Here is a 57,671-nt window from a genome sequence, read left to right on the forward strand (position 1 = left end):
GTCCGGTCAGGCGGCACCGAATCCGGATGTGCCGGCCTCATCGCTGGCAAGCCAGATCCCACAGGGTTCTCGGGCGTTCCCAGGCCTTGCGGACAACCACAAGAATCTCGGGCGTTCGCTGGTCTAGCGGACAGCCGCTCCTTCAGGTCACCTCGGGATCAGCGCCCCCGGCACCTGAATCACTCGGCTCGCCAACCGGTGCCCTGCCTCGGCGGCGTCCGCCGGGTTGGCGCCTGACAGGCGGCTGGCCAGGTACGCCGCACTGAACGAGTCCCCCGCCGCCGTGGTGTCGATCACCTTCTCGACCTTCTGCGCCGGCACTTCGAAGGCTTGCCCGTCACAGCGGATCAGGCACGCCTCGGCGCCGCGCTTGAGCACCACTTCCGGCGTGCCGATCTGCGCATAGGCCTCGAACACCGCCTCGCAATCGCCGAACCCGAACAGCGCCTGTTCGTCCTCCACCGTGAGCAACGCCAGGTCCACATGGGGCAACACGCTGCGGTAGGCCGCCTGCGCCGCTTCCCGCGAGGCCCACAGGCGGGGCCGGTAGTTGTTGTCGAAGACGATGCGCGCATCCCGCTGGCGGGCTTCGGCCAACACCTCGATCAGCCGCTCCCGCCCCTGCGCGCCCAGCACCGCCAGGGTGATGCCGCTGAAATACAGCACGTCGTAGTCCGGCAAGGCCGCCAGGGTCGGGGCGCCGTTCGGCAGGGTGAAGCAGTCGCGCACGGCCGCTTCGTTGCGCCAGTACAGGAAGCGCCGCTCGCCGGCGGCGTCGGTCTGGATGCAGTACAGGCCCGGCAGACGGCCGGGCAAACGCTGCACCCAGTCCAGGCCGATGCCTTCGCCGGCCCAGCGGCGGCACATCTCGTCGCTGAAGCTGTCGTCGCCCAGGGCCGTCACGTAATCGACCCGGGCGTGCTCGCCCATGGCCCGGGACAGGTAGACGGCGGTGTTGAGGGTATCGCCGCCGAAGCTCTGCTGCAGGCTGCCGTCGGCGCGCTGCTGGAGTTCGATCATGCATTCGCCGATCAGGGCGATGCGCGGGGTGTGAGGCCCCAGGGGGCTGAGAGTGGTCATCTGAATGGAGTCCTGGCAGTTCAAGGGTGTTCTGTCGGCCTTCATCGCCAGCAAGCTGGCTCCCACATTGGAACTGTGTCGAGCACATGTCCCTGTGGGAGCCGGCCTGCCGGCGAAGGCGTCAGTGCAAACGCCACCGGGTGCGGCGCCGGCTGAAGCCTCAGAAACAGGTGTCCATCGTCTCGATCACCGTCAGCCGCTCATCCACCAGCAGCCCCACCCGCCACTTGTCGAAGGTCAGGCACGGGTGCGAGGTGCCGAACGAGATGATGTCGCCGACCCGCAGCTCCACCCCCGGCGCCACGGTCATGAACGCATGCTGATCCATCACCGCCGTCACCTTGCAGGCGCCGACGTCATCCCCCACCGCCGGCAGCACCCCGGCCTTGTAGCGCAACAGCGGCACCGGCAGGCCGGCGTCGAACGCCACGTCGCGCTTGCCCAGGGCGACCACCGCAAACCCAGGCTCCGGCAGCGACTGCACATGGGCCCAGACCTCCAGGGCCGGGCGCAGCCCTTCGTGCAGGTCGCTGCGCCGGTCGAGCACGCAGCACTGCGCTTCCTTGTAGATGCCGTGGTCGTGGGCCACGTAGCTGCCCGGCCGCAACACGCTGAGGAAGCGCCCGGCGGCGTTCTGCGCCTCGAAGGACTCGGCGATCAGGTCGTACCACGCCGACCCCGACGCCGTGATGATCGGCTTGGCGACGGCGAACGCGCCGCTGTCCTGCAGCTGCACCGCCAGGCGCACCAGCGACGCGGCGAATTCGCGGATGCCGCTGACGGCGTGGTCGCCGTGGATCACGCCTTCGTAGCCCTCGATGCCGGTCAGGGCCAGGGCCGGTTGCGCGGCGATGGCTTCGGCCAGTGCGATGACTTCCTGCTCGCTGCGGCAACCGCAACGGCCGCCGACCACGCCGTACTCGATCATCACGTTCAGCCGAACGCCCCGGGACGCGAAGTAAGCGCCCAGATCGGCGACGTTGTCCGGATGATCGACCATGCAGTAGAAGTCAAAGCCAGGATCAGCCAGCAGGTCGGCGATCAGCGCCATGTTCGGCGTGCCGACCAGTTGGTTGGCCATCAGCACCCGGCGCACGCCGTGGGCATAGGCGGCGCGGGTCTGGGTGGCGCTGGCCAGGGTGATGCCCCAGGCGCCGGCGTCGAGCTGTCGGCGGAACAGCGCAGGCGTCATGCTGGTCTTGCCGTGTGGCGCCAGCTCCGCGCCGCTGTCGCTGACGAACGTCTGCATCCAGCGGATGTTGTGCTCCAGCGCCGCGCGGTGCAGCACCAGCGCCGGCAGGCTGACATCGCGCACCAGGTGGGCGCCGACGGCGGCATCGCCCTTCTCCACGGCAGCGGTATTGTTCACGGTCGTCATGGTCGAACTCCTCACAGTCGCGCCCGCCGGCGGGCGCGGTCAGTCGTTGATGCGCCGGGCGAGGCTGTTGGCGCTCTCGATCAAGACCCGGCGATAGTCGTCGTAATTGTTCTTGGCGTCGGCGCGCGGGGCGACGATGCACAAGGTGCAGATGGCCACGCCAGCGGGGTCTTTGACCGGAGCGGCGAAGCAGTGGGTGAACGTGTCGGCGACACTGTCGAAGGAAAAGAAGCCGTCGATGCCGGCCTGACGGATCTCCCCCAAAAACGTCTCCAGCGGCAGGCGTTCGCCGTCCGGCAGGATGAAGTCGTCGGGGTCGATCAGGTCGATGATCTGCCGGTCGCTCAGGTGCGCCAGCAGCAGGCGCCCGGACGCGGTCCACGGGATCGGCGCGTTCTCGCCGATGTCGGAGGAGATGCGAAAGTGCCGCTCGCCCTCCTTCATCAGCGCCACCGTGTATTTGCGTCCGTTGAGCAGGCACATCTGCGCGGTTTCCCGGGTCTGGCTGACGATCTCCTGCAAGGCGTGGTCGGCCTCGCGGCTGAGGTCGAAATGCCGCAGGTGCGCCTGCCCGAGGAAGTACAGCTGACGGCCCAGGTAGACGTGACCGTCCTTGCCCACCGGCTCCAGGATCCGCCGCTCCAGCAGCGACGCCACCAGTTCGTAGACCGTGGATTTCGGGCTGCCGATGCCGTTGGCGATGTCGTTGGGGCGCAGCGGCTGGCCGATCTCCTTGAGGAAATCGAGAATGTCGAACGCCCGGTCCAAACCACGGGCCCGGCGTTTGATGGTGTCTTCGGTCATGTCTTCAGGTTCCCATTCACAGTGCCGGGAGTGTACCGAGATAGCCGTGGCGACCGGTAGGCCGCCATCGCCGGCAGGCGTCCGCCTGCGGGAGGCAGCCTGCCGGCGACAGAGCCACCCCGCTTCAGGCCTTCTTCTTGTAGGCGATGCAATCGATCTCGACCTTGCAGTCGACCATCATGCTCGCCTGCACGCACGCCCGCGCCGGAGCGTGCTCGGGCTTGAAGTACTCGCCGAACACTTTGTTGAAGCTGGTGAAGTCCCGCGGATCGTCCAGCCACACCCCGGCGCGCACCACATCCTCCAGGCCGTAGCCGGCCTCTTCGAGGATCGCGATCAGGTTCTTCATGGTCTGGTGGGTCTGCTCGACGATGCCGCCGACGATGATTTCGCCGTCCACCGCCGGCACCTGGCCGGACACGTGCAGCCAGCCGTCGGCCTCAACGGCGCGGGCGAAGGGACGGGGCTGGCCGCCGGCCGCGGTGCTGCCGGTGCCGTATCGGGTGATGCTCATGGGTGTCTCTCCTGATTGAAAAGTGAAAGGTCAGAACCGCGTGCTCTTGAGGAATTCCGCCAGCCGCGGCGACTGCGGACGCTCGAACAGTTCCTTGGGCGGCCCCTGCTCTTCGATGCGTCCCTGATTCATGAAAACGATCTTGTCCGACACCTCGAACGCAAAGCGCATTTCGTGGGTCACCAGCAGCATGGTCATGCCGTCTTCGGCCAGGCCCTTGATCACGTTGAGCACCTCGCCCACCAGTTCGGGGTCGAGGGCCGAGGTGACTTCGTCGAACAGCATCAGGCTCGGGTTCATCGCAATGGCCCGGGCGATCGCCACGCGCTGTTGCTGGCCGCCGGACAGCTGGCCGGGGAAGTGGTCGCGGCGCTGGAGCAGGCCGACCCGCTCCAGCCATTTCTCGGCCAGCGCCACCGCTTCGTCCTTGTGCATCTTCTTCACCTTCAGCAAGCCGAGGGTGACGTTCTGCAACGCAGTCAGGTGCGGGAACAGGTTGAACTGCTGGAACGCCATGCCGGTCATCGCACGGTGGCGGGCGATGACCTTCTCGCCATGGCGCACGCGTTTGCCGTTGACCTCGTCGTAGCCGATGGACTCGCCGTCGAGCAGGATCTGCCCGCCCTGGAACTCTTCGAGCATGTTCACGCAGCGCAGCAGCGTGGTCTTGCCCGAGCCGCTGGAGCCGATCAGCGTGACCACGTTGCCGCGCTGCATGCTCAAGTCGACGCCCTTGAGCACCTCCACCGCGCCGTACTGCTTGTGCAGGCCGCGGATGTCCAGCAGAGGTTGGGTCTGGGTCTGTGGCTGTGAAGAAACTTGAGCTTGAGTCATGGCAAGGCCACCCGCTTTTCAATGAACCGGCCGAACAATTCGATGCCGTAGTTGATGATGAAGAACAGAAAACCGGCGAACAGGTAGAACTCCAGGGTCATGAACGTGCGCGCGATGATCTGCTGGCTGCTGAGCAGCAGCTCCGCCACGCCGATCACCGACAGCAGGGTCGAGGCCTTGACGATCTCCGTGGACGAGTTGACCCACGTCGGCAGGATCTGGCGCAGCGCCTGGGGCAGCAGCACGTAGCCGAGCGCCTGGTGGAACGTCAGGCCGATGGCCTTGCTCGCCTCCATCTGCCCGCGCGGCAATGCCTGCAACGCACCGCGCACGATCTCGGCGACGTGGGAGCCGCAGAACAGCGTCAGGCCCAGGGCGCCGGCCTGGAACGCGCTGATCTGCCAGCCCAGCGCCGGCGCCATGTAGAAGCACGCCAGCACCAGCACGAACACCGGAGTGCCGCGGATCAGGTCGACGTAGAAACGGAACGGGGCGCGCATCCAGAAGCGGCCGTAGGTCAGGATCAGGCCGGCGACCACGCCGACCAGCGTCCCGAGCAGGATCGCCAGCGCCGACACCTGCACGCTGGTGACAAAACCCTGCCAGAGCGGCTCCCGCGCCACCCACAACTCATGCAACCAACTGGGCGATTCGTACATCGCAGCCTCCTATCGGCGGATCGCCAGACGCTGCTCCAGGTAACGCAGCAGCATGGCGATGAGGTAACAGGCCGCAACGTACAGCGCCGTGGTCACCAGCCAGGTTTCGATCACCCGGTAGCTCTCGACGTTGATCTTGCGTGCGTAATAGGTGAGTTCCGGCACCGCGATGGCGGCGGCCAGCGAGGTGTCCTTGAACAGCGAAATGAAGTTGTTCGACAGCGCCGGCAGCACGTTGCGCAACATCACCGGCACGGTGACGTAGGCCTTCACCTGCCATTCGCCCAGGCCGATGGCCAGCCCGGCCTCGCGCTGCCCTTTCGGGATGCTCAGCAGCCCGCCGCGGAACACCTCGGTCAGGTAGGCCCCGGCGTACAGCGACAGCGTGATGATGAACGACGGGATCTTGTCCAGCCGGATCCCCAGGCTAGGCAACGCGAAGTAGATCAACAGAATCAGCACCAGGATCGGCGTGTTGCGGATCACCGTCACGTACACCGAGGCCAACACCCGCAGGACGCGGTGCTTGGACAGCAAGGCGAACGCCATCAGCAGGCCGATCACGCAGCCGATGGCGATCGACACCAGCGCCAGTTCCAGGCCCAGGCCGAGCCCCGCCAGCAAGGTGTCGAAATCGCGCCACACGGCGGCAAAGTTCAACTGATAGTTCATGGTTGTCAGTACCTTGAGCGGGGCGACAGCCATCGCCCCGCCCTCACGGGATCACTTGAATTCGACGGGGAAACCGATGGCCGGGGTCGGCAGGTCGACGCCGAACCACTGCTTGAACGAGGCCGCGTACGTCGGGAATTCCACGCCGGTCATGGCTTCATGCAGGGTGGTGTTGACGAAATTCAGCCAGTCCTGGTCGCCGCGCTTGACCGCGCAGGCGTAGGTCTGCGGGCTCCAGGCATAGGTCGGGCTGCGGTAGCGGCCAGGGTTCTGCACCATCAGGTACTTGACCGAAGACTGGTCAGTGGCGGCGGCATCGGCGCGGCCGGAGTTCACCGCCTGGTACATCAGGTCGACGCTGTCGTACTGATCGACCTTGGCCTTGGGCAGCGCCTGGTGCACCAGTTCTTCGGCGTACACGTTCTGCAGCACCGCCACGGTCACGCCGTCGCCGGCGGCCTGCAGGTCCTCGATCTCCTTGTACTTGCTGTTGGCCGGCAGCAGCAGGCCCACGCCTTCGCGGTAGTACGGCAGGGTGAACGCCACCTGCTGCGCGCGGCTGGCGGTGACGGTGATGAACTGGCAGCTCATGTCGACCTTGTCGGTCAACAGGTTGGGAATCCGCGCATCGGACGACTGCACCACGAACTCGACCTTGCTCGGGTCGTTGAACAGCCCTTTGGCCACCATCCGGGCGATGTCGATATCAAAGCCCTGCAACTTGCCGTCCGCCCCCTGGAAGTGCCATGGCGCGTTGGTGCTGCCGGTGCCCACGATCAGCTTGCCCCGGGCCAGGACACTGTCGAGCTTGCTGTCGGCCGCCTGGGCCATGCCCGCAACGGCGGACGAAGCCGCGAGAACGAAAACACACGCTTTGAACAACGAAGGACGGCGATGCATGGCAAGCACTCCTGGAGGATGTTTATTCCGCTATAGCGGAACTTGGTATGTAACAACGGAATAGACAGCAGAAAGTGTGCCACAGGATTCGATGGGAATCTGTGCCGGATTGAAAATTTCAGGGAATCAAGGAGATACGTTGAACGAGGGAAAGCGGCGCAACTCACCCCGATGGCGTCGAGCGCTACCAATGGCCACAGAAGGCGGGTAACAGGTACTCAATGGGGGCAACTGGAGCGGATTGGTGCGAGGCAAGAACTGGGGAATCAGAAAGAGGTGCGTCAGGCGCTGAAAAAGGGTGGGAAGTCAGCGCTGCGCGGCTGCGTTGTACACATCTGCTCCGTCACGTTTCCCCACCGCAATGACGGTAACGACCAGCACTTCATCGATGACGCGATAAACCAAACGATAGCCGGCGCTTCGAAGCTTGATCTTGTAGGCCACTCCCAGGCCTCTCAACCGATCCGCCGGAACATGCGGATTACTGAGCCGCTCTCGAAGCTTGCGTGCAAACTGCTCCTTCAGATTGCCTCCCAGCCTGTTCCACTCTTTCCACGCCTTCTCCGAGAACTCCAGCTCATAGGTCATCGATCGAGACCTTTACGGTCGGATCGTTTTCCCGCTCTTTGCACAGTTCGATCAGCTCCAGATCCTCAAGGCGCTCAATCATTGCTTCATACGCTTTGGCTGGCACGCAGTAGAACGCTGGCTCATTGCGGTTGAGGATAGCAACGGGTTCACCGCCGCCTGCGGCGACAGTGCCCATCGGGTTTTTTTTCAGCTCGGAGATGCTCGCTACGACTTGTGAAAGCACGATGTGTGTCATGAAGGGACTCCCTAGGGTGCTCTTTGAAGCGCCAAAAATAGCACTCCAAGACACATCTGACCTCAACCCTTTTGTCTCTGAAACCGCTTGCGGAAAAATGCTGCTGTTGTCCATCGGGAATCCCTTTCATGCACTCAAACTGATGCAAAAAACAGTATCACGGTCAGCCGGTGTGCATTTCGGCATCAAATGTCGGGGCGCTCCTGCATTTGTGTGGGAAAAGTACGCGTTTTCCGAGCCCACCTGTAATTTCTGACAGTAGACCCGCCTCCTTCCTTGCCTTAACGTCAGGAAACCTTTAACGGTCGTCTGGAGGAGTCTCTGATGAAGGCGATCCCACCTCTTGCAACGCTGCCCCCCTCCTACCGCAAAGCCCTGAAGACCTGGCGCCCGGTGATTCTCTATTTCACCAACGAACACTGCCCCGCCTGCGAAATGGCCGGCCCGATCTTCCGGCATGTCGCCGAGCCGTACCGGCAGCGGGCGGACATCTACATGCTCAACACCCGCGAAGCGCCCCGGCACCCGAACGTCACCGGGACGCCGACCGTGCTGTTCTACCGGGACGGCAAGCTGATGAAGAAGCTCAAGGGCATCGGCACCGAGGACACCCTCAGGCAAGACTTCGCCCTGCACATCGGCAGGGTCAAGCCGCCCGCCCGGCATCGCCGACGCCAGCGCCGCCATGACCTGACCTGGCTCCACGTCACCTTGCGCACCCTGCGCACCATCCCCGATGCACGCCGACGGAACTTTTCCTGAAAGTGCCACCTAAGAGCCATCATCACTGGTACTTTCGTTCCAACTGATCGGCATCAATCGCGCTCCAGACCGGATTGGACAAGCTCCGATCCGGCTGCTTTTCTTTCATTTCTCAATACGAGATTCAGCGCGCCGGCCCACGGCCGTCGTGCGCTCATGTCCCAGGAGGGGTCCATGTCCTTTAACGTCATGATGGTTTTCGGCACCCGACCGGAGGCCATCAAAATGGCCCCGTTGGCCCGGGTTCTGCGTCAGTGGCCCGACATCCGACTGAACATCTGCTCCACCGGCCAGCACCGGGAAATGCTCAACCAGGTGCTCGACGCCTTCGAACTCACCGTCGATGAAGACCTGCAGGTGATGACCCAGGGCCAGACCCTGAACGGTCTCTCGCAACATCTGCTCACACAACTCGACCAGGCCTACGACCGGGTCAAACCGGACATCGTCCTGGTGCACGGCGACACCACCACCAGCTTCATCGCCGCCCTCGCCGCGTTCAACCGGCAACTGCCCATCGGCCACGTCGAGGCCGGGCTGCGCACCGGCAACCTGCGCGCGCCGTGGCCGGAAGAAGCCAACCGGCGCCTGACCGGCGTGATCGCCGACCTGCACTTCCCGCCGACCTCCAAGTCCGCCGCCAACCTGCTGCGCGAGGGCGTGCCCCAGGACAACCTCGAAATCACCGGCAACACCGTGATCGACGCCCTGCTGTGGATGCGCGAGCACCAGCGCGAGACCGGCTGGCAGCCCGCCGCCGACTCGCCCCTGGCCGCGCTCGACGACAGCCGCCGGATGGTGCTGATCACCAGCCACCGCCGGGAAAACCTCGGCGGCGGCTTCAACAACATCTGCGAAGCGCTGGCGGAACTGGCCGAACGCTACCCGGACGTGCAGTTCGTCTACCCGGTGCACCTCAACCCCCAGGTGCAGCAAGTGGTGTACGGCATGCTGGCGGGCAAGCCCAACCTCTACCTGATCGCCCCGCAGGACTACCCCCATTTCGTCTGGCTCATGGGCCGCGCGCATTTCATCCTCACCGACTCCGGCGGCGTGCAGGAGGAAGCGCCCGCCATCGGCAAACCGCTGCTGGTGCTGCGCGACGTGACCGAGCGGCCGTCCGTGCTGGAGAGCGGCACCATGGTGCTGGTGGGCACCGACAAGGCGCGCATCGTCCAGGAAGCCAGCCAACTGCTCGACGACGAAGCGACCTACACCCGCATGAGCCGCGTGCACTTCCCCTACGGCGACGGCCACGCCAGCGAACTGATCGCCACCCGCCTCCACGCCTGGCTGAGCGCACGCTCGGCGGCGGGTAACGGGGTATGAGCCTGGGTTGGGTCGATTTCTTCGCGTATGTGCTGTTCGGTCTTAAATATGTGGCGATCCTCCTCGCCCTGCTGATGTTCATCCTCGGCCTCGATGACCTGTTCATCGACCTGGTGTACTGGGGCCGCAAGTTCATCCGGCGCTGGCGCATCTACGAAAAATTCAAGCGCGCCGACGAGGAGCGCCTGTACGCCATTCCGGAAAAGCCGCTGGCGATCATGGTGCCGGCCTGGAACGAGGTCGGCGTGGTCGGGGAGATGGCGCGCCTGGCCGCCTCGACCCTCGACTACGAGAACTACCAGATCTTCGTCGGCACCTACCCCAACGACGCCGAGACCCAGGCCGACGTCGACGCGGTCTGCCTGCACTACCCCAACGTGCACAAAGTGGTGTGCGCACGGCCGGGGCCGACCAGCAAGGCCGACTGCCTGAACAACATCATCGACGCGATCTTCCGGTTCGAGAGCGAGGCGAAGATCCAGTTCGCCGGCTTCATCCTGCATGACGCCGAAGACGTGATTTCCCCGATGGAGCTGCGCCTCTACAACTACCTGCTGCCGAACAAGGACCTGATCCAGATCCCGGTCTACCCCTACGCGCCGGAATGGAAAGGCTTCACCGCCGGCCACTACGTGGACGAGTTCGCCGAAAACCACGGCAAGGACGTGATCGTGCGCGAGGCCCTGACCGGCCAGGTGCCGAGCGCCGGGGTGGGCACCTGTTTCAGCCGCAAGGCGATCAGCGCGCTGCTCGAGGACGGCGACGGCATCGCCTTCGACGTGCAGAGCCTGACCGAAGACTACGACATCGGTTTCCGCCTCAAGCAGAAAGGCATGAAATGCATCTTCGCCCGCTACTCGGTGAGCGATCCGAAACTGGCGCTGGAACAGCCCTGGGTGTTCGGCATGAACCGCGAGTTCGCCCAGGTGATCTGCGTGCGCGAGCATTTTCCCCGTGACCTGCAGCACGCCATCCGGCAGAAATCGCGCTGGATCGTCGGCATCGTGTTCCAGGGCACCAAGAACCTGGGCTGGAGCCGCAAGGGCCTGCTCAACTACTTCCTGTGGCGCGACCGGCGCGGGCTGATCGCCTACCTGCTGAGCTTCATGGTCAACCTGCTGTTCCTGGTGCTTTTGGCGATGTGGCTGATCACCGTGATCGCCCCGGAGGCCTGGCGCTATCCGTCGATCCTGGCCGACAGCGCGCTGCTCTCGGCGCTGCTGTGGCTCAACGGCCTGATGCTGTTCAACCGCCTGTTCCAGCGCGGCTGGTTCGTCACCCGCTACTACGGGATCGTCGAAGGCCTGCTGTCGGCGCCGCGGATGATGTGGAGCAACTTCGTCAACTTCTTCGCCAACCTGCGCGCCCTGCGCCAGGTCATGGAAATGGGTGACTCGCGGCGCGTGGCGTGGGACAAGACCACCCACGAATTCCCGGCCCTGACCAAGGCCCAGCGCACCCCGCTCGGCCACCGTCTGGTGGAGAAAGGCCTGCTCAGCGAAGAGCAGCTCGAAGCCGCGATCACCAGCCCCGTGCGCCGTCGGCTCGGCCGCGAACTGCTGCTGCGCGATTACATCGACAGCACGCAGCTGGTGCAGACCCTGGCCGAACAGCTGGACCTGGAATGGGCGCCGCTCAATCCGTTCAAGCTGGACAAGCGCCTGATCGACGCCGTGCCGCGCCGCGTGGCCTCGCACTACGGCGTGCTGCCGGTGGCCGAGGACGGCGACACCCTGGTGCTGGCCTCCGAAGGCCCGGTCAGCCAAGTCTCGCTCGGCGCGATCGGCCGTCAACTCAAACGCCCCGTGCGCTGCCGTCTGGCGCCCCAGGGCCGCGTCACCCTGGGGATCCGATACTGGTACGCGAGCCCCCGCCAGACCGAGGAAGTGCGTCATATGCTGCAAGTGCTGGAACGTCATCAGGACGACGAAGCCCTGCTTGAGCGGGTCAGCCACCATCAGGTGCTGCTGGGCAACCTGCTGCAGGTGCGCGGCATGGTGCCGCCGACCCTGTTCAATCAGGCCCTGATCGACTTCGATGCCGAACAGATGTCCCTCGGCGAACACCTCATCTCACGGGGCATGATCACCCAGGAGATCCTCGAGCAGGCCTTGGCCGACCAGGCCAGCGAACAGCAAGCCGCCTACCGCATCGTCCGGGAGGTCGCATGAAGCCTGTCGTCAACCGCCGCACCCTGCTGATGGGCAGCCTGTTGCTCGGCCTGAGCGCGCAGCCGTCGCTGGCCGCGCCGCTGAGCGATTTCGAGCAGTTCCGCAGCTACCCGTACATGGACCGCAGCTACCGGGAAGCCAAGAAAGGCAACTGGAAGGAAGTCGAACGGCTGATGCGCCACCTGCTGGAAAAGGTCCCGAAGAACGACGAGGCCCGGGCCCTGTTGGTGGAGTCCCTGGCCAAGCAGCGCCGCTACAAGGACGCCTTGCAGGCGCTGGGCAACGACAGCGACGGCCTGCTCGACCTGCGCCTGACCTGGATCGAACAGGATCCGCCGTCCAGCACCCAGGTGGAAAGCTGGATGGCCACCAGCAGCCTGAACGACCGCGTCCGCCTGTGGCAGGCCTACAGCCTGAGCCTGGCCAAGTTCGGCGGCGCGGGCCGGGCCCACGACTGGCTGGCGCAACTGGCGCCCAAGGGTGACGACAACATCCTGCGCCTGGCCCGGGCCAACTGGTCCGAACAGTTGCGCGACTGGAACGGCACCATCGAGCAACTGGCGCCGCTGGCCGCCCGTAGGCAACTCGACACCGAGGGCTGGCAACGCCTGGCCAACGCCTATGTGCAGCGGCTGGACGAAAAGCCGCTGCAAGCCCTGTTGCAGCAGGCGCCCAGCCCGGAAGCGGCGCGCAAGGTCCGTCTGGCGATGGTCGACCGCGCCATCGCCATGGGCCACGAACAGCAGGCCCAGCGCTGGATGCAGTCGTTGCCGGCCGGCGACCTGGCCGATCCGGCCCAGCGCCAGCGCCTGTGGGAACTGGCCCGGCAGACCGGCGACAGCGCCAGCGTCCAGCGCCTGAGCAACGACTTGCAGCGCCCGTGCCTGGAGACCGTCGAGTGGCTGTCCCGGCATGACCCGGAAGCCGCCAGCGCCCAGTTGCGCCGCTGCAACCCCACGGACGATCCGCAGGCCTGGCTGGTGCTCGCCCAACGCCTGCAAGCCACCGACCTGTTGCAGTCCACCCGCCTGCCCCAACCCTGGGACAGCCGCCGGCAGGCGCAACTGCTCGACGTCTGGCAGGCCGAGGGCCAGAGCGACAAGGTCATGGCCTGGCTCGCCGCCCAACCGCAGACCGCCGAGGTGATCAAGCGCCGGGCCGAACTCTTGCAGAAACAGGGCCGCAGCCAGGAAGCCGCCGGCCTGTGGGAGCGCCATTACCGGCAGACCGGCAACCTCGCGTCGCTGGATCAGGCCAGTTACATCGCCTTGAACGCCGGGCAGCGCGAGCGTGCGCAGACGCTGCTCGAAGACGCCTATGACCGCCATGGCGGCCGCTTGCCCGCCACGGCGTTGCAGCGGCTGGCCGGGCTCTACGCTTCGTCGGCCAGCACGACGCCTGCCCAGCAACGGCGCATGGCATCGCTGCTGGGCCGCGTCGACGGCGCCACCCGGGGCCAACTGCTGGCGCAACTGGCGGAAAACGGCCAGTGCGACGTCGTGCGGCAAGCCATCGGCAGCCAGCCGCAAGCCGCCGGCGACTTCCGTGCCCTCGGCCGTTGCGCGATGCCGGACCGACCGGGGGAAGCCGTCGTGTATTACCGGCAGGCCGAGAAGCTCGGCGACCGCGGCAGCCGCCTGCCCCTGGCCTATGCGCTGGAGGCGGCCGGCGATTCCGCCGGGGCCCTGGCCCTCTGGCGCAGCCTGCCGGCCTCGGAACTGAGCGACAACGCCCGGCTCACCGCCAGCCGCAGCGCGCTCAACGTCGGCGACAGCCAGACCGCCGAACGCTACTGGCAGCAAAGCACCACCCGCGGCGCCAACGAATGGGCCCTCGGCGCGGCGATCGCCGACACCCGCGGCGACCACGCCCAGGCCCTGGAACGCCAGCGCCAGGCCTTGCGGCAGCAACCCGATGCCGGCCATTTCTACGCCGCCTCGGTGACGGCGCAGAAGGCCGGCGACTTGCCGCAAAGCACTGCGTGGCTGGCCGAGGCGGTGCGCCGCGATCCGGCCAACCCGCGCTACCGCGCCGACTACGGCATGCGCCTGGCCGGGGCTGAAACCCGTGAAGAACGCGCCACCGCCATCCCGTACCTGCAACAGGCCACCCGTGACTTTCCCGAGGACTACCGCCTCGGCGAGACCCTCGCCTGGCGCTACGACGAGGCCGAGGACAGCGCGTCGGCCCGCCGGGAGCTGCGCCGGGTGATCGACCTGGAGCAGAACCCGGTGGCCGCCGACGACGAGGACGGCAGCATGGAAGCCCGCCGCTACCGTCAGCGCCGCGCCCACGAAACCCTGTCGCGCCGCGACAGCCGGACGCTGGCCAGCACCTGGTCGCCGGCCGGGGTGTCGACCAACGACTTCGTGCGCCCCGACGACAGCAAAGGCACGAACCGCCGCGCCGACTCGCAGAACGTGCAACTGGCGATGTGGGACCACGCGCTGGGCGAAGAGCCGAGCCGCGCCGGCAGCACGCTGTCGGTCTACGGCCGGGTGCTGCTCGGCGGCCAGGGCCGTTCGCGCTACGCCGAATCCCTCGCCGCCGGCGTCGGCCTGCGCTACAAGCCGTGGGGCACGCAGAACATCAACTTCTACGGCGAGATCTACAAACAGAGCCAGTTCGACGACGATGACAGCCATAGCCTGAACCTGGGCCAGATGCTGGTGCCGGAAAAGCTGCTGGACCAGATCGGCGACCACCGTCAGGACGGCCACACCAGCACCGACTACCTGCTGCGCGCCACGGCGTCGTTCCTCGATCAGGGCCGGTACCGCAACGACTGGCGCGTCGACGAGAGCGACTGGGACGAGCGTTTCCTGTACCTGGACGCCGCCTGGTGGACCAAGGCCGGCGACCATCAGTGGCTGTCGCGCTTCCAGCAGGGCCATGCCTGGAAACTGCCGTTCAACGGCGCGCAGACCCTCATGCCGTATGGCTTCCTCGAGTTCGCCAGCCAGGATCCCGGCAACGACTGGCGCCAGGACCTGCGCACCGGCGTCGGCCTGCGCTGGCAATGGTGGTACGACGATGACCGCTACAACGCCTACCGCTCGAAACTGACGGTGCGCACCGAATACCAGCAATCGCTGGGCGGCAATCTGTATGAAGGCGGCAACGGTGTGCTGCTGGGTGTGGAGTGGAATTTCTGATGGCGCGATGGATAGTGTTTTTCTGCCTGGTGCTGGGCGCGACGGTGGCGCGGGCCGACGCTCGACTGTTCTACCAACCGCTGAACGTCGATGCGCGGCTGAGTGAGGCGCAATGGCAAAGGATCTGGCAGGACACCGCCCGCCAGGGCACCCGCACGCTGATCGTGCAGTGGACGGCCTACGGCGATTCGGACTTCGGCGGCGCCGACGGCTGGCTGGCCCGAAGCCTCAGGTTGGCCCAACGCCAAGGCCTGCAACTGGTGCTCGGGCTGGCGATGGATCCGGCCTACTACCGACGCATCGACGAGCTGGACAGCGCCGGCCTCGGCACCTACTGGCAGGCGCAGTTGGGACGGTCGCTGGCCCAGCAACAGAGATTGCGCCAGGACTGGAAACTGCCGGTCGCCGGATGGTATCTGCCGCTGGAACTGGACGACCTGCACTTCCTGGCGGCGGATCGGCGGGCGACCCTGCAACGCCAGCTCAAGGACTTCGCCGGCCAACTGGATGCGCCGCTGCACGTCAGCGTGTTCAGCGCCGGCAAGCTCGCGCCGGCGGTCAACGGCCAGTGGCTGGGCGAGATGAGCGCGGCGGGCATTCAGGTGTGGTGGCAGGACGGCGCCGGCACCGCCCGCTTGCCGCCGCTGGTGCGCAACGGGTACGCCCAGGCGCTGCCCTGCTCCGTGGGCATCGTGCGCGAGGCGTTCCGCCAGACCAGCGCCGAAGGCCAGCCGTTCCGCGCCGAACCCGCAGCGCCGGACGCCGGCGCCGTCGGCTGCCACCCGGACGCGGTGTTTTCCCTGCGGTATCGGCCGTGGGGCCGGGTGATCCTCGACAACCAGCGCGAACATCAGGAGCGCGATGTACAAAACCATTGAAGACGAAGTCCTGAAGAGAACCGCGCCCGCCGAGCTGTGGGCCGAGTTCATCCAGCATGAGTTCGAGCGCCTGCGCTCGTTCTGCCTGCTGATCTTCGTCGCCAGCATCAGCGTATGGGTCATCTTCGACCTGATCGTGAGCTTTCTCGGCGGCCAGGGCTTCACCTGGCGCTCGATGGTGTTTCTGTCGGTGTTTGCGATACTCACCGTGATCCTGTGGTTCACCCGCCAGGCCCGGCACTTCAATGTGCTCAACCTGATGTTCGTGCTGACCATGACCCTCGGCGTGCGCCTGCTGATCGAGGGCCTGCCGTCCAGTTTCCAGCCGGCGTGGCTGGTGCTCGGCGCCTCCAGCATCCTCTACAGCACGTCGGTGCTGCCGATCAGCCGCTGGTCGTTCTATGCCGCGCAGGCGACGATCTGGCTGGTGCTCAACCCCTTCCTGTTCACCGACATCGGGCTGTTCGAGCTCAGGGGCGTGCTGACGGCGTGCTACAGCGTCTTCCTCTGCGGGTTGACCATCTACACGTTCCTGAAGCTGCGCGAGGCCAAGCTCTACAACTACATCATGTCCCGCCTGCTGCTGGACCAGGCCTACAACGACACCCTCACGGAGATCCCCAACCGCCGCTCGTTCATGGCCCGCGCCGAAAAGCGCCTGATGGCCGTCCCCCGCGAACAGGACCACTACCTGGCGATGATCGACATCGACAACTTCAAGAAAGTGAACGATGTGTACGGCCACGACATCGGCGACGAAGTGCTCAAGGCGATCGCGGCGGACATCAAGTCGGTCATGGCGCCGTATGAATATGCGCGCCTGGGCGGCGAGGAGTTCGCCATCTACCTGGCCGGGGTGCGCCACGCAGACGTCGAGGCGCTGGCCGGCGAACTGTGCCGCACCGTGCGCGAACGCCCGACCCGGCACCCGGTGACCATCAGCATCGGCGTCACCCGGGTGGAGGACGGCGACACCCTCAACCAGGCGCTGATCAAGGCGGATGAAGCGCTGTACGAATCCAAGCACACGGGGAAGGACCGCTACACCTTTCACGGCTGATCGCGAACCTGCGCGACCCGGCCGTACCGGGTGCGATGCCGGGATCTTCGCCAGCAGGCTGGCTCCCACCCTGTTCGGTGCAGGCCACGGATTGGATGACTGCCATCGCCCCCTGTGGGAGCCAGCCTGCTGGCTCTGTTGGGTGCAGGCCACGGATTGGGTGACTGCCATCGCTCCCTGTGGGAGCCAGCCTGCTGGCGATGGCGTCAGCAGGCCGCCGGTCAAGCTTCGGCGAAACTAGCGCCCGCCGCCCAGGTCGACAAAGGTGCCGGTGGCGTAGGACGCCTTGTCCGACAGCAGCCAGACAATCGCCTCCGCCACCTCGTCCGGCCGCCCGCCCCGGGCCATCGGAATCGCCGACTCCAGCTTGCTGACCCGGTCCGGATCGCCGCTCAGGGCATGGAAATCGGTGTAGATGTAGCCCGGCCGCACCGCGTTGACCCGGATGCCCTCGCCCGCCACTTCCTTGGACAGACCGATGGTGAAGGTGTCCAGCGCGCCCTTGGAGGCCGCGTAGTCGACGTATTCGTTGGGCGACCCCAGGCGCGCGGCCACCGACGAGACGTTGACGATGCTGCCGCCCTGCCCGCCGTGCTTGGGCGACATGCGCAGGATCGCGTGCTTGGCGCAGAGGATCGGCGCCAACACATTGGTCTTCATGATTTTGAGGATGCGGAACTCGGACATTTCGTCGACCCGCGACTTGTGGCCGACCGTGCCGGCATTGTTCACCAGCGCAGTGACCCGGCCCAGCTCCGTGTCGACCCGGTGGAACAGGCCGATCACTTCGTCTTCGATGCTGACGTCGGCCCGCACCGCGATGGCCTGGGCCCCCATGGCCCGCACCTGGTCGAGCACTTGGTGGGCGGCCTGCTCGTCGGCCTGATAGTTGATGCAGATCCGGTAGCCCTGCGCGGCGGCCAACAGCGCCGTGGCGGCCCCGATGCCGCGCCCGCCGCCGGTGATCACAATGACTTTATCCATGCTGGCTATCCCCCGATGCACACGTGACAGTCGAGGGCAAGAATAACCGCCATCGGCGGGTTTTGCATGGCTGCACATTGCCCTTGGAGCCTCTGTGGCGAGGGAGCTTGCTCCCGCCGGCTGCGCAGCAGCCCAAAACCTGTGAGCGCTGCGCGCTCAAGCGGGACGGCGACACGGGAACCGGGTCAGCCCGCCGCCAGACGCTCGCTGCGCTGACGCACGCCTTGCAGGAAGTGCTCCGCCGGCATCGGGTGCCCCAGCAGGTAGCCCTGCAGCGAATCGCAGCCCAACTGGGTCAGGAAATCCTGCTGCACACCGGTCTCGACCCCTTCGGCGACGATCCGCAGCCCCAGCGCCTGGCCCAGCGCGACAATCGCCGAGACGATGGCCGCGTCGTCGCTGTCGTGCTCCAGGTCGCGCACGAAGCCGCGGTCGATCTTCAGCTCGTTGGCCGGCAGGCGCTTGAGGTACATCAGGCTCGAATAGCCGGTGCCGAAGTCGTCGATGGACAGGTCGACGCCCATGTCCGACAGTTCCTGCAACACCGTCATGCTCGCGTCGGCATCGCTCATGGCGGTGGTCTCGGTGATCTCCAGGGTCAGGCTGTTGGCCGGCAGATGGTGGGTGGCCAGGGCCTTGGCCACGCTCTGCACCAGGCCCGCGTGACAGAACTGCAACGCCGACAGGTTCACGGCGATCCGCCAGTCGGTGTAGCCCAGCACATACCATTCGCGCATCTGCCGGCAGGCTTCGTTGAGCACCCATTCGCCGATCGGGATGATCAGGCCGGTCTTCTCGGCCAGGTCGATGAACTTGTCCGGCATCAGCATGCCGTCGGTCGGGTGCTGCCAGCGCAGCAGCGCCTCGGCGCCGACCGGACGGCCGTCGGCGGCATCGAACTTGGGCTGGTAGTGCAGGCTGAACTGGTTGTGCTCCAGCGCCGCGCGCAAGTCCTGCAACAGTTGCAATTGCTTGCGGGCGTTGCTGTTCATGGACGCGTCAAAGAAGCTGTAGCCGTTCTTGCCGCCGCCCTTGGCGTGATACATCGCCGCGTCGGCGTTCATCAGCAGTTCCTGGGCGCTCTGGCCGTTGCCGGGGTACAGGGCGATGCCGACGCTGGCGGAGATCTGCAGTTCGTGGTCGGCCACCCGGAACGACTGCGCGATCAGTCCCACCTGACGGGCCGCCAGGCCCAGGGCATCGTCGGGTTCGTTCAGGCGCACCAGCAGGACGAACTCGTCGCCGCCGATCCGCGCCAGGGTGTCCATGCTGCGCAGGTCCTGGCGCAGGCGCGCCGCCACTTCGCGCAGCAACTGGTCGCCCATGTGGTGGCCGAAGGCATCGTTGACCGGTTTGAAGCCGTCCAGGTCAATGAACATCAGGGCGAAGCAGGCGCCCTGCTCCTGCACCTTTTTCATGGCCTGGTTGATCCGGTCGTCCAGCAGCATGCGGTTGGGCAGGCCGGTCAGGGTGTCGTGCAGGGCCAGTTGGGTGAGTTCACGGTTGGCCACGGTCAGCGAATGGGCCAGGTCGGCGGTGCGCGCCTCAAGGCGGGCGTCAAGAATCGAGGTCAGCAAGGCAATGGCCAACACCGCGAGCGTGGTGATCAGCACCAGGTTGTCCAGGCCGTTGCCGTTCAGGCCGTCGAGCGCGGCGCCGCAGAAGCTGCCCTCGGGAAACCGCGCCGCCGCCATGCCGGTGTAATGCATGCCGACGATCGCGATGCCCATGATGATCGCCGCCCCGGCGCGGAACAGCCGCACATAGGGCGAATGCTGACGCAGGCGGAAGGCGATCCACAGCGCCGCCGCCGATGCGCCGACGGCGATCAGCAGGGAGGCGCCGAACAGCGTCGGGTCGTAGTCGATGCCCGGCGTCATGCGCATGGCCGCCATGCCGGTGTAGTGCATGGCGCTGATGCCGGCCCCCATGACCAGGGCACCGACCCCCAACTGCCAGGCCGGAAGCTTCGGCTGGCTGACCAGCCACAGGGCAAAGCCGCTGGACAGCACCGCGATCAGCAGCGACAGCGCGGTGATCGCAATGTCATAGCCCAGGCTGATCGGCAGCTTGAAGGCAAGCATGCCGATGAAATGCATCGACCACACGCCGATACCCATGGCGAACGCGCCGCCTGCGGTCCACAGGTGCACGGCCCGCCCCTTCGCGGTGGCGATGCGCCCGGTGAGGTCGAGGGCGGTGTAGGACGCAAGGATCGCCACACACAGCGAAATGAAAACCAGGGTGAAGGAATAGCTACCGATGAGCATGGGAATTCTCGTGGCCAGCCCGCCGCAGTCAGTCCTTTTCGGCTCGGGGCAAATGCGCCGATTGTACTGATTGCGCAGAAGAACGCACTGACAAAGTAATCAATTGGCCATCAACCCGATGAAACGCTTGTTTGATGAGCGCGAACGCTCTGGAACGACACTTGAGGAGCTGCCGCTGTGGCGAAGGAGCTTGCTCCCGCTGGGCTGCGCAGCAGCCCCCAAAAGTCTGTGAACGCTGCGCGCTCGAACGGAACGCTGCAGCGATCCGACAAGCGCCCTCAGCGGCTGTCGCTCATCTCCAACTGGCCGTCCCAACCGCCCCCAAGCGCCGCAATCAACTGCACACTGGCGATCAGGCGGCTCTGCAGCACATTGAGCACACTGCGCTCGTTGCTCAGCGCCGTGGCCTGCACCACCACCACATCGATGTAGGCGATGAGGCCGGCCTTGTACTGGTTCTCGGTCAGGCGCAGGGAGTCCCGCGCCGCATCGAGGGCTTCCTGGCGCACGCCCGCCTCGTTCTCGTACACCTTGAGCTGCACCAGGTAGTTCTCCACCTCGCGGAAGGCGTCCAGCACCGTCTGCCGGTACTTGGCCACGGTCTGGTCGTACACCGCTTCGGTGCGGTCGACCTCCGCCGAGCGGCGGCCGCCGTCGAACAGCGGCAGGTTGAGCTTGGGCCCCACCGACCAGAAGCGGTTCGGCAGGCTGATCAGGTCCCTCGACGTACTGCTGCTGTAGCCGCCGCTCAGGCTCAAGGTCAGGTCCGGGTAGTAGGCGGCCTTGGCCACGCCGATGTTGGCGTTGGCGGCGATCACCGAGCGTTCGGCCGAGGCGATGTCCGGTCGCCGCTCCAGCAGCTGGGACGGCAGGCTCAACGGAATCTGCGGCAGCTTCGGGATGTCCTGGGTTTCGGCCAGCTTGAACTGCGCCGGCGGCTGGCCGGTCAGCACCGCGATGGCGTTCTCGAACTGCGCCCGTTGCCAGATCAGGTCCACCAGATCGGCCTGAGTGGTCTTCAGCTGCGTCTGGGCCTGGGCCACCGCGTCACGCCCGGACACGCCGGCGTTGTACTGGTTCATGGTCATCTTGAGCGAGCGCTCGTAGGCCGCCACCGTGGACTCCAGCAGGCGCTTCTGCTGGTCGATCACCCGCAGTTGCAGGTAGTTCTGCACCAGTTCCGACTGCTGGCTCAGGCGCATCGCCGCCAGGTCCGCAAAGCTGGCCTGGGCGCTGGCCTCGTCGGCCTCCAGCCCGCGGCGCAGCTTGCCCCAGATGTCGGCCTCCCAACTGACGCCCAACTGCGTGTTGTAGGTGTCGCGGATGCCGCTGGACGAGCTGCTAAGGCTCGAACTGCTGCTGCCGGTGCCTTGGCTTGAGCGGGTCTTGCCGGCGCTGAGGTCGATGCTCGGGTAGAACGCGCCCCGTGCGTCGCGCACCAAGGCCTGGGCCTGACGGTACTGGGCCTCGGACTGGGCGACGGTCTGGTTGGCGCTGTTGAGCTTCTCGATCAGTTCGTTGAGCTGGCGGTCGCCGTACAGCTCCCACCAGGCGCCGCGGGCCAGCGAGTCGCTGGGGCTGGCCTGACGCCAGCCCTCGGCTTCCTTGTACTGGGCGATGTCGGCGGTCTGCGGGCGCTGGTAGTCCGGGCCGACGGCGCAGGCGCTGAGCATCGCCACGCACAGCGACAGGCTCAGCAGACGCGAGCCGCGGACGGTGGCCAGTTGGATAAGCGAACGGTCAGTCATAGCGGAGTTTCCAGAGCGGCATCGGTGCGCACGCCACGCCATTGGTTGAAGCGGTGGCGCAGCTTGTCGAGATAGAGGTAGACCACCGGGGTGGTGTAGAGGGTCAGCACCTGGCTGAAGACCAGCCCGCCGATGATGGTCAGGCCCAGCGGCTGACGCATTTCGGCGCCTTCGGCCCGGCTCAGCAGCAGCGGCAAGGCACCGAGGATCGCCGCCAGCGTGGTCATCAGGATCGGCCGCAGCCGTTGCAGGCAGGCGCTGCGGATCGATTCCAGCGGCGACAGGCCGTCATGGCGTTCCAGCTGCAGCGCCAGGTCGATCATCAGGATCGCGTTCTTCTTCACCACGCCGATCAGCAGGAACAGCCCCAGCAGCGAAATCAGGCTGAACTCGCCGCCCAGCGCATAGATCGACAGCAGCGCGCCGACCCCGGCCGAAGGCAGCGTCGACAGGATGGTCAACGGGTGGATGTAGCTTTCGTACAGCACGCCCAGCACCAGGTACACCGCCAGCAGCGCGCCGAGGATCATGAACGGCTGGCTCTTCTGGGTCGCGGCGAACGCATCGGCGGTGCCGGCCATTTTCGCGATCACGTCTTCCGGCAGGCCGAGCCTGGCGATGGCCCGCTCGATGGCGGCGCTGCCCTGCTCCACCGTCACGCCTTCGGCCATGTCGAAGGAGATGTCCTCGGAGGCGAACTGGCCCTCATGGCTGACCCGGTCGTCCTCCAGGCTGCTTTCGTAGTGGGCGATGGTCGACAGCGGCACCCGCGCGCCGTCGGCGGTAATGACCTGCACCTGATTGAGGGTGACCGGATCCTGGGCGTATTTCGGATTGACCTCCATCACCACCCGGTACTGGTTGAGGCTGTCGTAGATCGTGGAGATCTGCCGCTGGCTGTAGGCGTTGTTGAGCACGGCGGTGACCATGTCCATGTCGATGCCCAGGCGCTTGGCCTGGTCGCGGTCGACGATCAGCGTCACCTGCTGCGCCCCGCGCCCTTCGCGGGCGTCGATGGCGGTCAGCTCCGGCAGCGCCCGGAGCGCCGTGACCACCTTCGGATACCACTCGCGCAGCGCGCCGAGGTCGCCGCTCTGCAGGATGTAGGAATACTGCGAGGTGGTCTGCTCGCGGCCGCCGCCGAACTGCAGGTCCTGGTCGGCCATCAGCATCAGTTGCGCGCCAGGCACCTTGGGCATTTCCTTGCGCAGGCGCTCGATGACCTTCTGCGCCGACAGGTTGCGCTCCTTGACCGGCTTGAGGCGCACCAGCATGAAGGCGTTGTTGGTGCCGTTGTTGCCGCCGATGAACCCGGCGACGCTCTCCACCGCCTCGTCCTTGAGCACCGCCCGGCGGAAGATCTCCATCTTGGGCTGCATCACGCTGAACGACAGGCCGTCGTCACCGCGCACGAAACCGATCAGCTGGCCGGTGTCCTGCTGCGGCATGAACGTCTTGGGCACCACCACGTACAGCGCGACATTGACGCCGACGGTGACGAACAGGCTCAACAGCGTCAGGCGCCGGTGGCGCAGCACCCAGTCGAGGCTGGTGGCGTACTTGCCGACCATCCAGTCGTTGGTGCGCCGGCTCCAGCGCTGCAGGCGGTTCTCCTGCCCCGGCGTGTGCGGCTTGAGCCAGCGGGCGCAGAGCATCGGCGTCAGGGTCAGGGACACCACGAGGGACACCACGATGGCGGCCGCCAGCGTGATGGAGAATTCACGGAACAGGCTCTCGATGATCCCGCCCATGAACAGGATCGACAGGAACACCGCCACCAGGGACACGTTCATCGACAGCAGGGTGAAGCCGACTTCCTTCGCGCCCAGGTACGCCGCCCGCATCGGCTTGACGCCCTCGTCGATGTGCCGGGAGATGTTCTCCAGCACCACGATGGCGTCGTCCACCACCAGCCCGGTGGCGAGGATCAGCGCCATCAGCGACAGGTTGTTCAGCGAGAAGCCGTACAGGTACATCACCGCGAAGGTGCCCACCAGCGACACCGGCACCGCCAGGGTCGGGATCAGCGAGGCGCGGAAGTTGCCCAGGAACAGGAACACCACCAGGATCACCAGCGCCACGGCGATCAGCAGGGTCATCTCGGCCTCGTGCAAGGTGGCCTTGATCACCGGCGACCGGTCCATCGCCAGGTTCAGCTTGACGCTGGCCGGCAGCACCGCCTGCAACGCCGGCAGCTGGGCCTTGATCTCGTTGACCGTCTCGATGATGTTGGCCCCGGCCTGGCGGTTGATCACCAGCAGCACCGCCGCGTCATCGTTGAAGAAGCCGCTGTTGTAGCGGTCCTCGACGCCGTCGCTGACCTTGGCCACGTCCTTGAGGCGCAGGGCCGCGCCGTCGGCGTAATGGATGATCAGCGACTCGTAGTCCTTGGCCTTCTCCAACTGATCGTTGGCCTGGATCTGCCACAGGCGCTGGCTGTCCTCGACCGAGCCCTTGGGACGGCGCACGTTGGCCCCGTCGATGGTCTTGCGCACATCGTCCAGGGACACGCCGTACTGGTTCAGGGCCTGGGGTTCGAGCTCGATGCGCACCGCCGGCAGCGAGCTGCCGCCGATCTGCACCTCGCCCACGCCCTGCACCTGGGACAGGCTCTGGGACAGGATGGTCGAGGCCAGGTCGTAGAGCTGGCCTTTCTCCAGCACGTCGGAGGTCAGCGACAGCACCATGATCGGCGCCTGGGAAGGATTGACCTTCTTGTAGGTCGGCATGCTGCGCATGCCGCTCGGCAACAGGTTGCGCGAAGCGTTGATCGCCGCCTGCACTTCCCGCGCCGCGCCGTTGATGTCGCGGTCGAGGTCGAATTGCAGGATGACCCGGGTCGAGCCCTGGCTGGAGCGGCTGCTCATGGTGTTGACGCCGGCGATGGCGCCGAACGAGCGCTCCAGCGGCGTGGCCACCGTCGAGGCCATGACCTCGGGGCTCGCGCCGGGCAGGCTGGCCTGCACCACGATCACCGGGAAGTCCATCTGCGGCAGCGGCGACACCGGCAGCAGGCCGAAGCTCACGCCGCCCAGCAGCATGATCGCCAGGCTCAGGAGCATGGTCGCCACGGGGCGTTTGATGAATGGGCCGGACAGGTTCATCGGCCTGCGCTCCCGGCGCCGGTGCCGAGCGTCACGGCGCCTTCGCGGGCGAGCCCGCTCGGTTTGCGGCTGGACAGGCTCACACCGCCACCTCTTCTTCGCGCGCGGACTTGCCGAAGCGGCGCCCCAACCGGTCGAAGTACAGGTAGATCACCGGCGTGGTGAACAGCGTCAGCACCTGGCTGGCCAGCAGGCCGCCGACCATCACCAGCCCCAGCGGCTGGCGCAGCTCCGCGCCGGAGCCGGTGGCCAGCATCAGCGGCACCGCACCGAACAGCGCGGCCAGGGTGGTCATCAGGATCGGCCGGAAGCGCAGCAGCGCCGCCTGGTAGATCGCCTGCTCGGGCGCCATGCCCTGATGGCGTTCGGCGTCGAGGGCGAAGTCGATCATCATGATCGCGTTCTTCTTGACGATGCCGATCAGCAGGATGATGCCGATGATCGCGATCATGCCCAGGTCGTTGCCGCTGATCAGCAGCGCCAGCAAGGCGCCGACCGCCGCCGACGGCAGGGTCGAGAGGATCGTGACCGGGTGGATGTAGCTCTCGTACAGCACGCCCAGCACGATGTACATGGTCACCACGGCCGCCAGGATCAGCAGCAAGGTGCTCGACAACGAGGCCTGGAACGCCTCGGCCGCGCCCTGGAAGCGGGTCTGCACGCCCAGCGGCATGCCGATGTCCTTCTGCACCTGCTCGATGACCTCCACGGCCTGCCCCAGCGCCACGCCCGGCGCCAGGTTGAACGACATCATCACCGCCGGGAACTGGCCGATGTGGGTGATCGCCAGTTGCGCCTGGCGCTCCTCGACACGGGCCAGGCTCGACAGGCGCACCTGGGCGCCGTCGGTGGTCTTGACGTGGATCTGGTCCAGCGCCTGCGGGCCGATCTTCTCTCCGGCCTGGGCCTGGAGCACCACCCGGTACTGGCTGGCCTGGGTGTAGATGGTGGAGATCTGCCGCTGGCCGAAGGCGTCGTACAGCGCGTCGGTGATGTTCGACACCGACACGCCCAGGCGCGAGGCCGCGTCGCGGTCGATCACCAGGTACACCTGCAGGCCCTTGTCCTGCAGGTCGCTGGCGACGTCGGTCAGTTCCGGGCGTTGGGCCAGGGCGTCGACCAGGCGCTTGCTCCACAGGCTCAGCAGGTCGGCGTCCGGCGACGACATGCTGAACTGGTACTGGGTGCGGCTGACGCGGTCTTCGATGGTCAGGTCCTGCACCGGCTGCATGAACAGGCGGATGCCCACCAGTTTGTCCACCTGCGGCTGCAGCCGGGCGATCACGTCGGCGGCGCTCAGGTCGCGCTCGCGGTGCGGCTTGAGGTTGATCAGCAGACGGCCGCTGTTGAGCGTGGCGTTGTCGCCGTCGACCCCGATGTAGGACGACAGGCTTTCCACCGCCGGATCCTCGAGGATCACCTTGGCCAGCGCCTGCTGGCGCTCGCCCATGGCGGCGAAGGAAATCGACTGCGGCGCCTCGGAAATGCCCTGGATCACCCCGGTGTCCTGCACCGGGAAGAATCCCTTGGGCACCGCCAGGTACAGGAACACGGTCAGCCCCAGCGTGCCGATGGCCACCAGCAGCGTCAGCGGCTGGTGCCGGAGCACCCACTGCAGCATCCGGCCGTACACCGCGATCATCCAGTCGATGAACTCGCCGCTGGCCCGGTAGAAGCGGCCCTGCTCGTGGGCCTCCGGTTCGCGCTTGAGCAGGCGGGCGCACATCATCGGCGTCAGGGTCAGCGACACCACGAGGGAAATCAGGATGGCCACGGCCAGGGTGATGGCGAACTCGCGGAACAGCCGCCCCACCACATCGGCCATGAACAGCAGCGGAATCAGCACGGCGATCAGCGACAGGGTCAGGGAAACCAGGGTGAAGCCAATCTGCTTGGCGCCCTTGAGCGCCGCCTGCATCGGGCTGTCGCCCTCCTCGATGAACCGCGCGATGTTCTCCAGCATCACGATCGCGTCGTCCACCACGAAACCGGTGGCGATGGTCAGGGCCATCAGGGTCAGGTTGTTCACCGAGAACCCGGCCAGGTACATCACGCCGAAGGTGCCGATCAGCGACAGCGGCACGGCCACCGACGGGATCACCGTGGCGCTGGCCCGGCGCAGGAACAGGAACGTCACCATCACCACCAGGGCGATGGCGATCAGCAGTTCGTGCTGCACGTCGGTGACCGAGGCGCGGATGGTCTGGGTGCGGTCGGTGAGCACGGTGACTTCAAGGCCCGCCGGCAGGTTGTCGGTGATGCTCGGCAGCAGCGCCTTGATCCGGTCGACCACCTCGATCACGTTGGCGCCCGGCTGGCGCTGGATGTTCAGCAGCACGGCCTGGTTCTGGTTGGCCCAGGCGGCCAGGCGTTCGTTCTCGGCGCCGTCGACGATCTGCGCGACGTCCTTGAGCCGCAGCGGCGCGCCGTTCTTGTAGGCCAGGATCAGGTTGGCGTAGTCCTCGGGGGACTTGAGCTGGTCGTTGGCGTCGAGCATCGACACCCGGGTCGGGCCGTCGAAGTTGCCCTTGGGCTGGTTGACGTTGGAGGCGCCGATCAGGGTGCGCACGTCCGACAGGTTCAGGCTGTTGGCCGCCAGCGCCTCGGGGTTGACCTTGATCCGCACCGCCTGGCGCTGGCCGCCGGCGATGCTGACCATGCCGACGCCGCTGATCTGGGCGATCTTCTGCGCCATGCGCGTATCGACCAGGTCGTTGAGCTTGGGCAGCAGCATGGTCTTGGAAGTGATGGCCAGGGTCAGCACCGGGGTGTCCGCCGGGTTGACCTTGTTGTACACCGGCGGCGCCGGCAGGTCGCTGGGCAACAGGTTGGTGGCGGCGTTGATCGCGGCCTGCACCTGCTGTTCGGCGACGTCCATGTTGATGTCGAGGCTGAAGCGCAGGGTCAGCACCGAGGCGCCGCCGGAACTGGTGGAGGCCATCTGCGTCAGGCCCGGCATCTGCCCGAACTGGCGCTCCAGCGGCGCGGTCACCGCGCTGGTCATCACGTCGGGGCTTGCGCCGGGGTACAGGGTCATGACCCGGATGGTCGGGTAATCGACCTGGGGCAAGGCCGACACCGGCAGCAGGCGGTAGGCGATCAGGCCGGCCAGGACGATGGCCAGCATGCTGAGGGTGGTGGCGACCGGGCGGAGGATGAACAGCCGTGAGATGTTCATGCGCCTTTCTTGGCCTTGTCGCCGGCGGCCGCTTCAGGGGCGCTGGACGCGGACTTGCCCTGCAGGTGGCCGGTCGGGGTGGCCGGCACGTCCTGGCTGTCGTTGACCACTTCCACCTCGCTGCCTTCCTTCAGGCGGTCGGTGCCTTCCAGCACGACGCGGTCGCCGGGCGCCAGGCCTTCGGTGACCACGGTGTTGTCGCCGTCGCTGGCGCCGATCTTCAACTGACGCAGGGTGACCTTCTTGTCGCCGTCCATCGCATAGACGAAGGTGCCGTTGGTGCCGAACTGAATCGCCGCCGACGGAGCCAGCAGCACGCCCTTGAGGGTGTCGGCCAGCAGGTGGACGTTGACGAACTGGTTGGGGAACAGCGACTGGTCGCGGTTGTCGTAGCGCGCCTTGAACTTCAGGGTGCCGGTGGCCACGTCGATCTGGTTGTCCAGGCTCTGCAGCACGCCGGTGGCCTGCAGGCGGGTGTCGCCGCGGTCCCAGGCCTCGGCCGGCAGCTTGGCGCCGCTGCGGTAGCGGGCGAGCACGGTGTCGAGGCTGTTTTCCGGCAAGGTGAAGGCGACGCTGATCGGTTGGGTCTGGGTGATCACCGCCAGGGCCGTGGTGTCGTTGGCCGCCACCAGGTTGCCGACGTCGAGCTGACGCAGGCCGACGCGGCCGGCGATCGGCGCGCGGATCTTGGTGAATTCGAGATTGAGCTTGGCGTCGTTGACCGCCGCCTGGTTGGTCTTCACGGTGCCCAGGTACTGGCCGACCAGCGCTTCGGCGGTGTCCAGGGTCTGCTTGGCGATGCTGTCTTCCTTGTACAGGCCGCGGTAGCGCTCGACATCGACCTGGGCGTTCTTCAGTTGCGCCTGGTTCTGCAGCAAGGTGCCTTCGGCCTGGAGCAAGGCGTTCTGGTACGGGCGCGGGTCGATTTCCGCCAGCAGGTCACCGGCCTTGACCATCTGCCCCTCTTCGAACCAGATCTTCACCACCTCGCCGCCGACCCGGCTGCGCACGTTGATGGTGTTGAGCGCGGTCACCGTGCCGAGCGCCTTGTAGTACAGCGGGAAGTCGCCCTTGACCACCGGCGCGACACGCACCGGCACCGGCCCCGAACCACCGCCGAACCCCGGACGCATCATCCCCGAACGGCCGGTGTGACCGGCCTGGGCCTTCTCGCCGCCCTCCTTGTGGGTGGTGCCGGCGGGCCAGAATTTCCAGCTCAGGCCGGCGACGGCCACCAACACAAGCAGGCTGAGCAGCCAGCGACGGGAATGACGGGGGGACGATTGCATGGAGTGATTGACCATTGGGCGCGTGGGCTTCTATTACGGGAGGCTGAACGATAAGCACTGGCGGGGATTAAGCAAAGCGGCTTTACCGGCAATTTACCTTCAACTTACGTTTCAAGGTGTGAGCCAAGAGACTGATACACAAATGAAAACGGCCTGGACAGGGCCAGGCCGTTAACAATTGTAAAAGCGCTTACTTCAGGGCGTTCAGAGCGGCGTCGTAGTTCGGCTCTTCGGCGATTTCCTTGACCAGTTCGCTGTGCAGGACGGTGTCGTTCTCGTCCAGCACCACCACGGCGCGGGCGGTCAGGCCCTTGAGCGGGCCTTCGGCGATGGCCACGCCGTAGTTCTGGATGAACTCGGCGCCGCGCAGGGTCGACAGGTTCTGCACGTTTTCCAGGCCTTCGGCGCCGCAGAAGCGGGCCTGGGCGAACGGCAGGTCGGCCGAGATGCACAGCACCACGGTGTTGGCCACTTCGTTGGCCTTCTTGTTGAAGGTGCGCACGGAAGTGGCGCAAGTCGGGGTGTCGACGCTCGGGAAGATGTTCAGCACCTTGCGCTTGCCGGCGTAGCTGGCCAGGGTGACGTCAGCCAGATCTTTGCTTACCAGGGTAAAGGCCGGGGCCTTGGAACCGGCTTGCGGCAGCTCGCCGTTGACTTGAACCGGGTTGCCTTTGAGGGTGACTTGAGCCATGGGCGAAATCCTTCTGAACGTTTTTGAATAATTTGTTGGACAGCATGCAAGAGGCCGAAGTTAACCACGAAATGGTCCGGCGACCTATGCCCCGACTGAAATTGTCATGCTCCGGCGCACAAAACTGGATACAACTGCCCATTCATCTGTAGGAGCGAGCCTGCTCGCGGTGACCGACCGCCACCGTCGCAGTGACCGATCCGGCGCCATCGCGAGCAGGCCCGCTCCCCCAGGGCTAGCCCAGCAACCGCAGCATGTTGCGGTGCCGCGCCTCGAAGATCCGCCGCATGTAGCCGTTGACCAGCAACCGCTCGCTGAACGCGCCGCCGATCGCCTTGTAGGTCACCCGGTCGGTGTACAGCGTACCGCCCTCGTCCTGCGCCACCCGGTGCTCGTGCCGGAAGGCGCGCAGCGGTCCCTTGAGCATTTCATCGACGAAGTGGCTGTCGCCGGTCTCGCGGATGGTCACCGTCCAGTCCGACGGGATCAGGTTGAACATCCAGTGGCGAAAGCGGAACTGGCGTCCGGCCTCGATCCGCAGGTCGTCCAGGTCGATGTCGTCCAGCGGCGTGATGCGTTCGGGAAAGATCTTCGGGAAGTTGGCGCCCTCCAGGCAGAAGTCCAGCACCTGCGACGGGGTGCGGCCGGGGATCAGGGTCGTGAGTTCCAGGACGGGCATGGCGAGGGGTTCCTTGAGGGGGCGGCATTTGTCAAAACGCAGGCCAGCATCTTTTATTTAGCGACCCTGTCGATTCAGGCCCACGGCGTTCGACTAGGTGGCAAATGTCCCACACCCACCGGAGATTCACACCATGCGATTCATGATCATCGTCAAGGCCAGTCAGGATTCGGAAGCCGGCGTCATGCCCAGCGAAGAACTGCTGACCGCCATGGGCAACTACAACGAGGCACTGGCCAAGGCCGGCATCCTGGTCTCGGCCGACGGCCTGCACCCCAGCAGCAAGGGCGCCCGCGTGCGTTTCTCGGGCGAGAAGCGCAGCGTGATCGACGGCCCCTTCGCCGAAACCAAGGAACTGATCGCCGGCTACTGGATCTGGGAGGTGAAATCCCGGGACGAAGCCATCGAATGGGTCAAGCGCTGCCCCAACCCGATGCCGGGCACCGACGCCGAAATCGAGATCCGCCAAGTGTTCAGCGCAGAGGACTTCGGCGCCGAGTTCACCCCCGAATTGCGCGAGCAGGAAGAGCGCATCCGCGACCAGGCGAAAAAGCACTGACACCTTCAGGGCGGGGGCGCCGTCCCCTGCCCTAGCCCCTCGCGCCCCTCCCAAAGAATTAATCCCTGAGACTGGATAACCGCCCATTTGCTGCTAGCGTCAACTGACACTGTCCACCGGCGTGAATGGAAAAGGTTCACATCGCTGCACCCAGGAATTCCGTGCCTTCCAGTACGCCACCAGGGAGTCGGGAACCATGTCGAAGAAAGTGGAGATGTCCGCCTTGCCGTCGACGCCTTCGTCAGCGTCCGCACCGTGCGGCCGGCCCGCGCTGGCCCTCAAATTCGCCGGCTACGGCCTGATGCTCGCGTTCGTCAGTTGCGGCGTCGGCGCCCGTGACCTCACTGCCGGCCAGCAGGCCGCCCCACCCCTCGCCACGGCGCAAAGCACCGCGCCATCCCCAACCCGTCCACACCCCTGAGCGGAGCCGTCCATGGCCAGACCCTGCGTCGTGCATCCGCTTGTGGCGCTGTGCATGTTCAGCCCGGCGATGGTGTTGGCGGCAGAGGGCGGCGTCGGCCGTCCCATCACCGGCCAGCAAGTGTTCTCCAATGCCGGGGTGGTGCCGCCCGCGCCCGGCTGGGTCATGTCGCTGACCAGCATCTGGTACGACGGCGACATCAAGGGCAGCCGCGGTGCGCCGATCTCCGGCGCGGTCAGCGCCGGGATCGACATGAAAGTCTCCTATACCCTGGCCAACTTCACCCATGTCTGGGACACCGGCAAGGGCCGCTGGAACTATGCCTCGGCCATCGGCGTGCCGGTGCAGTACACCGACGTCGGCGCCAGCGTCACCGGCCCGCGCGGCCGCACCCTCGGCACGGGCGATACCGCCACTCAGTTCGCCGATGCGCTGGTGACGCCGATCGCCGCCGGCTACCACTTCGACGAGGTCAACCATATTGCCTTCTCACTGCCGGTCTACGTGCCCACCGGGGCCTACGACAAAGACCGGCTCGCCAACGCCGGGCAGAACACCTACACCTTCATGCCCACCGTGGCCTTCACCCACCTTGACGGCAAGGGCGGCGAGTTCACCGTCTCCAGCGGCCTGGAGTTCTACACCCGCAACGACGCCACCGATTACCGCAACGGCAACCTCTTCACCCTCGACGCCATGTGGACGCACGGTTTCGGCAACGGCTGGAGCGCCGGGCTGGCGGCCGGTTACGTGCAACAGACCAGCGACGACAAGGGCGACACGGCCGACTCGCTAAACGGCTTTCGCGGGCGCTCCGTGGGCGCCGGCCCGGTGGTCGGCTGGAGCGGCAAGTTCGCCGACGCCCAGGCCAGCGTCAATGCCCGCTGGGTGCCGGAATTCGACACCAAAAACCGTCCGGAGGGCAACGGCGTCGCGGTCAATCTGACCCTGGCGTTCTTCTAGTCCCGCCGGGCGGCGCAGGCTTTTGTTCGATGCCTTGAGATAAGGAAACGCTTCATGACTGCACTGAATGACCTCAACGCGCTGCAGGCGAGCATGGCCGAAGCGGTGCTCGGCCAGGACCGGGTGATCCGGCAGATCCTGCTCGGCCTGCTGGCCAACGGTCACCTGCTGCTGGAAAGCCTGCCGGGCCTGGCCAAGACCCGCACGGTCAAGGCACTGTCCCGGCACCTGGACGCGAAGATGAGCCGCATTCAGTTCACCCCGGACCTTTTGCCCTCGGACATCACCGGCGCCGAAGTCCTGCACCAGGTCGAGGGCCGCAACGAGATCCGCTTCCAGCCGGGCCCGCTGTTCGGCAACCTGATCCTCGCCGACGAAATCAACCGGGCTCCGGCCAAAGTGCAGGCCGCCCTGCTCGAAGCCATGGAGGAGCGGCAGATCACCGTGGCCGGCAACAGCCATGCATTGCCGGAACTGTTCATCGTGGTGGCCACCCAGAACCCCATCGAGCAGGAAGGCACCTACCCGCTGCCGGAAGCGCAGATGGACCGGTTCCTGATGAAGGTGCTGCTCGACTACCCCAGCGCCGAGAACGAAAGCCAGGTGCTGCGCCTGCTGCGCGCCGAAGAGTTCGCCCAAGGCGCGAACGCCTCGCCGGCCAAGGGCTTCAGCCTGGCCCAGGAGGTGATTTTCGCCGCCCGCCGGGAAGTCAGTGCGGTGCATGTCTCACCGGCCATCGACCGCTACCTGATCGATCTGATCAACGCCACCCGCCACCCCGCCGACTACGACGAAGACCTCGGCCGCTGGATCGCCATCGGCGCCAGCCCCCGGGGCGGCATCGGCCTGGACCGCTGCGCCCGGGCCGATGCATGGCTGCAGGGCCAGGACTTCGTGTCGCCGGACAATGTGCGCGCCGTGCTGCACCCGGTGCTGCGCCACCGCCTGCAACTGAGTTACGACGCGGTGGCCGACGGCGTCAGTGCCGATCAGGTGCTCGACCGCATCCTCGACAGCGTGGCGATCCCCGCCTGAGGTGACCTATGAACAGCAGCGACGGGCAGGTCTATGTGTCGCTGGCGCAACTGATGGCGCTGGAGTTCAGGGCCCGTGACCTGAGCTTCCTGACGCGCCAGCCCCGCGGCAGCATCCTGGCCGGCAACCACGCCTCGCGCCTGCGCGGACGCGGCCTGAACTTCGATGAGCTGCGCCGTTACCAGCCCGGCGACGACCTTCGCCACCTGGATTGGCGCGCCTCCTTGCGCAGCGGCAAGCCGGTGGTGCGCACCTTCACCGAAGAGCGTGACCGCCCGGCGCTGATCGTGGTCGACCAGCGCATGTCGATGTTCTTCGGCTCCCGCCGCAGCTTCAAGTCCGCCCTCGCCGCCGAACTCGGCGCGTTGGCGGCCTGGATGGTGTTTCACGCAGGCGACCGGGTCGGCGGACTGGTGTTCAACGACAGCCGCATCGACACGGTGGCGCCGTTGCGCAGCCGCAAACGCGTGCAGGCGCTGTGCAGCCGCATGGTCGAGCAGAACAACGCCCTCGCTGCCGGCAACCCGGACGCCGAGGACGAAGACCAGTTGGACAAGGCCTTGCAGCGCTGCCTGGCGCTGGCCGGCCACGACCACCTGATCTGCATCGTCAGCGACTTCGCCGGGGCCGGTGACCGCACCCTGCAACGGCTGCGGCAACTGGCGGCGCACAATGACGTGATCGCCTTGCAGGTCTACGACCCGTTGGCGCTGAAGTTGCCGAACAACGGTCGGCTGCTGGTGACCCAGGGCCGCCTGCAAGTGGAACTGGCCATCGGACAACGTCACGTCCGTCAGCCGCTGGAGAGTTTCTTCAGCGGCCGGCTCAGGGACGTGGCCGACCTGCTGCGGCGCAGCCAGGTGCCGCTGATGATGTTCAGCACCGCCGAGGAGGCGCCTGCGCAACTGCGCGGCGAACTCGGCAAGACCTACGGACCGCGGCCATGAATCCGAAGGTGCCGGACATCGGCCAGCTCAAGGAGCTGAGCCTGCCCGCGCCGGTCAGCTATGCGCCGCAGACCTGGGGCTGGTGGGTGTTGCTGGCGGCGCTGCTGGCGGCTGCCGCCCTGATCGGTTGGCGGCGTTACCGGCAATGGCGCCGGGATCGCTACCGGCGTGAAGCGCTGCTGCGCCTGGCGCAACTGCGCAGCCGCAGCGATGACCTCAGCGCCTTGCGCGAACTGCCGGAACTGCTCAAGCGCGTCGCCCTCTCCATGCCCGCGCCCGCCCGCAAAACCGACCCGCTCCCACAGGGGCCCGCAGCGCTGGGCGACAAGGAATGGCAGCGTTTCCTGGAGCGGCACTGCGCCGATCCGCTGCCCTGCGACTTCAGCCACCGCCTGGGCCAGCTCGCCTACGCCCCGGACGCCGTGCTGCAAACCCTCCCCGAGGCGCAGCGGCAAACGCTGTTCGATCTCTGCCAAGCCTGGGTGGAGCGCCATCATGTGGCAGCTTGACTACCCCTGGCTGCTGCTGGCGCTGCCGCTGCCGTGGTTCGCCTACCGCTGGCTCCCGGCCTACCGGGAAGCCCGCAGCGCGGTGCGCGTGCCTTTCTTCGGCGCCCTGAGCCGCGCCGTCGGCCAGACGCCCGACACCGCCGGCAGCCGCCGCAATCGCGCGCAACTGGCACTCAATGCCGTGGTGTGGGGATTGCTCCTGCTCGCCGCCGCCCGCCCGGTGTACGTGGAAAAACCCATCGAACGCCAGCAGCCGGTGCGCGACCTGATGCTGGCCATCGACCTCTCGCAGTCGATGGAGACCGAAGACTTCACCGACCCCGACGGCAAGAAAACCAATCGCCTGGCGGCGGTCAAGGCGGTGGTGCGCGGCTTCATCGACAAGCGCAAGGACGACCGCCTGGGCCTGATCGTGTTCGGCAGCGGCGCCTACCCGCAGGCCCCGCTGACCCTCGACCACGCCAGCCTGTCCCTGCTGCTGGACGACACCGGCATCGGCATGGCCGGCCCCAACACCGCCATCGGCGACGCCATCGGCCTGAGCCTGAAACTGCTGGAGCAGGCCCATGAACAGGAAAAGGTGCTGATCCTGCTCACCGACGGCAACGACACCAGCAGCGCGATCACACCGGACCATGCCGCTGAGATGGCGGCGGACAAAGGTGTGGTGATCCACACCATCGGCATCGGCGACCCCGACGCGTCCGGCGAGGCCAAGGTCAACCTGCAAAGCCTGGAACAGATCGCCAGGACCACCGGCGGCCGGTTCTTCCGCGCCGAGGACCGCACCGCGCTGGATCAGGTCTACAGCACCCTGGACCGGCTGACCCCGCATCAAGTCAAAACCCTCAGCCACCAACCGAAACGGGCGCTGTTCCACTGGCCGCTGGGCGCGGCGCTCGGCCTGTTGGCCCTGTATCACCTCGGCGCATCGCTGCGCCCGCGGTTGGCGCTGATGCGCCAGCGGCAGGAGGCGTGAGATGGAGTTCAGTCCGGGCGACTTCCATTTCCTGCGGCCGTGGTGGCTGGCGTTGACGGTGGCCGGCGCGTGCCTGCCCCTGCTCTGGCGACGCTGCCGGGATCTGCAGCGGCAACTGCGCGGCGACATCGCCGAGCACCTGCTTGCGCACCTGTTGGTGACCCCGGCCGACCCTCAGCGGTGGCGGCCGGTGCACCTGCTGTGTGCTCTATCGGTCCTCGGTGGCGTGGCGGCGGCAGGGCCGACCTGGGAACAGGACCGTCCGGACTTTCTCGAAAACCGCGCCCCGTTGATCGTGGCGGTGGACCTGTCCCCGTCGATGGACGCCGGCGACGTGCCGCCCACGCGGCTCGAAGCCGCCAAGCACAAGCTGCATGACCTGATCCAGCGCCGCGCCGGGGCCCGCACCGCCCTGATCGCCTATGCCGGCAGCGCCCATCTGGTGCTGCCGCCGACCGATGACCCGGCATTGCTCGACACCTTCATCCAGGCCCTCGGCACCGGGCTGATCGACAAACCGGGCAAGGACGTCGCGGCCGTGATCGACCAAGCCAAACGCCTGCTCAGCGCGGAGAAATCCCCCGGCAGCCTGCTGCTCGTCACCGACGGCGCCGACACCGCCCGGCTCGACGGCCTCGGCAAGGCGTTGCGGGACGGTGCCCTGCAAGTGCTCGTGCTGGCGGTCGGCAACGCCGACGGCGGGGTCGTGCGCAACGCCGACGGCCACCCCCGAACCGATGCCGACGGCCGCCCGGTGCTGGGCCGGTTCGATCAAGACGCGCTCAAGCGATTGGCCTCCGCCGTGGACGGTCCCTTGGGCAGCCTGACGCCGGACGATGACGACCTGGACTGGATCGAACTGCACGCCCGCCAGCACTTTCGCAGCGCCAGCGCCGAACAGCGCGAACTGCACTGGAAGGACGCCGGTTACTGGCTGTGCTGGCCCTTGCTGCTGCTCGCGCTGGTCAACGTGCGCAAGGGCTGGAGCGTGAACTGGATGCCCGTGGCGGTGCTGGCGGCCGCTGCCGGCTGGCCTTCGGCCCCGGCGCAGGCCAACGGCTTGACCGATGCGTTCTTCACCCGTGACCAGCAGGGGCGCTGGGCCTTCGAGCACGGGCACTCTGCCCAGGCCGCCGCGCTGTTCACCGACCCTTACTGGAAAGGCATCGCGGCCTACGACGCCGCCGACTACGACCTGGCGCTGACGACCTTCGCGCGCCTGGACACGCCCCAAGCGTATTTCTACCTGGGTAACATCCATGTGCGCCGCTTCAAGTTCGACCAGGCCATCGCCGCCTACACCCAAGCCTTGAAACGGCAACCGCAGTTCCCCGAGGCCAGCGCCAACCTGGCCCTGGCCATCGCCTTGCAGAAGGACACCGAAAGCGCCGAGCAGAACGCGCCGCAAACCCCACCCGACGAGGTGAAATTCGACAAGACACCGGGCAAGGGCCAGAGCAACCCCGTCACCACCCAACAGGCCGCGTCCGATGCGCTGTGGCTGCAGAACCTCACCACCTCGCCGGCGAAGTTCCTCAGGCAGAAGTTCAGCCTGCAGGACCAGGCGGAGGCCCGGCCATGAACCGCGTCGCGGCTTTCGCGGGCAAGCACGCTCCCACAGGGGCCGCCGCTCACCCTGTGGGAGCCAGCCTGCTGGCGATGGCGCCCGTGAAGACAGCACCGGCGTCCGCCGTTCGCAATGCGCCCTCCTGTGGGAGCGGGCTTGCCCGCGATGAGGCCCGCCCATTCGCCGCCAGGCTCTGCACCCTGCTCGCGCTCGCCCTGTTCTGCCTCAATGCGTTCGCCGTCCCGCAGCTCAAGGTCCAGGCCCGCGTGCAGCCCGCCGAAGGCGCCATGGTCGGCGGGCTGGTGGAGCTGCAGCTGGACGTGCTCACCGATACCTGGTTCACCGGCGCCCCCGTCCTGCCCGACCTCAAGCTCGACGGCGCCCGGGTGCTGCCGCCGGACGGCCAGGCCGAGCACCTGAACCAGACCGTGGACGGCCAAGCCTTCAGCGGGATGCGATTCACGTATCGGATCACCCCGACCGCCGCACGCGGCTTCGATATCCCCGCACTGACCGTACGTGTCACCCCCGGCCAGGCCACGGCCGAAATGAGCGGCCACAGCCAGCCCCTGCATTTCGCGGCGACGCCGCCACCGGGGTTCCCGCCCGGCGAAACGCCGCTGGTGGCCTCGGCGCTGCGCCTGAGCCAGAGCGTCGCCAAACCGGACGCCCCGCTCAAGGTCGGCGACAGCCTCACCCGGCAACTGACCCTGCAGGCCGACGACGCCCTGGCCATGACCCTGCCGCCGCCCGAATTGGGCGACGTCGCCGGACTGAGCCGGTATCCGCAGACCCCGCAGGTGAGCAACCTGGACGACGGTCGCGGCCGTCTGCTCGGCGGCCAGCGGATCGACAGCGTCAGCTACCGCATCGATCGGGCCGGGGCCTACACCCTGCCCGCCGTCGAGGTGAAGTGGTGGGACACCCGCGCCCGGCAGATCCGCACGGCACAGGTGCCGGCGGTGACCTTCGAAGCCACCGCCGACAGCGCCTATCGACCGGTGTTCTCGATCACCGAGGACCTGCAGCGGCTGGAGGAAAACCGCATGCATGTCCCCACGCGCTGGCTTGGCTGGCTGGCGGCGGTCGGCGCCCTGATCGGCCTGGCGCTGCTCGGCCGCCCTGCGCTGATCCGCGCACAGCGTGCCTGGCAGGCCCGCAAGCAGGCCCGACAGGCCGCCTGGCGGCAATCGCCCGACTGCGCCTGGCGGCAAGTCCAGCCGCAGCTCGAAGGCCGGCCGGCGCAACTGAGTGCTCTGTACCTGTGGCTGCGCCGCAGCCGTGGCGGACTGAAACTGGCCAGCGCCAGCCCCGGCCTGCAAGCGGTGCTGCGCGGCTGCTACGGCCGCGAACCTGCCGTAGATCCGGCCCTGGACCGACTGCGCCGATCCTTGACTACCCTGCATAGTCAGACCGGCAACCTGCGGTCCGAACCGGTGCCGGCCCTACGCCCGCTCAATCCCGTTCACGAGAAGGATTTCCCATGAATGCTCCGTTGCCGCACCGCCAGCGATTCGGTCTGGGCCTGTTGTTCGGTCTGATGCTCCCCCTGTTGGCGCACGCCAGCGAACCCTTGCCTTCGTGGAACGACGGACCGGCGAAGCGAAGCGTCATCGAGTTCGTGCAAGCGGTGACGGACAGGTCCGGCAAGGACTTCGTCAAACCCGCCGAACGCATCGCCGTGTTCGACAACGACGGCACGTTGTGGAGCGAGCAGCCGGTGTATTTCGAACTGCTGTTCGCCTTCGACGAGGTCAAACGCACTGCGGCGCAGCACCCGGAATGGAAGACCACCCAACCGTTCAAGGCCGTATTGGAGAACGACCACAAGGCTCTGGCCGCGTCGGGCATGGACGGCCTGCTGAAGATCTTCGCCGCCACCCACACCGGCATGACCACCGCGGCCTTCGACGACAACGCCAGGACCTGGCTGAGCCAGGCCCGCCACCCGAAGACCGGCAAGCCCTACACCGAAATGATCTTCCAGCCGATGCTGGAGATGCTCGACTACCTGCGCAGCCAGGACTTCAAGACCTACATCGTGTCCGGCGGCGAAACCGGCTTCATGCGCGCGTTCGCCGAGCAGGTGTACGGCGTCCCGCCGGAGCAGGTCATCGGCACCACGTTCGTGACCGCCTTCGAATACAAGGACGGCCAGGCCTCGATCCTGCGCACGCCGAAACTGGCGCACAACGACGACGGGCCGGGCAAGCCGGTGAGCATCGAGGCCGTCATCGGCCGCCGGCCGATCCTGGCGTTCGGCAACTCCGACGGCGACCTGCAGATGCTGCAGTGGACCGCCGCCGCCCCCGGCAAGCGCCTCATGGGCCTGGTGCACCACACCGACGCCAAACGCGAATGGGCCTATGACCGCCAGTCCGACATCGGCCGGCTGGACAAGGCCCTCGACGAAGCGAAATCCCGTGGCTGGACCGTGGTGGACATGGCGGCCGACTGGCGCCGGATCTACCCGTTCGATCCGCCCGTTCCCGAGCAAACGCAGTAAGTCACGCAAGACCGCAACAAACGCTTGTCGCACCACCCCACCCCCGCGCAAAAGGAGCAAGTCACATGACTCGCATACGCAAGTGGATACCGAGGCTCGCCGTGGTGGCGACATCGGTGATGGCGCTGTCGGCAACCGCCGCAGCGGCGGACAAACCCAACATCCTGGTGATCTTCGGCGACGACATCGGCCAGACCAACATCAGTGCCTATTCGATGGGCGTGGTCGGCTACAAGACGCCGAACATCGACCGCATCGCCAAGGAAGGCATGATGTTCACCGACTACTATGCGGAGAACAGCTGCACCGCCGGCCGCTCGACCTTCATCACCGGCCAGTCGGCCCTGCGCACCGGCCTGTCCAAGGTCGGCATGCCGGGCGTACCGGTCGGCCTGCAGGCCAGGGACGTGACCATCGCCCAGGCCCTCAAGGCCCACGGCTACGCCACCGGCCAGTTCGGCAAGAACCACTTGGGCGACAAGGACGAGTACCTGCCCACCAACCACGGCTTCGACGAGTTCTTCGGCAACCTCTACCACCTCAACGCCGAGGAGGAGCCGGAGCGCCCCTACTGGCCGAAGAACGATGCCGACTTCGTCAAGGCCGCCTCCCCCCGCGGCGTGATCCACAGCTTCGCCGACGGCAAGATCGAGGACACCGGCGCGCTGAACAAGAAACGCATGGAAACCATCGACGACGAAACCACCGCCGCCGCCCAGGCGTTCATCGAGAAGCAGGCCAAGGCGGACAAGCCGTTCTTCGTCTGGATGAACACCACCCGCATGCACGCCTTCACCCATGTGCGCGAGTCCATGCAGGGACAAAGCGGCATGCCCGGCAACGAGTACGCCGACGGCATGCTCGAGCATGACGGCGATGTGGGCAAACTGCTCAAGACCCTGGACGACCTGAAGATCGCCGACAACACGATCGTGGTCTACACCACCGACAACGGGCCGAACCAATGGTCCTGGCCGGACGCGGCGACCACGCCGTTCCGCAACGAGAAGAACTCCAACTGGGAAGGCGCCTACCGGGTGCCGGCGATCATCCGCTGGCCGGGCAAGGTCAAGCCCGGTGAGGTGTCGAACCAGATGTTCTCCGGCCTGGACTGGTTCCCCACGCTGCTGGCCGCCGTCGGCGACACCGACATCAAGGAGCGCCTGCTCAAGGGCGCGGACGTCGGCGGGAAGAACTTCAAGGTGCACCTGGACGGCTACAACCAGCTCGACTACCTGACCGGCAAGACCGACAAGAGCGCCCGCACCGAGTTCTACTACTTCAACGATGACGGCGAACTGGTGAGCATGCGCTACGACAACTGGAAGGTGGTGTTCTGCGAGCAGCGCGCACCGGGCGGCTTCAAGGTCTGGAGCGAACCGTTCACCTGCCTGCGCGTGCCGAAGATCTTCAACCTGCGCATGGACCCGTATGAACGCGCCGACGTCGTGTCGGATCAGTACTTCGACTGGCTGGCGAAGAACGATTACCTGATCTTCGACGCCATCCGCCGTTCTGCCGCGTTCCTGCAGACCTTCGTCGAGTACCCGCCGAGCCAGCGCCCGGCGAGCTTCAGCATCGACCAGGTGCGTGAGGAAGTGGACAAGAAAATCGCCGAAAAAATGAAGGCCGCGAAGTAACGCCGCCGGACCGCCGCCCGCCCGTTGCGGCGGGCGGCCCCCATTCACGGGAGACTGCGTCGGCGCCCTTCGCCAGCAGGCTGGTTCCCACAGGGTTCTGCGGTGAGCACAGAGGCTGCATTCACCCGAAACCTCTGTGAGAGCCAGCCTGCTGGCGAAGAGGCCCGCACGGTCTCCGACATGTCCAACCCCGATCAAGGCCCGCGCATGCCCACACGCACCGCCAGCAAAACCCCGACCCTCGCCGTCGCCCGCGCCCCCGCGCTGTCGATCCCGGCCCTGCTGCTGTGCCTCTCCGGCGCCGCCGCCCTGGTGTACCAGGTGCTGTGGATCAAGCAGCTGTCCCTGGTGGTCGGCGTCGAGGTCTACGCCATCACCACCGGCATCAGCGCCTTTTTCGCCGGCCTGGCGCTCGGCGGCTGGGCATTCGGCCGTTGGGCGGACCGCTTGCGCGCACCCGTGTCGCTGTACGCCGGGCTTGAAGTGCTGGTGGCCGCGACCGGTGTCGGCGCGACCTTCGCATTGAGCCTGAGCGCCCCGGCCTTCGCCTGGCTGCAACAGCACATCGGTCTGGCGGCCTGGCTGCTGCCGTTCGCGCTGGTCGGCCTTCCGGCCGTGTTGATGGGCGGCACCCTGCCGGTGCTGGTGCGCGCGTTGCCGGCCGATCCGGGCAAGGCCGGCGGCCAGCTGTATGCGGCCAACACCCTGGGCGCCATCGCCGGCACCCTGCTCGCCGCGTTCGTGCTGATCGCCAGCCTGGGCGTGCGCGGCAGCGCGCTGGCGGCGGCGATGCTCAATCTGCTGGCCGCCGCCGGTGCGCTGTGGTGGCTGCGCCGGTGCCCGGTGCCGGACGAGATGCCCGCCAAACCCCATGCCGACAAGGTCGTCCCGGACCGCACCGCCCTGTGGCTGTATTCCATCGCCGGGGGCGTGGCGTTGGGGTATGAAGTGGTCTGGTCGCAATCGATCGTGCCGTTCATGAGCACCCGCACGTATGCCTTCGCCGTGGTCCTCGCGACCTACCTGACCGGCCTGTTCCTGGGCAGCGCCCTGCTCGCCCGCCGGGTGGCGCGCATACGCGATCCGTGGGGCGTGTTCGGCCTGTTGATCGCCGGTGCCGGGCTGGTGGCGCTGCTGGAGTTCGCCCTGCTGGGCCGTTGGCTGGTGACGGCGCAGACGCAGGCCGAAATCTGGCTGCTGACCTTGGGCGCCGGCGAACTGGCCGGCATGTGCGCCCGCTTCGCGGTGGCCGCCGTGAGCATCGTGTTCGTGCCGACCCTGTTGCTGGGGGCGGCGTTTCCGCTGGTGCTGCGCTTGAGCGTCGGTCCCGGCCACATCGGCCGGGACGTCGGTGCGGTGGTGGCGTTCAACACGCTCGGCGGCATTGTCGGGGTGATGCTCTGCGGTTTCGTGCTGATCCCGTGGCTGGGGCTGATCCGCACCTTGGGGCTGCTGGCCGTCGTGGCGGCCGCCGTCGGCTGGCTGGCGGTGCGCAAGGGTCACCACGTCAAGAAAGGCCGCCGGCACGCCGTGGTCGCGCTGGGGCTGGTGTCCGTCGCGCTGGCCCTGCTGATCCCCGCCGACAGACTCGCGGCGCTGCTGCCCGGTGCGCGCAGCGGCACGCTGGCGTTCTACGAGGAAGGCCGGGGCGGCACCGTCGCCGTCGTCACCCAGGGCAAGGGCCAGAACGCTTTCCGGCGCCTCTACATTCAAGGCGTGTCCAACACCGGCGACGCCATGCCGTCGCTGCGCTACATGCGGATCCAGGCGCTGCTGCCGCTGCTGATCCATAACGGCGAACCGCGCTCGACGCTGGTGATCGGCTTCGGCACGGGCATCACCGCCGGCGCGTTGCTGCGTTATCCGGGGCTGGAGCACCGGGTCGTCGCTGAGCTGCTGCCTTCGGTGATCAAGGCGGCGCCGCTGTTCAAGGGCAACTTCAATGCCGCCGCCGACCCCGGCGTCGACGTGCGCCTGCGCGACGGCCGTCAGGAGCTGCTGCGCAGCCCGCAGGCCTACGACCTGATCACCCTCGAACCGCCGCCGCCCTCCGCCGCCGGGGTGGTCAACCTGTACTCCCGGGACTTCTACCAACTGGCCGCGAGCCGTCTGGAAGGCAAAGGCCTGGTCGCCCAATGGCTGCCGTTGCCGACCCAGAACATCGACGACACCCGCTCACTGGTGCGCAGCTTCCTCGACGTGTTCCCCTACGCCACCTTATGGACCAGCGAATTCCACGAGATGCTGCTGGTGGGCGCCCTCGAACCGATCGAACTGGACGCGGCGAAAATCACCCGGCGCCTGGAACAGGACAGCGTGCGCAGCACCTTGCAGGAGGTCGGCATCGGCTCGGCGCCGGCCTTGCTGTCGACCTGGGTCACCGACCGCGCCGGGCTTGAGCGCTTCGCCGCCGATGCGCCGGCGGTGACCGACGACCGGCCGCGCATCGAGTACGCGCCGTGGGTGCGCACCAAAGAAATCACCCGGGTGCTGCCGGCGCTGCTGGAGCTGCACAGCGCGCCGCCGCTGCGCAATGCCGATGCCGGCTTCATGGACCGGATGGAGGCCCACCGACAGCGGCTGATGCTGTTCTACCGGGCGAGCCTGCATGCCTACGACGGTGACCGCGAGGCCTGGGGACGGGACATCCGCGACGTGATGCGCGGCGATGGGGGCAATCCGTATTTCCGCTGGTTCGTCGGCGATTGAACGGCGGCAAGGGACATTTGCGCGGGAAACAGGTAGGGTGCGCACCATCACAATGCCACTATCTGGGCGCGTCGCTGTTCTTATGGAGTTGTCATCGCAATGAGTTGCTGGACCGTCCTTGGCCTCACGGCCGACGCCGATGTGCGCACCATCAAGCGCCAATATGCCGTCCTGCTCAAGCAGACCCGCCCCGACGATGACCCCGAGGGCTTCCAGCAACTGCGCGATGCCTACGAACAGGCCCTTCACTTCAAGGAATGGGAGCGTTCCGAGGCGCCGCCCCCGGAGGACGCCAGCGACTGGGACTTGAGCGGCCTGACCGTGGTCGAGGCCGATGCGCTGCAACTGGCGATACGCCCGGTGCAAGGCCTGAGCGTCACCGAGCTTGAGCGGCGCCATGCCGTGGCCCTCGAACAGGGCTGCGCGCATATCCTGGAAGACACCGTGCTGCAGCACTGCATCGAACAGCCCGAGTCCTGCGACGCATTGGTGGACTGGGCGGTGCGCACCTTTCACTGGTTCGGTGCCTGGCAACGCCTTGAGCTGGACGAAGAATCGATCAAGCTGTTGCTGGCCCGCCAACGCGAGCGCGTCGCCCGACCGTTGCTGGAAGCGCTCGAACGGGAAGACAGCGAAGGCTTTCTGCAAGCCTTCGACCGTTGCGCGCAATTCCCTTGGCTCACCGCCGAACAGAACCGGCCATGGTTCAACCTGCTGTTGAGCCAGGCGCTGCTGGATACGCCTCACTGGCTGCCGGCTGCCTTCGAGCGCGTGTGCGCCGTCCAGGGCTGGCGGACAGGTCCGGCCAACCCGTGTCCCGAGAGCGAATGGCGGCGCCTGCTGGCCCGCCAGGATGCACCGCTGTTTTTGGCCCACCAGCGGCAACTCGCCCTGGAGCCGGCCGCCACGCCGGCCCATCGCGCCGCACGCCTGCTGCTGGGAAGCGGCCCGTTCAGCCAGCGCCGCGCACTGGCCAGGCGCCTGCGCGAAGCGGACTGGGAACAGTGCCGCAAGCTGAGCGCGGAGCTGTACGCCAATCACCGCGACGTCTGCGCGCAGATGCCCGGCGGCACCGCGTTCTTCTGGCGCGACTGGGAGCAGGCCTACGACTGGACGCCCTATGCGGCCATCGTGCTGGCCTGCCTGATCGGCACGTTCGCCCATTTCATTCCCCAGGGCATACGCGGCGGCGGGCTGTTCAACATTTTCATGACGTCATCGGTCTGCTTTGCCGTGATAACCGCCGGGCTCCACTGGGTGGTGCATGACTTCGCCCACCGACACTGGCTGCTGGATGACCGGCTCAGCGCGCGCCTGTCTCCGCGCTTCGCGGCGCACGCACCGTTGTTCGGCGTGTTGCGCGACCTGGCGCCCGGTGCCGTCCTGGTGGCCGGGCTCTGTTGGCTGTTCGGCCCCATCGCCGGCGCCGTCTACGCCACGACGCTGGCGGCGGTCGGGCTGGTGCGCCGACGGCAGGTCAAGCCCCGGGCCTCCTGGGAGCAATCCGGGCCGGCCCTGACGGTCTGCCTGACCATCGTCGGCGCGGCGGTGCTGGCCGTGATCCTCGGGGTGCTGAGCGTGTTCGCCAGCCAAGGCGTCGTCAACCGCAATCAGGGTCTGCAGCCCTGGGCGGAACGGCTGTGCAGCCGCTTGCCGGCGAGCGCTGAAGGCTGCGGCGCACCGGCGACCGTCGAACAGTGGTATCCCAAGGAGGCGCGCCCATGAATGCGAACACACTGTTCCCCATCGGCCTGGTGGTGGCGGCCATCGTGATGGGGCTGTCGGCGGCGACCACGCCGATCATCGAGTTCGACCTGTGGCTGGACTCCCGCGACGCGCCGGTCACGGCGCAGGCCAACGCGCTGAGCCCGGTCATCGCCTGCATCAATCGGGTCGACGTGCACTGGCGGCTCGCCTATGACCGCTACAAGCACCCGGAGCCCGAGCCGGTGCCCATCGGCAAATGGTTCGCCGACCGGCAGGAATTCGCCGATGCAGACCTGTTCAACGTGCAGGAACTGCAAAGGGACGTATGCCTGAGCGGCATGGACGCCAAGCTCGGGCTGCTGGCCTACCGGCCTGCGCTTGCGCAAAAGGCCCGCGACTACGCCGATGCGCTGCACCGGGCGGCGGCGTGGGCGCCGACCAACCGGTTCGACAGCAAGCCGGAATTTCCGTCCGACGCCGGACAATACGCCGCGCAGATCCAGACAGCCGCAGACGACTACGCCAGCGCTTCGGCGACCCTCCGGGCAGACGTCCTGACGCTGGACAAGGCGCAGCGGCCCGAGCAGCTCAAGCGCCTGGAGCAGCGCGTGGGCAAGGACATCCACTGGCATCTGCTGGCCTACATGATCCAGGCCCGGGACACGCTGGACCGGCTGGACGACGGGATGAAGCACCGCACCCTCACCCCGCAGGCGGTGGCCGACACCACCGCGGACCTGCAGCAGGCCTGGGACCGGCGCAAGCCTTTCCTCGGCCTGCGCGGCCCAGGCTTTCGCAACAAGGACGATGACGCGCGGGAACTGTGGGAGCGCATCGACGCGCCTGCCCAGAAGTACCTGAACGCCTTGAACACGCTGCACAAGGACTGGCGCGAGCGCGCCGCGCCGCAACGCCTGAGCGATGACTACTACGCCGTCAACCGCAGCTACGACGCCCTGCTCAGCCATTACAACCGCCAGGCCCGGGCCAGCTTCTGAAAACCGAAGGCCGGATCGACCCCGACGGTTGATCCGGCCCGGCGACCCTAGCGGGCCTTGAGCTTGAGGTAGGACTGGTGCATGTCCGCCGCCCAGCCGTCGATCACCGCCTTCACGTCGTCGGCCTTCATGACCTGCGCGTCGTTTTCCAGCGGCTTGCCGGTGCCCTTGCGCACGACCTGGGCGACCACCTTGTTGGTGCCGCCGTCAAGGAACACCGCCTCCGTGGCCAAGGTCGTCTCCTGGTCGCGGATGCCGCTGGCGGTGCTGACCGCCGCGGCCACCAGGGCGATCGGGATCACTTCATAGGGTTTGAGGCCTTCGGTCTTGCTGCTCACGGCGGTGATCGCAGCCCGCACCACAATCACGCCAGGCCCCGGACCGTTGGCCAACGGGAGCGACTTGCCGACCTCACGCTTGAGCGCCTGGTCGTAATAGCCGGTGATGCCGTTGAGGGTCTGCTGCGGAATCTTCGCGGTCGGTTGCGGCTTGGGGTACAGCTGCGTCGGTTCGATGTAGACGCTGCTGAACTTGTTGATGTCCAGCTTGGGATCGACCCAGCGCATCACCGTGGCGCCAGAAGGCGACTTGGCTTCCTTCAGCTGGCTGTAGTCCTTGAGGAAGCCGGAGTACTGATCCGGCTCGACGACTTTGCTGGAACACCCCGTCACGGCAAGCGCAGCGACGCACACGGTGCTCATCATCAATGCAAGCTTCATGTCTGTAACTCCTGTCAGAAGGCCGGAAAATATTGCTTGAGGGGAGTTACAGGTATAGCTAAAACCGCACGTTTTGCTTTCGCCGAGCGCAACATTCGCTCGGGTTCGGCTCCGGCATTTGACAGATGCCCGGCCTGCGACAAAGCTGCATCAAGCCTGAACGCGCACCAGACGGCCCATGCACCTGGATCACGGAAGCCGCGATGCCCAAGCCAAAGAACAAAACGGCGCCGATGCAGCCCGATGCCTCACCGAACCTGATTTCACGTCTTCTGTTTCCTGCCATCATCGGCCTGCTCCTGGCGACGGTGGCGGCCATCGGCTGGTTCCTGCTCAGCCCGGCGCCGACGCCAGCGACGGTCCGGCCTGCGCCTGCGGCCTCGGCCGTCCTTCCGCCTGCTCCGCCCAAGCCCGACGAGCCGGCCACGTTCGTGGCCGAGCAACAGTGCCAGGGCTGCCACAGCGAACAGGTCAAGGACTGGCAAGGCTCCCACCATCAATTGGCGATGCAGCCGGCGACCGCCGCCACCGTGCTCGGCGACTTCAACGACGCCCGCTTCAAGGCCGGGCAGGAAACCACCCGCTTCATGCGCAAGGGCGACGGGTTCTGGGTCAACGCGCCCGGCGGCGACGGCAGCAACGCCGACTTCAAGGTCGCCTACACCTTCGGCATCGCACCGCTGCAGCAGTACCTGATCGAGGTCGGCGACGGCCGCCTGCAAGCCCTCGGCGTGGCCTGGGATACCGAGGCGCGGCGCTGGTTCCACCTCTACCCCGGCCAGGGCGTGGACTTCAAGAACCCGCTGCACTGGAGCAAGCCTGCCCAAAACGCCAACTTCATGTGCATCGAGTGCCACACCACCGGCTACAGGCGCAACTTCGATGCCGCGTCCGACACCTTCGCCAGCCAATGGAACAGCCTGGGCGTCGGCTGCCAGGCCTGCCACGGACCGGCGTCGAACCATCTGCAATGGGCCGCGCAGAAAGGCGACCTGATCCACGCCGGATTCGCCGTGGACCTGAAGGACCGCAACGCCACCGTCGAGATCGAGACCTGCGCCCGTTGCCATGCCCGCCGCGCGCCGCTGGGCGACGGCTACACCGTCGGCAAACGGTTGATGGACGATTACCTGCCCAGCGCGCTCACCCGTGAACTCTATGCCCTGGACGGCAAGATCAAGGACGAGGTGTTCGAGCACGGCTCGTTCGCCCAGAGCAAGATGTTCGACAAGGGCGTGCGCTGCAGCGACTGCCACAACCCTCACAGCGGTGAACTCAAGGCGCCCGGCAACGGCGTGTGCCTGCAATGCCACAACCCGGCAGGCAAGACACCGGTCGAGGGCGTGGACGGCAAGGGGCTGCAAGCCAAGCGCTACGATTCCGTCGAACACACCCGCCACGCCATGGGCCAGCCCGGCTCGCAGTGCGTGGATTGCCACATGCCCGGCAAGTTCTACATGGGCAATGACTTTCGCCATGACCACAGCTTCAGCCTGCCGAACCCCGAGCGGGCCGCCCGCCTCGGCACGCCGGATGCCTGCCTGAACTGTCACCAGGGCAAGGACGGCGACAAGGTCACGGCGCAGTTCAGGCAGTGGAACGCCTCCAGCGCTGCGCAGGCGCCGCGCTACGACGAAAGCCTCCGGCTGATCCGCAACGGCTTGCCGGGCGCCGCCCAGGCGTTGCAGGAACAGTTGCAGCGCAGCAACCTGCCGGCGATCCAACGGGCGACCCTGCTGGCGGAACTGCCGCTGTACCCGAGCGAACAGGCCTTGAAACGGGCGACGCTGGATCTCAAGCACTCCGCCCCTCAAGTGCGCGAAAGCGCCGTGCGGGCGGTCAGCGCGTTCGTGCCGCCGGCGGAGCGCGCCCCGCTGCTGGCACCGCTTTTGGCCGATCCGGTGAAGGCCGTGCGCATCGCGGCGGCCAGGGATCTGCTCGCCAGCGCCCGCGCCGGCCTGGGCAGCGCGCAGGCCCGATGGGACGCGGCGATCGCCGAGTACGAAGACGTGCAGAAAAACCTCGCCGAGCGGGCCGAAGCCAACCTCAACCTGGCCCTGCTGTACCAGGCCAGCGGCCGCGGCGGCGAGGTCGAAGGGCTGCTGCGCACGGCGCTCAAGCGCGATCCGGACTTCCATCCGGCGCAGGTGACGCTGGTGCAGTGGCTGGAGGCCAACGGTCGAGGGCAAGAGGCGCAGACGCAGCTCGACGCCAGCCTCAAGGAACATCCCGACAGCGCCTTGCTGCAGCACGCCCGGGGCTTGTCATTGATCCGCGCAGGCAAGGCCGCCGAGGCGATGCCGGCGCTGCGCGAGGCCGCCAGGCTGGAGCCGCAGAACGCCCAGTACGGCTATGTGCTGGCGGTGGCGCTGCATGAGAGCGGTAAGAAGGATGAGGCGTGCCAACAGCTGGAACGGGTGCTCAAGGCACAGCCGGCGAACCGCAATGCGCGGCTGTCGCTGATCCAGTTCTACCTCGACAGCGGCCAGGAGCCCAAGGCCCAGGCCGTCATGCAGGGCTGGAGGCAACTGAACCCCGGCGACCCGGCCCTGAAATGAGTGGCGAGGGAGCTTGCTCCCGCTCCGTTGCGCAGCAGCGGCAGGTTCGGTCTGGGATCGCTTTGCGATCCAGCGGGAGCAAGCTCCCTCGCCACGGGCATCACCAGGACGACGTCGCCCCGCTCCTCAACGCCATCTCCCGCCGGCTGTGGGCCTTCATCGCCTTGATCAGCGACACCGACCCCACCAGCAGGATCGCCGCACCGAACAGGAAGTCGATGTTGTACAGCTCGAAATCCTTCACCGGCCCCACCAGCACCGTGCGCACCACGGCGATGCCCACCAGCGTGGCGAGGAAGTCGATCCCCGGCTCGTCGCGGTAGAACACGTGCATCAGCGGCAGGCACAGGATCAGCAGGAGCAACAGCACCACCACCTTGAACGAACCCTTGCGCTCCACGCTGAAGGCGCACTCGTGGGGGGTGTAGGCCTTGTAGTCCTCATCGCGGATCATCGAGTTCTTCTCGTTGATGTACTCGACGCGGTTGTACTTCTGGATCGGCGTGAAGGTGTTGGACATCTCCATCTGCGTGGTGATGTTCTTGAAGCGCAGATCGATGCGCTCGTTGCCCTTGAGGTAATACAGCACCGGCTTGTAGCCGTAGCGGTAAGTGTCGAAGGGGAACCCGGCGACCTGGCCCTGAACCCCGATGGGACGGGACTCAAGCTCGGCGAAGGCGCTCTTGTCGGTCGCCGACAGATTGCGGCTCAGCGGCAGGACCTTCACCTGTTCGAGGAAGATCGGCGTCACGCCGTAAGACCACTGCAGCGGCTCCAGGCGCAGGCGCAGTTCGTTGCGGCCCAGGTCGTAGCGGTTGAAGGTGCGCTCGGACACCACCACCGAACCGCTGAGCATGAACTCGCCGCGCAGGTTGTTGGTGATGCGCAGGGTCAACTGGTCCTTGCCCAGCAACGCCGCCTCGCCGGACGGCGGCGTGCCGCACCAGGCCCGGCTGTCGCCGGCGCCGCCCAATTGGCCGTCGCGGTTTTCGTTGAACACATAAAAGTAACTGGCCCACAGCGTCAGCATCAAAAGCAACGCAGTGAGGCCGAGGATTTTTTTGCCCGCAGCCACAAACAGACTCCCTTCTTCGTTCCGTCGTCCAGCCGAAAACCCGCTGGCGCGTGGGACTCTACCAAAAGGCCATCACCGACCCAAGGAAAAATCCCCGATTGAAGGCGGTTCTAGGGGTTTCCCCTGTGCAGGGGTTGCTGGGGCTTGTGGCTTGCTCCCGCTTGAGTGCGCAAGCACTCACCTGAATGGGGCCGCTGCGCAGCCCAGCGGGAGCAAGCTCCCTCGCCACAGGTTTTTCTGCACTCCTCAGCGCCGCCGGAACAGCGGCCGCGGTTCGATCGCCGAGCGGCCGTACTGCACGCTCATCCCGGCCAGGCCCTTGAGCGCGTCTTCGGCGGACTTGTCCTCGCGCACGGCGAAGCTGTCGAAGCCGCACTGGCGCATGTGGCTGAGCTGGTCACGCAGCACGTCGCCGATGGCCCGCAGTTCGCCGACCCAGCCGAAGCGGCTGCGCAGCAGGTAGGCCTGGCTGTAGGCGCGGCCGTCGCGAAAGCTCGGGAAGTCGAGGGCGATCAGCGGCAGCGAGGCCAGCCACGGGACGAGGCTTTCGACCTCGTCGTCCGGGCCCAGCCACACCGCGTGGGTGGAGGGCGATTCCAGCCAGTGGGCCAGCGGCAGGATCAGCAACCCCGCCGGCCGTGTGCCTGCGGGCTCGCGCACGAGTGTCCACGGGTCGTCCGCCACGATCCGCGCCCCGCCCTCCTCCAGCCGCAACAGATTGTTCATGCCGTCGCCTCCAGCGCCTTGGGGTAGACCCGCTCCTTGAACGGTTCCAGGCCGATCCTCGCCAGCGTATCGACGAACAGCTCCTCGCTTTCGCGGTAGCGCACGAAGGTGGCGATGATCCGCTCGATCACCTGCGGCACTTCGGCGGCGCTGAACGCAGGCCCGATGACCTTGCCCAGCGCGCTGTGCTTGCCCTGGGCGCCGCCGAGGGTGATCTGGTACCACTCGCTGCCGTTCTTATCGACGCCCAGAATCCCGATGTTGCCGATGTGGTGGTGGCCGCAGGCATTCATGCAGCCGGAGATGTTCAGGCTGATGTCGCCCAGGTCGTGCAGGTAGTCGAGGTCTTCGAAGCGGGCCTGGATCGCCTGGGCCACCGGGATCGACTTGGCGTTGGCCAGCGCGCAGAAATCGCCGCCGGGGCAGGCGATGATGTCGGTGAGCAAGCCGACGTTGGCGCTGCCCAGCCCCCGCTCCCGCGCTTCGAGCCACAGGGCGTGCAGCGCGAATTTGGGCACGTCCGGCAGGACGACGTTCTGCTCGTGGGCGATGCGGATCTCACCGAAGCCGAAACGCTCGGACCAATCGGCCACCGCCAGCATCTGCTGGCCGGTGACGTCCCCCGGCGCGGCGGCCGCGCCCGGCTTGGTCGACAGCACCACGCTGGCGTAGCCCGGCACCTTGTGCGGCTGCACGTTGCGCGCGACCCAACGGGCGAACGCCGGGCTCTCGGCCAAATGCGTGCCGAAGTCCAGGTCGGTGCCGGCCAGCGTGCGATAGGTCGGCGGCACGAAGGCACTGGCGACCCTCTGGTACTCGGCGTCGGTCAGTTGCGCCGGGCCGTCCTTGAGGTGCTGCCATTCCGCTTCGACCTCTTTGGCGAACGCCTCGATGCCCAGGGCCTTGACCAGGATCTTGATCCGCGCCTTGTATTTGTTGTCGCGCCGGCCGTGGCGGTTGTAGACCCGCAGCACCGCCTCGACATAGGACAGCAGGTGCTGCCACGGCAAGCCGTCGCGGATCTGCAGGCCCAGGATCGGCGTGCGCCCCAACCCGCCGCCGACGATCACCCGCAGCAGCATCTGGCCGTCCCGGCCGGGGTAAAGGTACAGGCCGATGTCGTGCATCATGATCGCGGCGCGATCCTGCCTGGCCGAGCAGATGGCGATCTTGAACTTGCGCGGCAGGAACAGGAACTCCGGGTTGATCGTCGACCATTGCCGCAGGATCTCGGCCAGCGGGCGCGGATCGATCAGCTCGTCCGCCGCCACCCCGGCGAAGGCTTCGGTGGTGATGTTGCGCACGCAGTTGCCGGAGGTCTGGATCGCGTGCATGTTGACCTGCGCCAGGCGTTCGAGGATGTCCGGCACTTCCTCCAGCCGGATCCAGTTGAACTGCATGTTCTGCCGGGTGGTGAAGTGGCCGTAGCCCCGGTCGTAGTCGCTGGCGATGCCGGCCAGGGTGCGCATCTGCCTGGCGCTCAAGGTGCCGTAGGGGATCGCCACCCGCAGCATGTACGCGTGCTTTTGCAGGTACAGGCCGTTCTGCAGGCGCAGCGGCAGGAACTCCTCCTCGCTCAACTCGCCGGCCAGGAACCGCGCGACCTGGTCACGGAACTGCGCCACGCGCTCGAACACCAGCGCCCGGTCGTAATCGTCGTACTGATACATCGGCTACCTCATCAGGATTTTTCTGTGGGAGCGGGCTGGTTCGCGAATGCGGTGTGTCAGTTAACACACCGCATTCGCGAACCAGCCCGCTCCCACAAATTTTCAACGACTATGGCCGAACGGCGCAGGCCGTTACAGATTCACCTGAAACCATAAAAACCATATCAGAGCGCGGCAGATGGCCGCAGGAAGCCCTGAAATCTGATCCGCATAAATGAAAGATTCCTGAGCCTGTTTTGTTTTCGGCAGGGTTCCTACAGTGCAGCGCATGCCGGGCCGGGTGGTTCGGCAAGCCTTTGCAACCGTGGATGAATCGACCATGAGCACAGCAGCAACCGGACAGGCCTACAACTACAAGGTCGTCCGCCAATTTGTCATCGCAACCGTTTTCTGGGGTGTGGTCGGCATGGCGATGGGGGTATGGATCGCCTCGCAACTGGTTTGGCCCGACATGAACCTCGACCTGCCGTGGACCACGTTCGGTCGCCTGCGGCCCCTGCACACGAGCCTGGTGATCTTCGGCTTCGCCGGCAGCGCGCAGTTCGCCGCCAGCTACTACGCGGTGCAGCGCACCTGCCAGGTGCGGCTGTATTCGGACCGGCTCGCCGCGTTCACCTTCTGGGGCTGGCAGGCGGTGATCGTGATCATGCTCGTCACCCTGCCGATGGGCTACACCACCACCAAGGAGTACGCCGAGATCGAATTCTCCGGCGCGGTGTGGATGGCCGTGGTCTGGGTGGCCTACGGCGTGGTGTTCTTCACCACCGTGGTGCGGCGCAAGACCAAGCACATCTACGTCGGCAACTGGTTCTTCGGCGCGTTCATCCTGGTGATCGCGATGCTGCACGTGGTCAACCACCTGTCGATCCCGGTGGACTGGTTCAAGTCCTACCCGGTGTACTCCGGCGCCACCGACGCCATGGTGCAGTGGTGGTACGGCCACAACGCGGTGGGCTTCTTCCTGACCACCGGGTTCCTGGGGATGATGTACTACTTCGTGCCCAAGCAGGTGAACCGGCCGGTGTATTCGTACCGGTTGTCGATCGTGCACTTCTGGGCGCTGATCACCCTGTACATCTGGGCAGGCCCCCACCACCTGCACTACACCGCCCTACCCGACTGGGCCCAGTCGCTGGGCATGGCGATGTCGCTGATCCTGCTGGCGCCGAGCTGGGGCGGCATGATAAACGGCATGATGACGCTGTCCGGGGCCTGGCATCAGCTGCGCACCGACCCGATCCTGCGGTTCCTGGTGCTGTCGCTGGCGTTCTACGGCATGTCGACCTTCGAAGGCCCGATGATGGCGATCAAGACCGTCAACGCCCTCTCCCACTACACCGACTGGACCATCGGCCACGTTCACGCCGGGGCGCTGGGCTGGGTGGCGATGATCACCTTCGGCGCGACCTACCACATGGTGCCCAAAGTGTTCGGCCGCGAACGCATGCACAGCACACCGCTGATCAACCTGCACTTCTGGCTGGCGACCATCGGCACCGTGCTCTACATCGCCTCGATGTGGGTCAACGGCATCACCCAGGGCCTGATGTGGCGCGCGATCAACGAGGACGGCACGCTCACCTACTCGTTCGTCGAAGCGCTGCAGGCCAGCCATCCGGGGTTCATCGTGCGCTTCGCCGGCGGGGTGTTCTTCCTCAGCGGCATGCTGCTGATGGCCTACAACGTGTGGCGCACCGTGCGGGTGGCGGACGTGGCGCTGGCCCACCGCGACGCGCAGATCGCCTAGGCAAGGAGCCGGCCATGTTCGAGATGTTGCTGAATGCATTGGGCGTGGTGTTTCTGTGGCTGTCGGTGGAGTACTGCCTGCGCCACGAAACCGCCCAAAGCCTCGACGACGCCAGCCTCACCCCGTTCGCCGACGACCCGGAAGTGGCGCAACGGGTCGAGCAGGCCACCGGCAAGACCGTGAAGGCCGTGGCACCGGAGGAGGCCAAGCCGGGCTGGGTCAACATGGACATGTGACCCTGTGGGAGCGAGCCTGCCCGCGATGAAGCCGGCATCGGCATCGGTCCGTCAGACAGATCGCCGTCGCCGGCAGGCGGGCTCCCACTTCTTTGCACAGATCCGGAAAACGACCGACGGCGGTCTTTTCTGCGTATTTCGAGCGGGCACCTGTCAGATCTGACAGGTGCCCGACTGCGCCTGAGGGTGTTTGATATCGCTGACTCGTCAACGCGATATCGGCACGACAGGAGCGCGACCATGAACACGCCGAACAACGACAATCAACTGTTGGCCATCAACCGCCCCGCCATTCCCGGCCTGACGGTTCCGGTGATTCATCCTGAGGCCCCCGACGGCGGCATTGCGCTGTCGCTCATCAGCGACGGCACGCTCCGTGTGTCGTGCGACCCCTGGCTGAACATGACACCGCTCGACTTCGCCGAGCTGCTGCTCAATGAATCGGCCACCGCCGCCGTCAGCAAGACCATTCAGACGGGTGAAGAAAACCTGCGCTTCGACCTGAACCTGCCGGCCGCTCTCCTGCGCAACGGGATCAACCGCCTGCGCCTGCGGGTCACCCGCATCAGCCAACCCGTCCCCGAAACCTCGCAAGCGCTGGTGGCGCTCTTCCACACCCCGCGCCCCGGCGGCGAGGTCGCGGGCACGGGCAACAACCCGAACCTGCTCATGACCCTGCCGGCGGATGTCATCGCCAACGGCGTGGATGCCGCGCGCGCGGCGCAAGGGGTGGCCGTCACCCTGCGCTACATCCACCTGCGCGAACGCGATGTCATCACCCTGAGCGCCGACAGCCGTGAGACGACCCACACCGTGACCGCCGCCCAAGCGGCGGCCGGCAGCGTGGTGATCACCCTGTTCGCCGAAGCGTTCTGGCAGGACAACCCCAGGTTCCAGCTCAAGTACCGTGTGACCGACCAGATCGGCAACACCTCGGGCCCCTTGGCGGTCTGGTCCGCGACCACCGAGATCGACGTGCACGTCCGCACACCGGCACTGGACCTCAAGCCGCCGAAAGTGCTGGAGGCCAAGGACGCCAACGGAACCGTGCTGAATTTCGCACGCGACTTCTACGAGGCCCCGCACGCCACGGTCGAGGTGAACTACACCGGCTCGGCGCCGGGGCAGACCGTGAAGGTGTATTGGGTGGGGCGCAACTCGACCTACGGCAGCGGAGTCCAGACCGTCACCGCCGCAGGCCAGACCCTGACCTTCCGGGTGCCCCGCACGGAAGTGGTCGACTGCATCGCCAGCGGCGCGGAAGTCTCCTATACCGTGCGGCTGCCGGGCACCCAGCAAGACATTCCGTCGAGAAACCTGCACATCAACGTCACCGCACAAAAGCACCTGCTGCGCGAGCCGACCCTCAACGCCGACAAGACGAACCTGCGCGCCTACTACCCCGCCCTGGAGGCGCCCTACTCGGTGCGCATTT

46 protein-coding genes (1 of these 46 running past the window's edge) are annotated in these 57,671 nt (G+C 66.6%); 24 read left to right on the forward strand and 22 right to left on the reverse strand.

The genetic code is table 11. The features are described from left to right. Positions 1-147: 147 nt before the first annotated feature. The 10 genes from ACIP0B_RS04880 to ACIP0B_RS04925 form a co-directional block, all read right to left on the reverse strand. Positions 148-1,080, reverse strand: a complete 933-nt coding sequence (locus ACIP0B_RS04880) for a sugar kinase (protein WP_400830208.1) — start codon at positions 1,078-1,080, stop codon at positions 148-150. A 160-nt stretch (positions 1,081-1,240) separates the two neighbouring features. After that, positions 1,241-2,458 carry an amino acid deaminase gene (locus ACIP0B_RS04885; protein WP_400830210.1) on the reverse strand — a complete coding sequence of 406 codons (1,218 nt, stop codon included), beginning with the start codon at positions 2,456-2,458 and terminating at the stop codon, positions 1,241-1,243. A 39-nt stretch (positions 2,459-2,497) separates the two neighbouring features. Then, positions 2,498-3,262 carry an IclR family transcriptional regulator gene (locus ACIP0B_RS04890; RefSeq protein WP_217892247.1) on the reverse strand — a complete coding sequence of 255 codons (765 nt, stop codon included), beginning with the start codon at positions 3,260-3,262 and terminating at the stop codon, positions 2,498-2,500. Positions 3,263-3,386: 124 nt separating this feature from the next. Further along, positions 3,387-3,776 carry a RidA family protein gene (locus tag ACIP0B_RS04895; protein ID WP_039768794.1) on the reverse strand — a complete coding sequence of 130 codons (390 nt, stop codon included), beginning with the start codon at positions 3,774-3,776 and terminating at the stop codon, positions 3,387-3,389. A gap of 30 nt (positions 3,777-3,806) precedes the next feature. Next, positions 3,807-4,610: an amino acid ABC transporter ATP-binding protein gene (locus ACIP0B_RS04900; RefSeq protein ID WP_400830212.1), complete on the reverse strand. Its 804-nt coding sequence runs from the start codon at positions 4,608-4,610 to the stop codon at positions 3,807-3,809. Next, positions 4,607-5,269, reverse strand: coding sequence for an amino acid ABC transporter permease (locus tag ACIP0B_RS04905; RefSeq protein WP_400830214.1), 663 nt, complete (start codon positions 5,267-5,269; stop codon positions 4,607-4,609). The genes ACIP0B_RS04900 and ACIP0B_RS04905 overlap by 4 nt, the downstream gene beginning before the upstream one ends. Before the next feature lie 9 nt (positions 5,270-5,278). Beyond that, a complete protein-coding gene (locus ACIP0B_RS04910; protein WP_400830215.1) occupies positions 5,279-5,941 on the reverse strand; it encodes an amino acid ABC transporter permease in 663 nt (220 codons plus the stop codon). Positions 5,942-5,992: 51 nt separating this feature from the next. Next, positions 5,993-6,841, reverse strand: a complete 849-nt coding sequence (locus tag ACIP0B_RS04915) for a transporter substrate-binding domain-containing protein (protein WP_085582520.1) — start codon at positions 6,839-6,841, stop codon at positions 5,993-5,995. Between the two features lie 306 nt (positions 6,842-7,147). After that, positions 7,148-7,429: a type II toxin-antitoxin system RelE/ParE family toxin gene (locus ACIP0B_RS04920; RefSeq protein WP_400830217.1), complete on the reverse strand. Its 282-nt coding sequence runs from the start codon at positions 7,427-7,429 to the stop codon at positions 7,148-7,150. Continuing rightward, positions 7,419-7,667: a type II toxin-antitoxin system Phd/YefM family antitoxin gene (locus ACIP0B_RS04925; protein WP_400830219.1), complete on the reverse strand. Its 249-nt coding sequence runs from the start codon at positions 7,665-7,667 to the stop codon at positions 7,419-7,421. The genes ACIP0B_RS04920 and ACIP0B_RS04925 overlap by 11 nt, the downstream gene beginning before the upstream one ends. Before the next feature lie 324 nt (positions 7,668-7,991). Between ACIP0B_RS04925 and ACIP0B_RS04930 the strand changes: the two genes are divergently transcribed. The 6 genes from ACIP0B_RS04930 to ACIP0B_RS04955 all read left to right on the forward strand — a co-directional run bounded on the left by ACIP0B_RS04930 (position 7,992) and on the right by ACIP0B_RS04955 (position 17,022). Further along, the gene (locus ACIP0B_RS04930) at positions 7,992-8,429 is read left to right on the forward strand and encodes a thioredoxin family protein (protein ID WP_400830220.1); all 438 of its coding nucleotides are present in this window, start codon (positions 7,992-7,994) and stop codon (positions 8,427-8,429) included. Between the two features lie 174 nt (positions 8,430-8,603). Beyond that, positions 8,604-9,758: a non-hydrolyzing UDP-N-acetylglucosamine 2-epimerase gene (gene wecB / locus ACIP0B_RS04935; RefSeq protein ID WP_400830221.1), complete on the forward strand. Its 1,155-nt coding sequence runs from the start codon at positions 8,604-8,606 to the stop codon at positions 9,756-9,758. Further along, positions 9,755-11,929: a cyclic di-3',5'-guanylate-activated glycosyltransferase NrfB gene (nrfB, locus tag ACIP0B_RS04940; RefSeq protein WP_400830222.1), complete on the forward strand. Its 2,175-nt coding sequence runs from the start codon at positions 9,755-9,757 to the stop codon at positions 11,927-11,929. Before wecB ends, nrfB begins: the two co-directional genes overlap by 4 nt. Next, positions 11,926-15,084, forward strand: a complete 3,159-nt coding sequence (locus tag ACIP0B_RS04945; protein ID WP_400830224.1) for a phage receptor — start codon at positions 11,926-11,928, stop codon at positions 15,082-15,084. Before nrfB ends, ACIP0B_RS04945 begins: the two co-directional genes overlap by 4 nt. Beyond that, positions 15,084-15,962 (forward strand): DUF4434 family protein, encoded by an 879-nt coding sequence (locus tag ACIP0B_RS04950; protein ID WP_400830225.1) that lies wholly within the window; start codon positions 15,084-15,086, stop codon positions 15,960-15,962. The genes ACIP0B_RS04945 and ACIP0B_RS04950 overlap by 1 nt, the downstream gene beginning before the upstream one ends. After that, entirely contained in the window at positions 15,946-17,022 is a 1,077-nt protein-coding gene (locus ACIP0B_RS04955) for a diguanylate cyclase domain-containing protein (RefSeq protein WP_400830226.1), read from the forward strand. The genes ACIP0B_RS04950 and ACIP0B_RS04955 overlap by 17 nt, the downstream gene beginning before the upstream one ends. A gap of 237 nt (positions 17,023-17,259) precedes the next feature. Here ACIP0B_RS04955 and ACIP0B_RS04960 read toward each other — a convergent pair whose 3' ends face one another. The 8 genes from ACIP0B_RS04960 to ACIP0B_RS04995 form a co-directional block, all read right to left on the reverse strand. Then, positions 17,260-18,006 carry an SDR family oxidoreductase gene (locus ACIP0B_RS04960; protein WP_400830228.1) on the reverse strand — a complete coding sequence of 249 codons (747 nt, stop codon included), beginning with the start codon at positions 18,004-18,006 and terminating at the stop codon, positions 17,260-17,262. Between the two features lie 185 nt (positions 18,007-18,191). Next, on the reverse strand, positions 18,192-20,276 hold the full coding sequence (locus ACIP0B_RS04965) for a putative bifunctional diguanylate cyclase/phosphodiesterase (protein ID WP_400830229.1): 2,085 nt from the start codon (positions 20,274-20,276) through the stop codon (positions 18,192-18,194). 278 nt (positions 20,277-20,554) lie between these two features. Then, complete coding sequence (locus tag ACIP0B_RS04970; protein WP_400830230.1) at positions 20,555-22,024, reverse strand: efflux transporter outer membrane subunit; 1,470 nt, start codon at positions 22,022-22,024, stop codon at positions 20,555-20,557. Then, the gene (locus ACIP0B_RS04975) at positions 22,021-25,128 is read right to left on the reverse strand and encodes an efflux RND transporter permease subunit (RefSeq protein WP_400830232.1); all 3,108 of its coding nucleotides are present in this window, start codon (positions 25,126-25,128) and stop codon (positions 22,021-22,023) included. Before ACIP0B_RS04975 ends, ACIP0B_RS04970 begins: the two co-directional genes overlap by 4 nt. 79 nt (positions 25,129-25,207) lie before the next feature. Continuing rightward, positions 25,208-28,306, reverse strand: coding sequence for an MdtB/MuxB family multidrug efflux RND transporter permease subunit (locus tag ACIP0B_RS04980; RefSeq protein WP_400830233.1), 3,099 nt, complete (start codon positions 28,304-28,306; stop codon positions 25,208-25,210). Beyond that, positions 28,303-29,610, reverse strand: coding sequence for an MdtA/MuxA family multidrug efflux RND transporter periplasmic adaptor subunit (locus ACIP0B_RS04985; RefSeq protein ID WP_400830234.1), 1,308 nt, complete (start codon positions 29,608-29,610; stop codon positions 28,303-28,305). Before ACIP0B_RS04985 ends, ACIP0B_RS04980 begins: the two co-directional genes overlap by 4 nt. 175 nt (positions 29,611-29,785) lie before the next feature. After that, complete coding sequence (gene tpx, locus ACIP0B_RS04990; RefSeq protein ID WP_400830235.1) at positions 29,786-30,286, reverse strand: thiol peroxidase; 501 nt, start codon at positions 30,284-30,286, stop codon at positions 29,786-29,788. Positions 30,287-30,521: 235 nt separating this feature from the next. Then, a complete protein-coding gene (locus tag ACIP0B_RS04995; protein ID WP_400830237.1) occupies positions 30,522-30,965 on the reverse strand; it encodes a polyketide cyclase in 444 nt (147 codons plus the stop codon). Between the two features lie 133 nt (positions 30,966-31,098). Here ACIP0B_RS04995 and ACIP0B_RS05000 point away from each other — a divergent pair, with 133 nt between their 5' ends. From ACIP0B_RS05000 to ACIP0B_RS05065, 14 genes are all read left to right on the forward strand, one after another. Then, entirely contained in the window at positions 31,099-31,524 is a 426-nt protein-coding gene (locus ACIP0B_RS05000) for a YciI family protein (RefSeq protein ID WP_400830238.1), read from the forward strand. 196 nt (positions 31,525-31,720) lie between these two features. Beyond that, positions 31,721-31,945: a hypothetical protein gene (locus ACIP0B_RS05005; protein ID WP_400830240.1), complete on the forward strand. Its 225-nt coding sequence runs from the start codon at positions 31,721-31,723 to the stop codon at positions 31,943-31,945. Positions 31,946-31,957: 12 nt separating this feature from the next. Continuing rightward, positions 31,958-32,908, forward strand: a complete 951-nt coding sequence (locus ACIP0B_RS05010) for a transporter (protein WP_400830241.1) — start codon at positions 31,958-31,960, stop codon at positions 32,906-32,908. Positions 32,909-32,962: 54 nt separating this feature from the next. Further along, the gene (locus tag ACIP0B_RS05015) at positions 32,963-33,943 is read left to right on the forward strand and encodes an AAA family ATPase (RefSeq protein ID WP_400830242.1); all 981 of its coding nucleotides are present in this window, start codon (positions 32,963-32,965) and stop codon (positions 33,941-33,943) included. 8 nt (positions 33,944-33,951) lie between these two features. After that, positions 33,952-34,890 carry a DUF58 domain-containing protein gene (locus ACIP0B_RS05020; RefSeq protein WP_400830244.1) on the forward strand — a complete coding sequence of 313 codons (939 nt, stop codon included), beginning with the start codon at positions 33,952-33,954 and terminating at the stop codon, positions 34,888-34,890. After that, on the forward strand, positions 34,887-35,399 hold the full coding sequence (locus tag ACIP0B_RS05025; RefSeq protein WP_400830245.1) for a DUF4381 domain-containing protein: 513 nt from the start codon (positions 34,887-34,889) through the stop codon (positions 35,397-35,399). Before ACIP0B_RS05020 ends, ACIP0B_RS05025 begins: the two co-directional genes overlap by 4 nt. After that, the gene (locus ACIP0B_RS05030) at positions 35,386-36,378 is read left to right on the forward strand and encodes a vWA domain-containing protein (protein ID WP_400830247.1); all 993 of its coding nucleotides are present in this window, start codon (positions 35,386-35,388) and stop codon (positions 36,376-36,378) included. Before ACIP0B_RS05025 ends, ACIP0B_RS05030 begins: the two co-directional genes overlap by 14 nt. Before the next feature lies 1 nt (position 36,379). Then, positions 36,380-37,960: a VWA domain-containing protein gene (locus tag ACIP0B_RS05035; protein WP_400830248.1), complete on the forward strand. Its 1,581-nt coding sequence runs from the start codon at positions 36,380-36,382 to the stop codon at positions 37,958-37,960. After that, on the forward strand, positions 37,957-39,432 hold the full coding sequence (locus ACIP0B_RS05040) for a hypothetical protein (RefSeq protein WP_400830249.1): 1,476 nt from the start codon (positions 37,957-37,959) through the stop codon (positions 39,430-39,432). The genes ACIP0B_RS05035 and ACIP0B_RS05040 overlap by 4 nt, the downstream gene beginning before the upstream one ends. Then, entirely contained in the window at positions 39,429-40,451 is a 1,023-nt protein-coding gene (locus ACIP0B_RS05045; RefSeq protein WP_400830251.1) for an HAD family hydrolase, read from the forward strand. Before ACIP0B_RS05040 ends, ACIP0B_RS05045 begins: the two co-directional genes overlap by 4 nt. A gap of 65 nt (positions 40,452-40,516) precedes the next feature. Next, the gene (locus ACIP0B_RS05050) at positions 40,517-42,091 is read left to right on the forward strand and encodes an arylsulfatase (RefSeq protein ID WP_400830253.1); all 1,575 of its coding nucleotides are present in this window, start codon (positions 40,517-40,519) and stop codon (positions 42,089-42,091) included. A 207-nt stretch (positions 42,092-42,298) separates the two neighbouring features. Continuing rightward, a complete protein-coding gene (locus ACIP0B_RS05055) occupies positions 42,299-44,800 on the forward strand; it encodes a fused MFS/spermidine synthase (protein WP_400830307.1) in 2,502 nt (833 codons plus the stop codon). Between the two features lie 99 nt (positions 44,801-44,899). Beyond that, positions 44,900-46,525 carry a J domain-containing protein gene (locus ACIP0B_RS05060; RefSeq protein ID WP_400830254.1) on the forward strand — a complete coding sequence of 542 codons (1,626 nt, stop codon included), beginning with the start codon at positions 44,900-44,902 and terminating at the stop codon, positions 46,523-46,525. Then, a complete protein-coding gene (locus tag ACIP0B_RS05065) occupies positions 46,522-47,505 on the forward strand; it encodes a DUF3829 domain-containing protein (protein WP_400830256.1) in 984 nt (327 codons plus the stop codon). The genes ACIP0B_RS05060 and ACIP0B_RS05065 overlap by 4 nt, the downstream gene beginning before the upstream one ends. 47 nt (positions 47,506-47,552) lie before the next feature. Here the strand turns inward: ACIP0B_RS05065 and ACIP0B_RS05070 are convergent, their stop codons facing one another. Beyond that, positions 47,553-48,224, reverse strand: coding sequence for a DUF3313 domain-containing protein (locus ACIP0B_RS05070; protein ID WP_400830258.1), 672 nt, complete (start codon positions 48,222-48,224; stop codon positions 47,553-47,555). A gap of 203 nt (positions 48,225-48,427) precedes the next feature. On the opposite strand from ACIP0B_RS05070, the gene ACIP0B_RS05075 reads away from it, so the two are divergent. Then, positions 48,428-50,782, forward strand: coding sequence for a tetratricopeptide repeat protein (locus ACIP0B_RS05075; RefSeq protein WP_400830259.1), 2,355 nt, complete (start codon positions 48,428-48,430; stop codon positions 50,780-50,782). A 100-nt stretch (positions 50,783-50,882) separates the two neighbouring features. Here ACIP0B_RS05075 and ACIP0B_RS05080 read toward each other — a convergent pair whose 3' ends face one another. The 3 genes from ACIP0B_RS05080 to ACIP0B_RS05090 form a co-directional block, all read right to left on the reverse strand. Further along, complete coding sequence (locus ACIP0B_RS05080) at positions 50,883-51,857, reverse strand: hypothetical protein (protein WP_400830261.1); 975 nt, start codon at positions 51,855-51,857, stop codon at positions 50,883-50,885. Positions 51,858-52,103: 246 nt separating this feature from the next. Next, positions 52,104-52,583 (reverse strand): DUF934 domain-containing protein, encoded by a 480-nt coding sequence (locus ACIP0B_RS05085; RefSeq protein ID WP_400830262.1) that lies wholly within the window; start codon positions 52,581-52,583, stop codon positions 52,104-52,106. Next, positions 52,580-54,253, reverse strand: a complete 1,674-nt coding sequence (locus ACIP0B_RS05090) for a nitrite/sulfite reductase (RefSeq protein ID WP_400830263.1) — start codon at positions 54,251-54,253, stop codon at positions 52,580-52,582. The genes ACIP0B_RS05085 and ACIP0B_RS05090 overlap by 4 nt, the downstream gene beginning before the upstream one ends. Positions 54,254-54,572: 319 nt before the next feature. Here ACIP0B_RS05090 and ccoN point away from each other — a divergent pair, with 319 nt between their 5' ends. The 3 genes from ccoN to ACIP0B_RS05105 form a co-directional block, all read left to right on the forward strand. Continuing rightward, a complete protein-coding gene (gene ccoN / locus ACIP0B_RS05095) occupies positions 54,573-56,000 on the forward strand; it encodes a cytochrome-c oxidase, cbb3-type subunit I (RefSeq protein ID WP_217892270.1) in 1,428 nt (475 codons plus the stop codon). Positions 56,001-56,014: 14 nt separating this feature from the next. Further along, a complete protein-coding gene (locus ACIP0B_RS05100; protein ID WP_400830265.1) occupies positions 56,015-56,236 on the forward strand; it encodes a cbb3-type cytochrome c oxidase subunit 3 in 222 nt (73 codons plus the stop codon). Positions 56,237-56,476: 240 nt separating this feature from the next. Further along, positions 56,477-57,671: the 5' portion of a hypothetical protein gene (locus ACIP0B_RS05105; RefSeq protein ID WP_400830266.1), read on the forward strand. It continues 194 nt past the right edge of the window; the window shows 1,195 of its 1,389 coding nt (coding positions 1-1,195); the start codon lies at positions 56,477-56,479; its stop codon lies beyond the right edge, outside the window.

Source organism: Pseudomonas sp. NPDC089534 (genome assembly GCF_044749305.1).
GTDB classification, from domain to species: Bacteria; Pseudomonadota; Gammaproteobacteria; order Pseudomonadales; family Pseudomonadaceae; genus Aquipseudomonas; species Aquipseudomonas ekonensis.

What these genes read in the sequence shown, in the direction of transcription:
- ACIP0B_RS04900 (WP_400830212.1), bottom strand. Translation starts at nt 4,610, where the DNA reads ATGACTCAAGCTCAAGTTTCTTCACAGCCACAGACCCAGACCCAACCT.
- ACIP0B_RS04960 (WP_400830228.1), bottom strand. Translation starts at nt 18,006, where the DNA reads ATGGATAAAGTCATTGTGATCACCGGCGGCGGGCGCGGCATCGGGGCC.
- ACIP0B_RS05045 (WP_400830251.1), top strand. Translation starts at nt 39,429, where the DNA reads ATGAATGCTCCGTTGCCGCACCGCCAGCGATTCGGTCTGGGCCTGTTG.
- ACIP0B_RS04945 (WP_400830224.1), top strand. Translation starts at nt 11,926, where the DNA reads ATGAAGCCTGTCGTCAACCGCCGCACCCTGCTGATGGGCAGCCTGTTG.
- nrfB (WP_400830222.1), top strand. Translation starts at nt 9,755, where the DNA reads ATGAGCCTGGGTTGGGTCGATTTCTTCGCGTATGTGCTGTTCGGTCTT.
- ACIP0B_RS05010 (WP_400830241.1), top strand. Translation starts at nt 31,958, where the DNA reads ATGGCCAGACCCTGCGTCGTGCATCCGCTTGTGGCGCTGTGCATGTTC.
- ACIP0B_RS04995 (WP_400830237.1), bottom strand. Translation starts at nt 30,965, where the DNA reads ATGCCCGTCCTGGAACTCACGACCCTGATCCCCGGCCGCACCCCGTCG.
- ACIP0B_RS04985 (WP_400830234.1), bottom strand. Translation starts at nt 29,610, where the DNA reads ATGGTCAATCACTCCATGCAATCGTCCCCCCGTCATTCCCGTCGCTGG.
- ACIP0B_RS05020 (WP_400830244.1), top strand. Translation starts at nt 33,952, where the DNA reads ATGAACAGCAGCGACGGGCAGGTCTATGTGTCGCTGGCGCAACTGATG.
- ACIP0B_RS05030 (WP_400830247.1), top strand. Translation starts at nt 35,386, where the DNA reads ATGTGGCAGCTTGACTACCCCTGGCTGCTGCTGGCGCTGCCGCTGCCG.
- ACIP0B_RS04880 (WP_400830208.1), bottom strand. Translation starts at nt 1,080, where the DNA reads ATGACCACTCTCAGCCCCCTGGGGCCTCACACCCCGCGCATCGCCCTG.
- ACIP0B_RS05090 (WP_400830263.1), bottom strand. Translation starts at nt 54,253, where the DNA reads ATGTATCAGTACGACGATTACGACCGGGCGCTGGTGTTCGAGCGCGTG.
- ACIP0B_RS05085 (WP_400830262.1), bottom strand. Translation starts at nt 52,583, where the DNA reads ATGAACAATCTGTTGCGGCTGGAGGAGGGCGGGGCGCGGATCGTGGCG.
- ACIP0B_RS05005 (WP_400830240.1), top strand. Translation starts at nt 31,721, where the DNA reads ATGTCGAAGAAAGTGGAGATGTCCGCCTTGCCGTCGACGCCTTCGTCA.
- ACIP0B_RS04975 (WP_400830232.1), bottom strand. Translation starts at nt 25,128, where the DNA reads ATGAACCTGTCCGGCCCATTCATCAAACGCCCCGTGGCGACCATGCTC.
- tpx (WP_400830235.1), bottom strand. Translation starts at nt 30,286, where the DNA reads ATGGCTCAAGTCACCCTCAAAGGCAACCCGGTTCAAGTCAACGGCGAG.
- ACIP0B_RS05055 (WP_400830307.1), top strand. Translation starts at nt 42,299, where the DNA reads ATGCCCACACGCACCGCCAGCAAAACCCCGACCCTCGCCGTCGCCCGC.
- ACIP0B_RS04915 (WP_085582520.1), bottom strand. Translation starts at nt 6,841, where the DNA reads ATGCATCGCCGTCCTTCGTTGTTCAAAGCGTGTGTTTTCGTTCTCGCG.
- ACIP0B_RS05060 (WP_400830254.1), top strand. Translation starts at nt 44,900, where the DNA reads ATGAGTTGCTGGACCGTCCTTGGCCTCACGGCCGACGCCGATGTGCGC.
- ACIP0B_RS05065 (WP_400830256.1), top strand. Translation starts at nt 46,522, where the DNA reads ATGAATGCGAACACACTGTTCCCCATCGGCCTGGTGGTGGCGGCCATC.
- ACIP0B_RS05000 (WP_400830238.1), top strand. Translation starts at nt 31,099, where the DNA reads ATGCGATTCATGATCATCGTCAAGGCCAGTCAGGATTCGGAAGCCGGC.
- ACIP0B_RS04920 (WP_400830217.1), bottom strand. Translation starts at nt 7,429, where the DNA reads ATGACCTATGAGCTGGAGTTCTCGGAGAAGGCGTGGAAAGAGTGGAAC.
- ACIP0B_RS05040 (WP_400830249.1), top strand. Translation starts at nt 37,957, where the DNA reads ATGAACCGCGTCGCGGCTTTCGCGGGCAAGCACGCTCCCACAGGGGCC.
- ACIP0B_RS04905 (WP_400830214.1), bottom strand. Translation starts at nt 5,269, where the DNA reads ATGTACGAATCGCCCAGTTGGTTGCATGAGTTGTGGGTGGCGCGGGAG.
- ACIP0B_RS04930 (WP_400830220.1), top strand. Translation starts at nt 7,992, where the DNA reads ATGAAGGCGATCCCACCTCTTGCAACGCTGCCCCCCTCCTACCGCAAA.
- ACIP0B_RS05025 (WP_400830245.1), top strand. Translation starts at nt 34,887, where the DNA reads ATGAATCCGAAGGTGCCGGACATCGGCCAGCTCAAGGAGCTGAGCCTG.
- ACIP0B_RS05070 (WP_400830258.1), bottom strand. Translation starts at nt 48,224, where the DNA reads ATGAAGCTTGCATTGATGATGAGCACCGTGTGCGTCGCTGCGCTTGCC.
- ACIP0B_RS04885 (WP_400830210.1), bottom strand. Translation starts at nt 2,458, where the DNA reads ATGACGACCGTGAACAATACCGCTGCCGTGGAGAAGGGCGATGCCGCC.
- ACIP0B_RS05050 (WP_400830253.1), top strand. Translation starts at nt 40,517, where the DNA reads ATGACTCGCATACGCAAGTGGATACCGAGGCTCGCCGTGGTGGCGACA.
- ACIP0B_RS05015 (WP_400830242.1), top strand. Translation starts at nt 32,963, where the DNA reads ATGACTGCACTGAATGACCTCAACGCGCTGCAGGCGAGCATGGCCGAA.
- ACIP0B_RS05100 (WP_400830265.1), top strand. Translation starts at nt 56,015, where the DNA reads ATGTTCGAGATGTTGCTGAATGCATTGGGCGTGGTGTTTCTGTGGCTG.
- ACIP0B_RS05035 (WP_400830248.1), top strand. Translation starts at nt 36,380, where the DNA reads ATGGAGTTCAGTCCGGGCGACTTCCATTTCCTGCGGCCGTGGTGGCTG.
- ACIP0B_RS04965 (WP_400830229.1), bottom strand. Translation starts at nt 20,276, where the DNA reads ATGCTCATCGGTAGCTATTCCTTCACCCTGGTTTTCATTTCGCTGTGT.
- ACIP0B_RS04970 (WP_400830230.1), bottom strand. Translation starts at nt 22,024, where the DNA reads ATGACTGACCGTTCGCTTATCCAACTGGCCACCGTCCGCGGCTCGCGT.
- ACIP0B_RS05075 (WP_400830259.1), top strand. Translation starts at nt 48,428, where the DNA reads ATGCCCAAGCCAAAGAACAAAACGGCGCCGATGCAGCCCGATGCCTCA.
- ACIP0B_RS04895 (WP_039768794.1), bottom strand. Translation starts at nt 3,776, where the DNA reads ATGAGCATCACCCGATACGGCACCGGCAGCACCGCGGCCGGCGGCCAG.
- ACIP0B_RS04890 (WP_217892247.1), bottom strand. Translation starts at nt 3,262, where the DNA reads ATGACCGAAGACACCATCAAACGCCGGGCCCGTGGTTTGGACCGGGCG.
- wecB (WP_400830221.1), top strand. Translation starts at nt 8,604, where the DNA reads ATGTCCTTTAACGTCATGATGGTTTTCGGCACCCGACCGGAGGCCATC.
- ccoN (WP_217892270.1), top strand. Translation starts at nt 54,573, where the DNA reads ATGAGCACAGCAGCAACCGGACAGGCCTACAACTACAAGGTCGTCCGC.
- ACIP0B_RS04925 (WP_400830219.1), bottom strand. Translation starts at nt 7,667, where the DNA reads ATGACACACATCGTGCTTTCACAAGTCGTAGCGAGCATCTCCGAGCTG.
- ACIP0B_RS04955 (WP_400830226.1), top strand. Translation starts at nt 15,946, where the DNA reads ATGTACAAAACCATTGAAGACGAAGTCCTGAAGAGAACCGCGCCCGCC.
- ACIP0B_RS04980 (WP_400830233.1), bottom strand. Translation starts at nt 28,306, where the DNA reads ATGAACATCTCACGGCTGTTCATCCTCCGCCCGGTCGCCACCACCCTC.
- ACIP0B_RS04910 (WP_400830215.1), bottom strand. Translation starts at nt 5,941, where the DNA reads ATGAACTATCAGTTGAACTTTGCCGCCGTGTGGCGCGATTTCGACACC.
- ACIP0B_RS04950 (WP_400830225.1), top strand. Translation starts at nt 15,084, where the DNA reads ATGGCGCGATGGATAGTGTTTTTCTGCCTGGTGCTGGGCGCGACGGTG.